Genomic DNA, 56,654 nt, shown 5'->3' on the forward strand with positions numbered 1-56,654 from the left:
CGCTGGTCTCGATCAGTACCAGCACCAGGAACATCGGCGTCGCCCAGCGCAGGCCGTTCTGCATCACGAAGAAGCGCTCACCGTGAAAGCCGTCGGTGATGCGCAGGTGGCCGCGCAACCAGCGCAGCAAGGGATTTTTTTCCAGGTCGGGCTGCTGGTCGGCGAAGATCAGCATCTTGATGCCGGTAATGACCAGGAAGGCGCCGAACACATAGAGCAACCAGGCGAATTCCTGCACCAGCCAGACGCCGGCGAGAATCATGCCGGCGCGCATAACAATGGCACCGAGTACGCCATACAGCAGGACGCGGCGTTGCAACTCTGGCGGCACGGCGAAGTAGCCGAAGATCATCACGAACACGAACATATTGTCGATCGACAGCGACTGTTCAATCAGGTAGCCGGTGAGAAATTCCAGCGTCTTGCGTTGGGCCACTGCGGCGCCGAACGTGCCGTGCAGATACCACCAGAGCAGAGCGGCGAAGAGCAGCGCCAGGCTGGTCCAGACGATGACCCAGGCCAGCGCCTCGCGCACCGACACGCGATGCGCGCGGCGTCCGCCGAAGACGAACAGATCCAGCGCCAGCATGGCGAGGACGAAGCCGATAAAGGCAGCCCACATCCAGGGCTCACCGACGCTCATGGCCGTCATTTCATTATCCAAGGTCCGCCGCCGCTGATGACGGACACTCCATTGATCAATGCTTGACCGATAATCATGGCGCTTACTCCGTTACCCCTGACTGAGCGGCGCTGTTTTCAGTAATGGGCTCGAAGCTGTTGCGCGCCGGGTTGTAGTGCAACAACGAACCCTGGGCCATGTCGAAATACCAGCCATGCAGATGCATAGTGCCGGCCGCGACGCGCTGGGCGATCCAAGGATAGCTCAGCAGATTCTCCAACGAGACCAGGATAGCCGCCTGTTCGCAAGCTCGGGACTGCAAGGCGAGCGGTTTGCTTGGTAGTTCGGCGAGTACCCGCTGGCGCGCTGGCGTGGCGATACTCATCCACTTGCCGATGAACTCACCACCCGCTGCGCAGTTGCTCATCAACGCGTGGATGCCTCCGCACTGGGCATGACCGAGGACGATGACGTGCTCGACCGCAAGCGCCAGCACGGCGAATTCCAGCGCCGCCGGCACGCTGGCGAAACTACCGCCCGGCTCATAGGGCGGCACCAGATTGGCCACATTACGCACCACAAACAGGTCGCCCGGTTCCGCTCCCATCAGCAGGGCCGGATCCACGCGTGAATCGGCGCAGGCGACAATGAGCACCTTGGGACGTTGCCCCTGCCGCAGCTGCTCGAACAGCTCCTGCTCTGCGCTGAAGTACTTTTCCTGGAAGTGCCGAAAACCGGCGATGAATTGGGCGATGTCTTTCATGCTGTGGGGTCCAATGTGCGCTTCAGAATTCGATTAATGCTCAGTAGGCCCTAGGGTCTGTTGCCGTTTCATTCGCGGCCGCGATGAAACGGCAACAGACCCTAATGCAATAGCACCCTCGCTCAGTTCGAAACCACGGCATTGGATGGTCATCTGCATGACTGTCACTGCCTCCGTATAAGGCCGCAAAAGGGGCTGGAAGCGTTCATGCTAACGGGCATCTTGCATCAAGAAAAATCGTTTATTCTTTGCGAATTGTTCGTTATTAACGAAGTATTACGAGGCTAAGATGCTCAACTACCGGCAATTGCATTACTTCTGGTCCGTGGCCAAGGTAGGCGGCATGGCGCGCGCCGCCGAACAGTTGCACCTGACGCCGCAGACCCTCTCCGGGCAGATTGCCCAGCTGGAACAAACCCTGGGAGTGAGCCTATTCCGGCGCGCCGGACGGCGACTGGAGCTGACCGAGACTGGGCGCCTGGCCTTGTCCTATGCGGACGAGATCTTTCAGGTGGGTAGCGAACTCGAGGAAACCCTGCGCAACCGCCAAGAAGAGCGCCCATTTCTGTTCCGGGTGGGCATCGCCGACATGGTGCCTAAATCCATCGCCTACCGGCTGCTGGCACCGGCCCTGGCCCTGCCGGAACCGGTGCATATGGTGTGCCGGGAGGACAAATTGGAACGCTTGCTGGCGGAACTGGCCATCCACCGCCTGGACATGGTGCTGGCCGACAGCCCCTTACCGCCGGGCATGGATGTGAAGGGCTACAGTCACCGCTTGGGGGAATGCGGGCTGACGTTTTTCGCAGCGCCCGCCCTTGCCGGCAAACTCAAAGGCGGATTCCCGCAACTGCTCCATGGCGCGCCCTTGCTGATTCCCAGCGACAGCGGTGCCGTGCGCGCGCCGCTGTTGCGTTGGTTGCGTGAGCAAGACATCCACCCGCGCCTGGTCGGCGAGTTCGACGATGGCGCGCTAATGAAAGCCTTCGGCCAGGCGGGAGCGGGCGTGTTTCCGGCACCGACGGCCATCGCCGCCGAGGTGGCGGCGCAGTATGGCGTGGTGCCACTGGGCCACACCGACGCCGTGACCGAGGGTTTCTTCCTGATTACGGTAGAACGCAAGATCAGCCACCCGGCGGCGCTGGCGGTGAGCGAGGCCGCCCGCCTGGGGCTGTTCAGCACAGCAGGCGACGCCTGAGAACAGAGCCTGCGCCCGGCGTGCCCGGCACAATGCATTCTGGCCAATTCGTTCGGATAACCGAACGGAAGCCACGAGAATAGTCGGCAGCCCGGACAGCGCATCACTCAGCCGCCCCAATAAATTTATTTTTATCGTTTAAAAACAACCAGTTATAGAGTTATCACTCAACCAAAAAAACTGGCATAGATTCTGCTCTTAGCTATGGACGTAATACGCTCGACGGCTGAACAGCTTCAGCCGCGGGTGGAATTGCGTCATAACAACAAGCCGAGGAAAAGACTCATGCGTATCGTTCCCCATTTGTTAGGTGCAGCCATCGCCGCGGCCCTGCTGTCGACATCGATCCAAGCCGCCGAACTGACCGGCACTCTGAAGAAAATCAAAGAATCTGGCAGCATCAGCCTCGGCCATCGCGACGCCTCCATTCCCTTCTCGTACTTGGGCAACGATCCTGGTCAACCTGTTGGCTACTCCCACGACCTGCAAATGAAAGTGGTCGAGGCGCTCAAACAGCAACTTGGTCTACCCGAACTGAAAGTGCGCTACACCCTGGTCACCTCGCAAACGCGGATTCCGCTGGTGCAAAACGGCACTGTCGATCTTGAATGCGGCTCCACCACCAACAACGTTGAACGCCAACAGCAGGTGGATTTCTCGGTGGGGATTTTTGAAGTGGGCACCCGCCTGCTGACCAAGAAGACCTCGGGCATCAAGGATTTCGCCGACCTGAAAGGCAAGAACGTGGTGACCACCGCCGGCACCACCTCCGAGCGGCTGATCAAGTCGATGAACGCCGACAAGCAAATGGGCATGAACATCATCTCAGCCAAGGACCATGGCGAGTCGTTTTTGATGCTCGAATCCAGCCGCGCCGTGGCTTTTATGATGGACGACGCCCTGCTCTATGGCGAAATGGCCAAGGCCAAGAAGCCGGATGATTGGGTCGTGGTTGGCCAACCGCAATCCTTCGAGATTTACGGCTGCTCGGTGCGCAAGGGCGATCCTGAGTTCAAGCAAGTGGTCGACAACGCCATCAGCGCCACCTTCAAGTCTGGCGAGATCAACGACATCTACAGCAAGTGGTTCTTGAAACCCGTGCCGCCGAAGAACCTCAACTTGAATTTCCCTATGAGCGCTGAGCTGAAAAAGCTGATCGCCAACCCCACCGACAAAGCTGCAGAACAGCTTTAACGGTGATGCATCAGCGCGTCCATAAGACGCGCTGATGCAGGGAACCCCGAGCGCCGGCAACTGCGACGCTCAACCACTGAATGGATCAGGACCAGCCGCTACCCGCGGTTGCGAGCCCCCGTGCTCGCCGGTCCTGACGCCAGCTTTCGGCCACAACCTTAGATCGAGAGTCTCTTCAGAATCGTCGCGAGCGAAGGGCAGGCAAGGCGAAAAAGGCTGAGAAAGCGGAGTTTACGGGCTGTAAATGAGCATTTCGAAGCCATTTTCAACACCGCATGACCGAGCGCAGCAGATTATGAACAGACTCATAGGGAAACCCGTATGAATTACAACTGGGACTGGAGCGTGTTCTTCAAGTCCACCGGCGTTGGCAAAGAAATCTACCTGGACTGGTTCGTCACCGGTCTGGGCTGGACCATTGCCATTGCCTTGGTGGCTTGGGTCATCGCCCTGTTGCTCGGCACCCTGCTGGGTGTGCTGCGTACCGTGCCAAACCGCTGGGTGTCTGGCATTGCCAGCGCCTATGTGGAAGTGTTCCGCAATGTGCCACTGCTGGTGCAGCTGTTTCTCTGGTACTTCCTGGTCCCGGATCTGCTGCCTGAGCCGTTGGAACTCTGGTTTAAGCAAGACCTCAATCCGGCCACGTCGGCGTACCTCTCCGTGGTGGTGTGCCTGGGTCTGTTCACCGCCGCACGGGTGTGCGAACAGGTACGTACCGGCATTCAGGCACTGTCCAAGGGCCAGACTGCCGCTGCCTATGCCATGGGTTTCAAGCTGCCGCAGGTCTACGCCTATGTGCTGCTGCCGCAGGCTTTTCGCATCATCATTCCACCGCTCACCTCAGAGTTTTTGAACATCTTCAAGAACTCCTCGGTGGCCTCCTTGATCGGTTTGATGGAGCTGCTGGCGCAAACCAAACAGGCCGCCGAGTACTCCGCCAACCTGTTCGAAGCCTTCACCTTGGCCACGCTGATCTACTTCACCCTGAACATGAGCCTGATGTTGCTGATGCGCATCATCGAGAAGAAAGTCGCGGTACCTGGGCTGATCACCGTGGGAGCTAAATAATGGATTTCACAGCCATAGTTCCAGCCCTGCCAGGCCTCTGGCAAGGCCTGCAGATGACCCTCAAACTGATGGTTTTGGGGGTGATCGGCGGCATGGTCCTCGGCACGCTGCTGGCGTTGATGCGACTGTCATCGAGCAAGCTGCTGTCCAACCTGGCCGGGGTTTACGTTAATTACTTCCGCTCGATTCCGCTGCTGCTGGTGATCACTTGGTTCTACTTTGCGGTGCCTTTTATCCTGCGGGCGATCACCGGCGAGGATACCCCCATCGGGGCGTTCAGCTCCTGCCTGGTGGCCTTCGTGATGTTCGAGGCGGCGTACTTTTGCGAAATCGTGCGCGCCGGCATCCAGGCCGTGCCCAAGGGCCAGATGAGCGCCGCCCAAGCGCTGGGCATGAACTACGCACAGATGATGCGGTTGATCATCCTGCCCCAGGCCTTTCGTAAGATGACCCCGCTGTTGCTGCAGCAAAGCATCATTCTGTTCCAGGACACCTCGCTGGTTTACACCGTCGGCCTGATGGACTTTCTCAACGCGGCGCGTTCGCGTGGCGACATCATCGGCCAACCCCATGAATTCCTGATCTTTGCCGGTCTGGTGTATTTCGTCATCAGCTTCTCAGCCTCCCAGCTGGTGAAGCTTCTGCACAAAAGGTTAGCCGTATGATTTCCATCAAGAACGTCAGTAAGTGGTACGCCGACTTCCAGGTGTTGACCGACTGCAGCACCGAGGTCAAAAAAGGTGAAGTGATAGTGGTCTGCGGCCCCTCCGGCTCAGGCAAGTCGACCCTGATCAAGTGCGTCAACGCCCTGGAACCCTTTCAGAGCGGCGACGTAGTGGTCGACGGCACCTCCATCGCCGACCCCAAGACCAACCTGCCCAAGTTGCGTTCACGGGTCGGCATGGTGTTCCAGCATTTCGAGCTGTTCCCGCACCTGACGGTCACTGAGAACCTTTGCATTGCGCAGATCAAGGTGCTCGGCCGCAGCAAGGACGAGGCCAATGAGAAAGCCCTGCAACTGCTCGACCGCGTCGGTCTGTTGGCCCATGCCCACAAGCATCCGGGGCAACTCTCCGGCGGCCAACAGCAACGCGTAGCCATCGCTCGCGCCCTGGCCATGGACCCGGTGGTGATGCTGTTTGACGAGCCGACCTCGGCGCTCGACCCGGAGATGGTCAACGAGGTGCTCGACGTCATGGTGCAGCTGGCCCAAGAGGGCATGACCATGATGTGCGTGACCCACGAAATGGGCTTTGCGCGCAAGGTCGCCCACCGGGTGATCTTTATGGACCAGGGCCAAATAGTCGAAGACTGCCCCAAGGAAGCGTTCTTCGGCGACGCCTCGGCCCGCTCCGAACGTGCCCAACAGTTTCTCGCCAATATCCTGCCGCACTGACACCCGAGGCCGTTTAACCAGACAGTGTGAAAACGTAGCGAGCGAAGGTTAGGCAAGGCAAAAACAGGCGAGGACGCGGAGTTTACGAGTTGTAAATGAGCAGTACTCGCTGCGCTCGCCCTCCGGGCCGCACTGAAGTGCGTTCAGCGGGCAAGCGCGCTGTCCGAGCCTGTTTTTAACGCGGCATAACCGAGCGCAGTAGTTTTCACACAGTCTGTAAGACGTGCGTCGGCACTTAACAACGTCTCCAGCCAATAACAACAACCGAGAGAGAAACCTGCATGAACAACCTTTTACAACCCTTCGCCCCCGCAGCCCTGGCCCTGCTTCTGCTGCTCCCGCTAGGCGCCCAAGCCACGGAAGCCGAACCTGCCGCCAAGCTGGCCAATGTGGTGATACTCGCCACCGGCGGCACCATTGCCGGCGCCGGTGCCAGCGCAGCCAACAGTGCCACCTATACCGCGGCCAAAGTGCCGGTTGAGCAATTGCTGGCCAGCGTGCCGCAGCTGAGTAATCTGGCCAATGTGCGCGGCGAACAGGTGATGCAGATCGCCTCGGAAAGCATCAGCAACGACAACCTGCTGCAACTGGGCAAACGCGTCGCCGAACTGGCCGCAAGCCCAGAGGTCGATGGCATCGTCATCACCCACGGCACCGACACCCTGGAAGAAACCGCTTTTTTTCTGACCCTGGTGGAACACACCGAAAAACCCATAGTGGTGGTCGGCTCGATGCGTCCGGGTACCGCGATGTCTGCCGATGGCATGCTCAACCTGTATAACGCCGTCGCCGTCGCCAGCGACCCCAGCGCGCGCGGTAAGGGCGTGCTGGTAACCATGAATGACGAGATCCAATCCGGCCGTGACGTGAGCAAGTCGGTGAACATCAAGACCGAAGCCTTCAAGAGCCCCTGGGGTCCGCTGGGCATGGTCGTAGAAGGCAAGAGCTACTGGTTCCGCCTGCCGGTCAAGCGTCACACCATGAACTCCGAGTTCGACATTAAAAACATCCGCAGCCTGCCCCGCGTGGACATCGCCTACGGCTATGGCAATGTCGACGACACTGCCTACAAAGCCTTCGGCCAAGCCGGCGCCAAAGCCATTATCCAAGCCGGCACCGGCAACGGTTCGGTGGCCGCCCGGGTGGTACCGAGCCTGCAAGAGCTGCGCAAAGATGGCGTGCACATCATTCGCTCATCCCACGTCAACCAGGGTGGTTTCGTCTTGCGTAACGCCGAACAGCCAGACGACAAGTACGACTGGGTCGTGGCCCACGACCTCAACCCACAGAAAGCCCGCATCCTCGCCGAAGTCGCGCTGACCAGCACTCAGGACAGCAAGGAACTGCAGCGGATTTTCTGGGAGTACTAAGCCAAAGCTGGCGGCGGGCGTAGGCTCGCCGCCGTTCTTATCTATCCCCGGTCAACGCCCATGCCTCAATCAACCACACCCACCACTGCCTTTCGGCCATGCTTAGCGGGTAATTTCACGGCGAAACTGGTCGGCCGGCGATGATTGTGCTGCAATCGGCCTCCCGCGACACTCGCGCCCTACAGCCCCTGCTGACCGTGAAGCCTCGTCAAATCCGCCGCCTGCTACTGCCCTTGCCGATCATTGCGCTGATGCTGGTCTGTGGCTACAGCGCCTATTACCTCAGCAACCAGATCGGCATCCGTGCCCTGACCGAGAGCGGTGAACGCCAACTTGGCTTGCACACCCGCGCCCTGGAAAGCGAAATCAGCACCCACACCTATCTGCCCAGCCTGCTGGAGTTGGAGTCCAGCGTCAGCAGGCTGCTGCTAAGCCCCAGCGAGCCACGCCGGCTTAGGGTCAATCGCTACCTGGAAGGCCTCAACCGCCGTAGCGGCAGCCGCGCCATTTATGTTCTCGACCTTAGCGGCCGCGTGCTGGCCACCAGCAATTGGCGCGACGCCGACAGCTTCCAAGGCGAAGACCTGGCCTTTCGCGCCTACTTCCAGGATGCCCGCGCAGGCAAGCCCGGACGCTTCTATGGGATTGGCATCACCACCGGTGAGGCCGGTTATTACCTGGCCCACGGCCTGCGCCAGCACGACAAGATCATCGGTGTGGCGGTGGTCAAGGTGCGCCTGCAAGCATTGGAAGAACGCTGGGAGCAGGCGCGCCTGCAGGCCTATGTCAGCGATGAGAACGGCATCATCATTCTCTCCAGCGACCCGGCCAACCGGCTCAAAGCCATCCACCCATTGAGCGCCGAGACCCGCACCAAGCTGGCCAGCAGCCTGCAGTATCACTGGTCGACCCTGGACGAGCTCAAACCCATAACCCGCCAGACGCTGGGCCCCAACACCGAGTTGCTGACCCTGGCCGCCAGCAGCGCCCAGGGCGCCGTGGCGGAACCCAGCAGCTACTTGGCGCAAACCCGCCAGCTGAACGATTCGCGCTGGAGCTTCACCCTGCTCTCACCGCTGCAAGATGTGCGTCGCCAAGCCATCAGCCATGGTGTTCTGGCGGCGGTGGCGTTCGCCCTGCTGGCGTTTCTGCTGATTGCCTGGAACGAGCGGCGCAAGGTGATCGCCACTCGCCTGGCCGCCCGTGAAGCCCTGGAACAGGCGAATAATCAGCTGGAGCGCAAGATTGCCGAGCGCACCCGCTCCCTGCGCGCCAGCAACGACCGGCTCAAGGCGCAAATCCGCGAACGCAGGCTTGCCGAAGAGACCCTGCGCAAGGCCCAGGACAGCCTGGTGCAAGCCGGCAAGCTGGCGGTGATCGGCCAACTGTCCACCAGCATCGCCCACGAGCTCAACCAGCCGCTGGCAGCCTTGCGCACCCTGTCGGGCAACACCGTGCGCTTTCTGCAGCGCGGCGCGCTGGACACGGTCACCAGCAATCTGGCCACCATCAATCAGCTGGTCGACCGCATGGGCCGCATCACCGCCAGCCTGCGGGCCTTTGCTCGGCGCTCCGATGACAGCGGCCAGGCGCAACTGCACAAGGCTATGGACGCCGCCTTGTTCCTACTGCACCCGCGCCTGCAAGAGACGCCGCTGCAAATCCACCGGGCCTACAGTGATGCGCATTTGGCCATCGACCAGACGCGTCTGGAGCAAATTTTGGTCAACTTGATCGTCAATGCCCTGGACGCCATGCGCGCGCAGAACCAGCGCCAACTCTGGCTGGATGGCCAAGTCGACGGCGAGCACTACCGGTTGCAAATTCGCGACAACGGCCCAGGCATTCCGCCGGCCCTGCGCAAGCACCTGTTCGAGCCGTTTTTTACCACCAAACCCGGCGAGCAAGGCCTGGGCTTGGGCCTTACCCTGTCCGCCAGCCTGGCCGTGGCCGCCGCCGGCAGCCTTTCGGTACTACATCCACAGGCTGGCGGTACCGCTTTCGAACTGTGCCTGCCACTGGTTCCCCACGCCGAGACCCATCTCCATGAATGACCCCCTCAGCGTCCTGATCGTCGAAGACGACCCCCATGTCCTGCTCGGCTGCCAGCAAGCCCTAAGCCTGGAGGACATTCCCAGCATCGGCGTCGGTACAGCCGAGGAAGCCCTGTTACAGGTGGGCGACAACTTTGCCGGCATCGTCATCAGCGACATTCGCCTGCCCGGCATCGACGGTTTGCAATTGCTCTCGCAGCTCAAGGCCCGTGACCGCAGTCTGCCCGTGGTGCTGATTACCGGCCACGGCGACATCTCCATGGCCGTGGCCGCCATGCGTGACGGCGCCTACGACTTTATGGAGAAACCCTTCTCGCCCGAGCGCTTGGTCGACGTCACCCGCCGCGCCCTGGAGCAGCGCCGACTGGCCCGGGAAGTCTGCGCCTTACGCCGCCAATTAGCCGGCACCCAGGCCCTGGAGGAACGCCTGCTGGGCCGCTCGCCGGCCATGCAGGCGCTGCGCGAGCTGATCGCCAACGTCGCCGACACCTCGGCCAATGTGCTGATCGAGGGCGAAACCGGCACCGGCAAAGAGCTGGTGGCGCGCTGCCTGCATGATTTCAGCCGGCGCAAGAGCCAGCAATTTGTCGCCCTCAACTGCGGCGGCCTGCCGGAAAACCTATTTGAAAGCGAGATTTTCGGCCACGAGGCCCATGCCTTTACCGGCGCCAGCAAGCGCCGGATCGGCAAAATCGAACACGCCAACGGCGGCAGTTTGTTTCTCGACGAAATCGAGAGCATGCCCCTCAACCTGCAGATTAAGTTGCTGCGGGTGTTGCAGGAACACAGCCTCGAACGCCTCGGCTCGAACCAGAGCGTGGCGGTGGATTGCCGGGTGATCGCCGCCACCAAGGCGGATCTGGACGAACTGGGCAAGGCCGGGCAGTTTCGCAGCGACCTGTACTATCGCCTCAACGTGGTGACCCTGGAACTGCCGCCGCTGCGCGAGCGCCGCGAGGATATACCGCTGCTGTTCGAGCATTTCTCCCAGCAAGCCGCGCTGCGCTTTGACCGCGCTGCCTCCGAACTCGACCGGCAAAGCCTGGCCAGCCTGCAAGCCCATGACTGGCCGGGCAACGTGCGCGAACTGCGCAACGTCGCCGAACGCTACGCCCTCGGCCTGCCGCTGTTTAAAAAATCGGCCCAAACCCATGAAAATAGCGGCCTGGCCTTTGTTGAAGCGGTCGAGGCGTTTGAAAAAGCCTTACTCAGCGCCGCACTGGAGCGCCATCACGGCAACCTAAGCCAGGCCAGCCAAGCCCTGGGCATGGCCAAGACCACCTTATTCGACAAGGTAAAAAAATACGCCCTGCAATAACCACCGCAGCCAGGCCGTGTTATGGGTCATAAGCGCCAGCACTGCGCACAAGAGATACACGCAAGTCGCCGGCAAGCGCAAAAGTGTCGTCTATAGTTCAGGTGCGGTCGCCGCGACAGTGCGCACGCTGGAGGAAGAATGGATGAACACACAGCCGCGCATTGCCGTCATAAATGCCCTGTGTCAGGTGGTGGCTACGCATTTATCACCCTGTTTGGCGAGCCTGCTGGATGCCAGCACCCAAGCGTTGCAAGTGCAGCGCATCCGCGCCAACAACAATAGAGAAGAACAAGCCTACACAGACTTTATTAGTCTGTGCGTCAGCCAGCGCGAGCGCATCATTGCCCAGACCGAAGCACTTATTTGCGCACGTCTGAACAATGCCCGCCCGCAGGTAACGGCGCCGTCCAGCGCCGAGGAATGGAATCTGGTCGGCGATGCCGAGGTCGATGAATTACTCGACACCCGCCGCCTGGTGCGTCAATTGCGCGACCCCCTAGGGGCGCTGGAGTGGCGCAACTGCGCCAGGCTCAATAGCCTCAACGATGCACCCAGCAAAGATGCCGACAACCCACTGTCGCTGGAGTTTCTGCTGCGCGCCGTCCAGGCGCAACTGCCACTGCGCCAGCAATCGGCAACCCTACGGGAAGTCTTTTACGCCAGCGCCGGCAAAGAGCTGAGCTGCGTATTGCTGGTTTACTTCAAGCAAATCGATGCGCTGTTTAAGCAGTTTCAGATTGAACCGCCAGCGGCAACCCGTAACGACTCCAACGTGCATGCCATCGGCGGGCCGCGGCAACAGGCCACCCCAGCCCACGGCGCGGCACCCTATCAGGCGATTCAACAGCTACGTGCGGTTGAGTCCAACGCCCTGGTCAATGCCACCGGCCAGGCGGCGGTGGATAAACCGGCGCTGCAACAGGCCATCGCCACCTTGCAGGCGCAAACAGCGGCGCAGCAACAAGTGTGGGCCCCAGAGCATTTTGTTGAACAACTGCACCAAGCCGGCGCGCACTTATCGCCGCGCCAGTACGATGACGCCGGCCTGGTGGCCCAGTTGTTTCAGTATCTCGAGCAACAGACCATGATTGCCAGCGGGATCAAGCCGGCGCTGCGCCGGCTCATGGCCCCGGTCGCCCAAGCCGCGATCCTCGAGCCAGCGGCATTTTCCGATCCGGCGCATCCGGTGCGCGCCACCTTGGACAAGTTGATGCGCCTGTGCGATTTTTCTGAACCGCCCAATCCGGCATTAGAGCAACGCATTGAGCAGCTGATCGACGGCATCGTCAGCGATTACCGTGGTAACAGCGAGGTGTTCAGCCGCTGCGATCAACAACTCGAGCAACTGCTGGCGCTACAGCAGCGCGCTTACAGCAACAACGCCGATCGCGTCATGCAGTATCACCGTGGCCGCGACAAGCTGGAGATAGCCCGTGAGCAGGTCAGTCGCGAACTGGCGCAGTTGTTTGGCGCCCAAGCACCGAAAGTCCTGCTTGACTGGCTCGACGCCGGCTGGCGCGAACTGCTGGTGCATGAGCTAATCCGCCAGGGCGAGCACGGCAGCGAATGGCAGGATGATTTCGCCGTGATCGGCCAACTCAATGCCTGGCTGCAAGCCGAGCATGAGGGTACCGCCAATCACATCGAGCGCGATTTTGAAGTCGAGCATGTGCTGGAGCTGTTGCGCAAACGCACCGAAAGCCTGCTGCCAGGGCAGTATCGACACACTCCGATATTGAAACAATTATTGCTGCAGCTGCGCGGCGAGCAACCGGTTGAGATGCTTGCCCTGGCGCCGTTGCCGCAAGCCTTGGCGCCAGTCAACCTGGATCCGACCCAACAACGCTGGCGCGAACGGGTGCAACAGCTGGTCGCCGGCGACTGGCTGATGACCGACAAAGGTCAGCATCTGCAGTTAATCTGGGCCAATGCAGCCACCGAGCATTACGTGTTGGCCGACCGCCAAGGTCACGAAGCCGGCACCCTTACCGCTCAAGAACTCATGCAACATCTGGCCAGCGGCTGGATAGGCGCGCCAGCGCCGGATACTCAGGGAGTCATCCAGGAACAGCTGGAGGCCATAGTCGGCAAGCTTTACCGCGACATTGCCCATGTGCGCAGCCATGACGAACTCACCGGGCTGTTAAATAGACGCAGCTTTGAGGCGACTGTGGCGCAAATACTGGCTGACTCCGGCAACTATGCCTTTATTTATGCGCACATCGACCAATTCAGCCTGCTCAACTCCAGTTGCGGGCACTTGGCCGGCGACAGTTACCTTAAACAGGTTGGCGCGTTACTGAGCGCGCAAATGCCCAAAAACGCCATTGTGGCGCGTATCGGCGGCGCCGATTTTGCCGTCGCCCTGCCACAGATCAACGGTGGTCAGGCCTACGAACTCGCGGAAGGTCTGCGCGCCAGCATCGAGACCAATGCCTTTGACTGGCAAGGCCATTCCCACGGCGTCAGCATGAGCCTGGGTTTGGTGCTCACCAGTGAACGCCATGATGTGATGAATGTTTTTTGCGATTTGCAGATGGCCTGCAACGCCGCCAAGGAAGCCGGGCGCAATCGCGTGCACATCTATGAAGAGGACGTCGACGGCGCCGGCACCGGCCTGATGGCCATTGCCGGGCGGGTGGACGGCATAGTCGAACGCGGCGAACTCAGCCTGCGCTTGCAGCAAATCGCCCCGGCGCAACTCGAACATGACCAACTGCCCCATTACGAAGTGCTGCTGGTGATGCAGAACGACCTCAATCTGCTGGATTTTATCTCCGCGGCCGAGCGCTATAACCGCATGACCAAAGTCGACCGTTGGGTGCTCAAACGGATATTCAGCGATCTGGCCCAGCATCCAAACTTCTGGGAGCATGCCAGCGGTGTATCGATCAACCTCTCGGGCAGTAGCCTGAATGACGACAAACTGTTGGGTTTTATCGAAGCGCTGTTCGAGCAATACCCACTGCCCGCAGAGAAAATCTGCTTCGAACTGACCGAAACCACGGCAGTCGCCAACTTGACCAAAACCGCCGACTTTGTCCGGCACCTGCAAAAATTCGGCTGCACCTTCTCGATCGACGATTTCGGTACCGGTTTTTCGTCCTACGAATACCTCAAACGTTTACCGATGGATTTCGTCAAGATCGACGGCGGCTTCGTCAAAGAAATCGAGCGTTCGCCCAGCGATCTGGCAATGGTCAAGTCGATCAACGAGATAGCCCATGTCCTAGGGCGTAAAACCATTGCCGAGTACGTGGAAACAAACAGCATTCGCCAGCAACTGGCCGAGATGGGCATCGACTATGTACAGGGCTACGGTGTCGAACGGCCGCGGCCGCTCAGCGAGCTTTTGGCGTTGTGCTAAAGGGTTTGTATAGGACGCTATTTCGTAGGGTGGGTTAGTGGCGCAGAGCAGGGTCAGAACATCAACTGCGGAGTGTGTGCGCCACGTAACCCACCGAGCAGTGATCGGCCTGCCCCATCTGGTGGGTTACGGCGCAACTGACTATGCATCAACAGATAGCCCGTGGTCATGCGCCTAACTTACCGCGCCCCAGGCATCGCTTGGCCGGCCCACACAAACAAACCAGGGCCGTTACAAGCCCATCTGTTTGCTGATGATCTCGTTCATGATCTCCCGCGAACCGCCACCAATCGACAGAATGCGGTTATCGCGATACAGCCGCTCCACCAAGCTCTCGCGCATAAAGCCCATGCCACCGAGGATTTGCGTGGCGTCATAGGTGATGCGGTCGGACACGTCGGTGGCAAAGTTCTTCGCCATGGAGATTTCTTTGATCACGCTCTTGCCGGCGGACATCTTCGCCGCCTGGCGGTAGGTGAACTCGCGGGAGACTTCCAACTGCGTTGCCATCTCGGCCAACCGATGCTTGAGCACCTGGAACTTGCCAATCGGCTTGCCAAAAGCTTCGCGCGCGCGGGCCCACTTCAGCGCTTCCTCCAGCGCCAACTGGGAGGTCATGTTGGCCATGATCGCCAAGGACAAACGCTCACTCTGAAAGTTTGCCATGATCCCGGCAAAGCCCATGTTCTCGACGCCGATCAGGTTGTCGACCGGCACCCGGCAGTCATCGAAGAACAGTTCTGCGGTGTCCGAGGCCCACCAGCCCATCTTCTGCAGTGAGCGGCCAACGGTGAAGCCCGGTGTGCCCTTCTCGATCAACAGCAAGCTGACGCCGCCAAACCCTTCGCCGCCGGTGCGCACCGCCACGGTGTAATAGTCCGCGCGCACGCCACTGGTGATAAAGGTTTTGCTGCCACTCACGCGGTAATAATCGCCATCGCGCAGCGCGCGGGTTTTGAGGCTGGCCACATCCGAGCCACCGGACGGTTCGGTCACCGCCAGGGCCATAATCTTCTCGCCACTGAGCACCTGCGGCACGATGCGCTCACGCAGCGCCGGCTTGGCCCACTTGACCACGGGCGGCAAGCCGATATCCAGCGACCCCAAACCCGCGACCAACCCGCCGGAGCCGCAGCGCATCAGCTCTTCGCTGACCGCAACCTTGGCAAACAGATCACCTGCATAGCTGCCACCGAACTCTTCCGGGTAACCGATGCCGAGAATCCCGGCGGCGCCGGCCTTGGCATACAGCTCGCGGGGAAAGCTTTCCGCCTCCTCCCATTCGGCCACATGCGGCAGGATTTCCCGCTCGACAAAACGCCGTACCGAATCACGCAGCAACTGATGATCAGGGTTGAAATATTCTTGATAGGCAGACATGGGGAGACTCCAGCCGAGGTGGAGAAACCTTACCAAGCGCTTGCTTGGTGTTCAAGACACTATTAGCGCCATCACTCAAGCCATTTATGCCGACTAAAAGCTAGCCTGCCTGGATCAGCAGCGGCTTATTCGCCCATCGGCCGACGCCCGGCCAGGGCATGGGCCAAGGTGCCGCCATCGATCAACTCCAGCTCGCTGCCCAAGGGCACGCCATGGGCAATGCGCGTGAGTGACAGGCCAAAGCCGGCGAGCATCTGGGCGATGTAGTGCGCGGTGGCTTCGCCCTCGACGGTCGGATTTGTCGCCAGAATGATCTCGCTGAAGCTGCTGGCCTGAATGCGCGCCAGTAACTCAGGAATACCAATGGCTTCAGGCCCCAAACCGTCCAGCGGTGACAGATGGCCCTTGAGCACAAAGTAACGCCCGCGATAGCCGGTTTGCTCGACGGCAAACACCTCCAGCGGCCCTTCGACCACACAGAGCACCCCATCATCACGGCGCGGATCGGCGCACTGCGGGCACAGCGCGTCTTCACAAAGCGTGCGGCACCGCTGGCAGTGACCAACCCCCTCCATCGCCGCAGTCAGCGCCTGCGCCAGCCGCATACCGCCATGCCGATCACGCTCCAACAGCTGCAGCGCCATACGCTGCGCGGTCTTCTGCCCGACACCGGGGAGGATGCGCAGTGAGTCGATCAGTTGGCGGATCAGCGGGCTGAAGCTCATGGGGAACCTTGGACAGTGGGGAGTGGGCAGTGGGGAGTTAAGCGGCGCTGCTTTCCCAGGCTAAACCGCAACAGGGGCGATCAGACGGTGTGCAGTACAAGGCGCAAGCAGGCGTGGGCACCGGAGTTTACTGGCTGTAAATGAGGATGCCCGCGCCTGCTTGCAACGCAGTAATGTGCGCTGGCTGGACGCCCAATAGTTAGAAGGGCATTTTGAAGCCGGGGGGGAGCTGCATACCGGAAGTCACGCCAGACATCTTGTCTTGGCTATTGGCCTCGATCTTACGCACCGCATCGTTCACTGCGGCGGCGATCAGGTCTTCGAGCACTTCTTTGTCTTCCTGCATCAGGCTGTCGTCCAGGCTGATGCGCTTGACGTCGTGCCGACCGGTCATGACCACACTAACCAGACCGGCACCGGATTGCCCGGTGACTTCGGCGTTGGCCAACTCTTCCTGCATCTTCTGCATTTTTTCTTGCATCTGCTGGGCCTGTTTCATCAGACCGGCCATGCCGCCTTTCATCATGGGATCACCTCAAGTAGTTAGGAATTGGTTAAAGCGTCTACCGGTTCAATACTGTCCGCACGCACCATTGCGCCAAACTGTTGAAGCATTTGTTGCACCAACGGATCGGCATGAATGGACGCTACGGCGCGGCTTTGCCGCTCGATACGCTTGCGCGCCGCCGCTTGTGCCGGGGTTTCCTGCTCGGGCTTGCACAGCTGAATATCCAGCGTCAGTGGGCGCCCATAAAACTGGCTGAGTGCATCGTTCACCCGCTGCTGCTGAGTGCTGTTAAATAGCGCGCCCTGAGCCGGGTCCAAGTGCAACGACCAGTGATCGCCCTCCACCGCCACCAGGCTGCAGTTGCCGGCGATACTGCCAGTCAAACCGCTGAGACCCAATTGTGGGAATAACTCTAACCATTGCGCTGCCAAGCCGGTGGCCGGCATGGCCGCAGGCAAGACTTGCGCGGCCAGCTCGACTGGCTCGCTCACATCATCCGGTAGCGCCTCGAGGTAGGCGTAGGCGACATCGGTATCGATGACGTCATCTTCGGCATCCTCATCCTCGGACTCATCGTTGTCATCATCGCGTGCTGCCGGCAGTGACGCTGCAACTGGAGCGGCCACTTGAACGGCAGCCGGCACTTCGGCCGCGGCCATAATGGCCTGATAAGTTGCGAGCGGCTCAGCGGCACTGGCCGCCAGCGTTGCAACAACTAGCTCATTCCACGGCAAATCAATTTCGACCACTGCCACTGGTGCGGGCTCGACCGGCAAAGGCGCCGCCACGGCCACAGGCTCAACCGGCAGCAGCGCAACGGGCTGAACCTCAGCAACCACTACCGGCGCAGGCGCTGACAACACTGGCGCCGCGGCGACTACAGGAACTTGCGGCGACGCTGCGGGCAAAACGGCGACGGCCACTGAGTTGGGTTGGGGATCAGCGCTGGCCGGGCTGATCCCCAAGGGCTTTAGCGCAACCTGGGGCGGTGGGCCGCTGCCTGCCGGGCGAAACGCCAACATGCGCAGCAGCACCATCTCAAAACCGCTGCGTGGCTCTGGAGCCAGCGGCAGGTCGCGCCGACCAATCAGGCCCATCTGGTAGTAAAACTGTACGTCTTCGGCCGGCAACGCCTGGGCCAGTGCCAGCACCCGATCACGGTCGCCCTGACCGTTATCCACCGCCTCCGGCAAGGCTTGGGCGATGGCCACGCGGTGCAGCACATTGAGAATTTCGGCCAACACGCCGACCCAGTCCGGGCCCTGCTCGGCCAAATGACGCACGGCTTCGATCAGCCCGCGCGCGTCGCCTTCCAGCAACGCCTGCAACACGCCATAGACCTGGCCATGGTCGAGAGTACCGAGCATCGCGCGCACATCGGCGGCCAGCACCTTGCCCTCACCAAAGGCAATCGCCTGATCGGTCAGGCTCATGGCGTCGCGCATCGAGCCATCGGCGGCGCGCCCCAGCAGCCACAACGCATCGACCTCAAACGGCACCTGCTCAACGCCCAGCACATGGGTCAAGTGCTCAACCACCCGCTCCGGCGGCATGTTCTTCAGCGAAAACTGCAGGCAGCGCGACAGAATGGTCACCGGCAGCTTTTGCGGATCGGTGGTGGCCAGCAAGAATTTGACGTGGGGCGGCGGCTCTTCAAGGGTTTTCAGCAAGGCATTGAAGGAGTGCGACGACAGCATGTGCACTTCGTCGATCAGATAAACCTTGAAGCGCCCACGGCTCGGGGCGTACTGCACGTTATCAAGCAACTCACGGGTGTCTTCGACCTTGGTGCGGCTGGCGGCATCGACTTCAATCAGATCGATAAAGCGCCCTTCATCGATCTCTTTACAGATCGAACAAACCCCACAGGGCGTCGAGCTTATGCCGGTCTCACAATTCAGGCACTTAGCAATGATCCGCGCGATGGTGGTTTTGCCGACCCCGCGCGTACCGGTAAACAGGTATGCATGGTGCAGCCGCTGACTGTCGAGCGCATTGATCAGAGCTTTGAGCACATGGGTCTGGCCGACCATTTCGCGGAACGAGCGCGGACGCCATTTGCGTGCAAGAACCTGATAACTCATTGAAATCCATCGCGACTGGAGCTGAAGAGGGCTAATCCTAGCGGAGCATGGGGCAAATTGCACCCGTTCTCCCAGCCAGCAAAGGATGACTCCCTACACAAAGCTGCAAGCACTTACCGGGGCGCTACAGACCGCTGGCCCACAGGAGCGCACTTGGCCGCCGCAAAGAGCAACAGTTGGCGTTCGAAGCAGGTTTAAGCGAGATTTTTTGTGCTGACAAGCCGCAGTGATATCGGGCCTTAAGATGGAGGCAACCCCACCAGCCACACCCCGGCACACGATGTTCCCGCTGTGGCTGCTTCCTTCCGGATCTGACCAGGTTCACGGGTAATCGTTGCGGGGGGACCGGCAGGGCCACCATAACAACATCCGCCTTGCAGCAGACCGCGCCATTGTACCGCCTTAGCAACAACTTACAACCGCAACGCAAGGTTAAAAGTGCATCTAAGACAAGCACTTGCCATTGTCATGGGGCGCGCCCAAGCAAACCCACACGCAACCAGCGAGGCGCCTGATAAATAAAAATACCTCCCGTGCGGGAGGCATTTTGCCCAGCCGATTAAGCCCTAGGGTTTGCTGTCAATCACGCCGGCGGTGTTATCCAGCAGGCTCTTGGTCGCCATTTGCAAAAAGGCTTCGAGCTTGTTCTTCAGCCCAGGCTCCAGCTCCAGCGCCACCCGTGTGGCCTGTGGATTAGCGCCGAGTTGATAGTCGTACAAGCGGGTTTCAAAACCTTTGGGCTGAATCATGATGCGCTTGGGCGAAACAATCGCCACCGTCTGATCACCGCCCGAAGGCTTGATCACGCCGATACCCAGATCGCCCTCGGGCAAGTTGAGCAGGTCACGGCCCCAGCATTGATGGCGCACTTCCCCACCCAGGCGGCCCATGATGGTCGGCACTATGTCGACCTGGGTGCCAACCACATCACTGGTCGCGCCGAACTTCTCCTGAATGCCTGGGGCAATCAACAGCAGCGGCACGTTGAAGCGAAACAGGTCCATCTCGGTGAGTTGCTGCTCACTGCCAAAGCCATGATCACCGACTATGACGAACAGGGTGTCTTTGTAATACGGTTCCTTGCGCGCTTTTTCAAAGAACTGCCCCAGCGCCCAGTCGGAGTAACGCATGGCGGTTAAATGCTCATCGAACGAGCCATGGCCAGTTACAGGTGCAACGGACAGCTCTTTGGGCAGGGCATAAGGCGTGTGATTGGACAGGGTTTGCAGCAAGGCATAGAAAGGTTTTTTGCCGTAATTTTGCGCCAACTCTTGGGCGCCGCGATCAAACATATCCTGATCGGACACACCCCAGGTCGGGTCCATAAACACCGGATTAACAAAGTCTTCACGGCCAATAAAATTGGTCATGCCCTGGTTGCTGAAGAACCCTGACTGGTTATCCCACTGGAAATTACCGTTGTAGACATACAGGTTGTCAAAACCGCGCGGACTGAGCAGTTGCGGCAGACCGGAAAACTTATGACCACCCTCCGGGGTGCGCATCAGGTATTCAAAACTGGGCAAATTCGGGAAGCAGGCCATGGTGGCAAACATGCCCTGGTGGGTATGGGTGCCATTGGAGAAGAAGCGGTTAAACAGCAGCCCTTCTTTGGCCAACTTGTCAAAATGGGGGGTGATGTTGTCCGGACTGCCGAGCGCACCGACAAAATGGCCGGCGAAGCTTTCCATCAGAATCACCACCACATTCTTGATCGGCAGCGTGCGCTCGGCCGGCGGGGTGAAATCGCGGCGAATCGCAGCGAGGCCTGCATCCACCAACTTATCGTTATCAGTCAGCAGCATCTCGCGCACCGCCTTGAGCGCCGCCTCGTCCGACATGGTGGCCGTCCAGGCATTGTCACGATGAGTGCCGAAGGTATTGGCCGCCGCCGAATACAGGGTCAAGGTGCCATTCAGTCCCAGCTGATTGGCAAACATCGAATCGGTGGTGTAGGCATCGCCCCAACGCAGCGGCGGGCCCTGGCGCAGATGACCGCGCGCGGCCACCACCGCCATCAGCAGGCACAAAAACAGCGCGAGCCAGCGCCAATGCCACGCCAACGACCGTGGCACCGTGTTCGACAACAAGGCCGTCGATGCTGGGCGAGTGAGTAAATCCAGGCTTTTGAATAGTTTGGCCAACAGCCAAGTCGCCAGCGCCCACGCCAACAGATAGCGACCTACCGGAAAACCATTCCAGAGCATGCTCAGAACCGTTTGCGGGTCCTCCTGGAAATACTGAAACACCAGACTATTAAGGCGCTGGTGAAACTCGCGGTAAAAATCCAGCTCGGTGATACCAAGAAACAGCGTCAGGCTGGCAAAGGCGGTTAGCCAAATCCGCAGCGCACCACGCGCCGCCATCGCCCGCACACTAAAGAGTGCCAACAGCAACGGAATACAGGCATAGACCACCACCCGCAGGTCAAAGCGCATGCCGTTATAAAAGGCTTCGACAAAGCTGCTGACTGGCGCATCGCCAATCAGTTCGCGGTTATAAACCAACAACGCCACTCGCAACAGGCTGTACAGCAGCAGCAACGCCAAGGCACTGAGCAAGGTAAAAGCCAAGTGGCTTTTTAACCCGGGCTGCGCAAGGCGCGATGGCGCTTGCGGGCGAGACAAGGCGTTGGCGTTAGCCATATTGAGCAAAATCCGCGAGCTAAGTAATGGAGGTCAAAACCGAAAAAGCGCTGTGCCGACACTCAACGCAACCTGCAGCGGACTGTGCCGCGCAGCAGGTTGTTAGTGTGTGCAACCAGAGTTGAAAATTCTGTGATGGCGCGCGCCCACAAAAGCCCGGCGCGCCATCGACAAGGCTTAACAAGCCGTTGAAAAATGTCGCGCTCGACGGCTAGTGCGACACCCGCGCCGAACGGGCTAGCTGCATTTCCCACATCCATGTGGGTCACAAGGCGAAGTCAGCCGCAGCGCAGCAACAGCCATAGGCTGGCGCGCTAAAGCGCGTTCAGCCCATGGCTGTGAGGCTGATTTCAACGCCGCATAGCCTAGCGCTGTAGTTTTTCAACAACCTGTTAATCGTTGCTCGGCTTATTCACGGCTTGCAGCACGTATTGCGGCAAAGCAAAGGCGCCCAGGTGAATTTCCGGGTTGTAGTAACGGGTAATGATGCCACTACCGGCAAAGCGCTGGCGCAGCACATCCAGTGACTGTTTACGGTAGCTGGCGTCGGTGCTGCCCCAGGCGAAGGTCATGCTGCCGCCGATATAGGTCGGCACGGCCGCCATATAGAAGTGCCAATCGGCAAACAGGCCATTCATCCGCCCGGCAGTGGTTTGCACCTCGGCCAACTGCATAAAAGGCGTGCCATTTTGAGTGACCAAAATACCGCCGTCATTCAGGCAACGCCGGCAGGCCTGGTAGAAGTTCTCCGAGAACAACACTTCACCCGGCCCAATCGGGTCGGTGGAGTCGGAGATGATCACATCGAATTTTTCAGTGGTGTTGGCGACGAAATTCATGCCGTCGTCGATCACCAGATTCAACCGTGAGTCCTCGAACGCGCCGCAGGAATGCGCGGGCAGGAACTCTTTGCACATCTGCACCACGGTGCCGTCGATCTCGACCATGGTGATATGCTCCACGGTTAAATGCTTGCGTACTTCGCGCAACATGCCGCCGTCGCCACCACCGATAATCAGCACGCGTTTGGCGGCGCCATGGGCGAAGATCGGCACATGGGTGAGCATCTCATGGTAGATAAACTCGTCGGCTTCGGTGGTTTGAATCACCCCATCCAGCGCCATTACCCGGCCCATGCGCGCGTTCTCGAAAATCACCAGATGCTGGTGCTCGGTACGTACTTCGTGGAGCAATTTGTCCATAGCAAAGCGCTGGCCATAGCCTTCATACAACGTTTCTTGATAGTCGCTCATGGCTTTAACCTTCTGTAAGGAGGAAATGATGGCCGACACGCGCAGCCTGTCGAACTGGCCGGCTGCGCGCTAAAAATCGCCCATAACAAATTAGATAGCCGAGCATTCTACGGGCATCGCCCGTGTGGCTCCAGCCAAGGCTGCGCCGGCGCCTACTCGCACCGAGCAGTAAGTGTTGCGCATTAGAACTTGAGATTGCTGCGCGGGCCGGCCACCGCCCAGATAATCAGCCCCAGTACCGGTAAGAGCACAATCAACAACACCCAGAGGATCTTCATCCCGGTATCTATGTTGCTTTTCAATACATTGAGAATGGCCCAGATATCCAGAGCCAAAATAATCAGGCCAAGCAAGCCGCCAAAACTCGAGAACATAGTGCTACTCCTTTTGCCCCGCTAGCGCGGCGCCACCCTCGTTGGATAGTTGCGGCGCCTGAGAGTTCATCCCGGCCGCATGGCCAAGGGGTTAAAAACCGCCCAGATCAATCACCGCAAAGCTGGCCACTTGCCCATGCCCTGGCAGCTCGCCGCCCATGCGCGCCAGCCCGCAGGTCTGCATGCCGGCTTGCTGGGCGGCGTCGAGTTCCTCAACGATATCGGAAAGAAACAATATCTGCTCAGCCGGCAAGTCGATGGCCTGGGCGATCCGCTCATAGGAGGCCGCTTCACGCTTGGGGCCTGAGGTGGTGTCAAAATACCCGCTAAACAGGGGCGATAAATCACCGGCCTCAGAACAGCCAAAAATCAACTGCTGCGCCTGAATCGAGCCAGACGAGTAGACATACAACCGATAACCCTGGGCGTGCCAGCGCTGCAACGCCGCCACCGCATCGGGGTAAACATGCCCGCGCAGCTGACCGTTCTGATAACCCTCAGCCCAGATCATCCCCTGCAAGGCTTTAAGCGCTGTGGCTTTGCGATCAGCGGCGATCCACTCGAGCAAAATCTCGATAAGCCGCGGCACGTCGGCGTCCGGCTCCTGGCTATCCGCCCGCACCGCCTCTAACTGTGCGGCCACGGCGGGTTGCTGCGCATTAGCCAGCACAAAGGCCGGTAAATGCTGCACGGCATAGGGAAACAGCACCTCGTAGACGAAGTTGACCGAGCTGGTGGTGCCTTCGATGTCGGTGAGAACCGCTTTGATCGTCACGTCCATTCCTCCAGCCGGGAGAACTGCTCGGCGATTGGATCGCCGCTGTAGTGCGCGACCCAGCCTTCGGGGTTATTGAACAGGCGGATGGCGACAAAATTCGGTTTCTCGCCCATATCGAACCAATGCCGGGTGCCTGCGGGCACCGAGATCAAGTCGTTTTTCTCGCAGAGCACCTCAAATACCTGCTCGCCCAGGTGCAGGCTAAACAGGCCACGGCCGGCGACGAAGAAACGCACTTCGTTTTCCGCATGGCTGTGCTCTTGCAGAAACTTGGCGCGCAGCTCGGCCCGTTGCGGATGCTCAGCCGTCAAGCTGACCACATCGACCGTGACATAGCCCTCCTCGCCCATCAGCTGCTCGATCTGTGGCCGGTAGGCCGCCAGCACTGCCTCCTGACTGGCGCCGGCAACAATCGCCGCGCAAGCAGGCCAGCGCTCAAAACGCACGCCCACCTCGGCCAGGGTTGCGCTGATGTCTTCGGCGTGAGTCAGCACCTTGTTAGGCAGCTCGGGGGAGGATTGCGGGTAGACGCTCAGGGTACTCATAGGCGTAGGCTCATCTCAGTTAATTAGTGCAGGCGCTGCTTAACAGGCCGTTGAAAAACTACTGCGCTCGGCTATGCGGCGTTGAAATCAGCCTCAAAATGCTCATGTACAGCTCGTACACTGCGCTTTTTCGGCTGATTTCGCCTTGCCTAGCCGTCGCTCGCTACATTTTTCAACGGCCTGTTAACCGCGCTGCAGGGCGCGAATTTTCAGCTCACACTCAAATAAAAATTCAAAGGCCTCGATCTGGCGCAACGCATCGCTCATCTGCGCGCCCCAGGTGTACAGACCATGGCCACGAATCAGGTAACCGACACAATCAGGATGCTGATCGAGCCAAACTTGCACCTTGCTGGCCAACCGGGCGATGTCCTGATCATTGGCAAAAATCGGTACCAGCACCTGACACTCATGGGTGGTGATGCCACTGAAGGCCTTTTGCAATTCATAGTCGGCAAACAGCAGCGAATCGCCCTGGGTCAGTCGCGACAGCACCGTGGCGTTCACCGAATGGGTGTGCAGCACCGCGCCTATGGCCGGCTGCCAGCGGTACAACTGCGTGTGCAAAAGGGTTTCGGCCGACGGCTTCTTGCCGGCCTCCAGGCTATTGCCGGCCAGGTCGGTGGCCAACACATCGTCCAGGCTCAACTCGCCCTTGTGCTTGCCCGACACGGTCAGCAGCGCTTCGGTCGCCGACAAACGCGCCGAATAATTACTGCTGGTGGCCGGCGACCAACCCCGGCCATAAAGGAAACGCCCGGCATCGACGATCTGCTGGGCCAATTGTTGGCGATTCATTGCCGCTCCTGCTGCTGAGTAGACGGGTTTAAATGAGGCAATTGCAGCGCCATGATAACGGCTGCGGCCAACGCCGCCAGACTGGCCAAGGCAAATGTCCAGTTCGGCCCCAGGCTGCCCCAGCTGTAGCCGGCATACAGCGCCCCGGCGGCGCCACCGACGCCGGCCAGGGCGGCGTACAGGGCTTGGCCCTGCCCTTGTTGGTAGACGCCGAAACTACGCTGCACAAACAAAATCGCCGCCGCATGAAAACTGCCAAACGTCGCGGCGTGCAGCAGTTGCGCCAGCAGCAACACGCTCGGCTGATCAGCCAGAAAACCCAGCAGCAACCAGCGCAACGCCGCCAGCAGAAAACTGCCGATCAACACCTGCTCCAAGCTGACCCGCTGCAGCAGTCGCGGGATATAGATAAACAGCAGCACCTCAGCCAGCACCCCCAGCGCCCAGAGCCAGCCGATCACCCCGCGCGAGTAGCCGAGGTGCTCCAGATGGATGGTGATAAAGGTGTAATACGGCCCGTGGGACAACTGCATCAAACCCACGCAGAGGTAAAAAGCCAACACCCCGGGCTGACGTAACTGGGCGAGAAAGCCCGCCGCGGTGGTCTCCGACTCCGAGGTTTGCGGCTGTGCATCCGGCACCCAACAACTGCTCAGGGCAATGCTGGCAATAATCCCCCACAACAGCCACGGATAGAGCCCAAGACTGAAACGCTCGAACAGCGCGCCCAAGCCGACCACGGTAAAAATAAAACCAATCGAGCCCCAGAGACGGATCTGCGTGTAGCGCGCCGCTTGTGCGCGTAAATGCGCCAGGGTGATGACTTCAAATTGCGGCAACACCGCATGCCAAAAGAACGCGTGCAAGGCCATCACCAGCGCCAACCATGCATAGCTTTTGCTGATAAAAATCAGACTTAAACTGGCCAAGGTGCAAAAGGCGCCAATGCGCACAATCAGCAGGCGCCGACCACTGCGATCGCCCAACCAACCCCACAGATTGGGCGCCACGCAGCGCATCAGCATGGGGATGGCGACCAACTCACCGATGCGTGCCGGCGAGAACCCCAGGTATTCGAAGTACAGGCCGAGAAACGGCGCCGTGGCGCCGAGTAAGGCGAAGTAACACAGGTAAAACCCCGACAGCCGCCAGTAAGGCAGTGCCTGCTCGGTCACAATTGGCCGAGCACCGGGGTCTGCACCTGCACATCGGCATTTTGCCCGCGATGACGCAGCAGATGATCCAGCAACACCATGGCCATCATCGCCTCGGCGATGGGCGTGGCGCGAATGCCGACGCATGGGTCATGACGGCCCTTGGTGACCACGTCCACCGCATTGCCATCGACATCAATAGAGCGGCCGGGAGTGGTGATGCTCGAGGTCGGCTTGAGCGCCAGATGGGCCACTATCGGCTGACCCGACGAGATACCGCCGAGGATGCCGCCGGAGTGATTGCTCAAGAAACCCGCCGGGGTCATTTCATCGCGATGCTCGGTGCCGCGCTGGGCAACGCTGGCAAAACCGTCGCCAATCTCCACGCCCTTAACCGCATTGATGCTCATCAGCGCATGGGCCAGCTCGGCGTCGAGGCGGTCGAAAATTGGCTCACCCAGACCTGGCATCACACCTTCGGCGACCACGGTAATCTTCGCGCCGACCGAATCCTGGTCGCGCCGCAGCTGATCCATATAGGCCTCAAGCTCGGCAACTTTGTCGGGATCTGGGCTAAAGAAGGCGTTCTGCTCGACCGCCTCCCAGCTTTTAAACTCAATGGCAATCGGCCCCAACTGGCTCATATAGCCGCGCACGGTAATGCCTTGGGTGGCCAGGTATTTCTTGGCGATGGCGCCGGCGGCCACCCGCATGGCGGTTTCCCGCGCCGAGCTGCGGCCACCGCCGCGGTAGTCGCGAATACCGTACTTATGCTGATAGGTGTAATCGGCATGGGCCGGGCGGAACAGGTCTTTGATCGCCGAGTAGTCTTTGGATTTTTGATCGGTGTTACGAATCAGCAGGCCAATCGGGCAGCCGGTGGTTTTGCCTTCAAACACGCCGCTGAGGATTTCCACCTCATCGTCTTCCTGGCGCTGGGTGGTGTGCCGACTGGTGCCGGGCTTGCGCCGATCCAGATCGAGCTGCAAATCGGCCAGCGACAACTCAAGCCCCGGCGGGCAGCCGTCGACAATCGCCACCAAGGCCGGGCCATGGCTTTCGCCAGCAGTAGTAACAGTGAACAGCTTGCCGTAGGTATTGCCGGACATGCAGAGAGCTCCGCGGGGCTAAAACGAAAGGCGCAAAGTATACCCGCGCCAGCCGCCCACGGCACGCCCGGCCGTGACCGCAGGGTAATATGCCGCTATAACCTGCTAATCGAACCAAGTGCCAATGCAGACCCGCTGCGGAGTCGCCATGCCTGAAACCGCCGAACCACCCAGCCATGCCGAGCAGATACTTGAGCTCAAGCGGCAATGGGCCGAGCTGCCGGCCAGGCAGCGGCAGTTACTGCGTCTGGCGCCATTGGCCACCGAGCGCGGCACTGGCGCGCGGCCGCTGCGTTTTGCCGAGCTGACCCGCTGCGAGCGGCACAGCCCAAGCTTGAGCGTACTGCGCCTGAGCGTGCAATTACCGGCGCAGCTGCTGCACCGCGAACAAAATGTGCTGGAAATCTGGCTCGACCATGGCCTGCGCACCCTGGAGTTCGGCCCAGCCAGTGGGCTGCAAGTGGAGCCGGGCAATCGCGGACTTGGCCGCTTTTTAGTCGCCCAAGGAATTCTCTGGGCACAGCAACGTTGCGGTCATTACCAAGTGCTAGGCGGCGAGTTTGCCGCCAAAGACAGCTTCGATGAAAACCTGCGCAAGCACCGCGACCATCTGCTGGAAGCGCTCGGTTTCACCGTCACTCACGATGCCCTGACGCCAGTGAAAGGCAGCTACAGTGCCGCCTTAGTCAGTACCTTGCAGGGCGAGTGGAATCGCGAAAAAATTCAGCAAGTGAGCCTGCTGGACGCCGGCAAAATGCTCCAGCAAGCCGACCAGACCCTGGCTGAGCAAAGCATCAAGCTGCGCCAAAAAGACCAGCAACTGGCCAGCAATCTGCGCGACGAGGGCGCCTTGCGCTTCACCATCAGCAGCCTGGTGGTGTTCTGCCTGTTTCAAGCCGCCCTGCTGCTGTGGATGATCGTGAGTTAAGCCCGCGTTAAAGCAGACGCGATGCAAACAGCGCCTGATGCTCGCGACATTGCGCGGCGGCCAGCAAGAACACCCCATGGCCGCCCTGCTCAAACTCCAGCCAGGTGAAATCCACCTCGGGATAGAGTTCGCGCACATGCACCTGGCTATTGCCCACCTCAACGATCAAGGTGCCGCGCTCGGTCAAATGATCGGCCGCCTGGGCCAAAATCCGCCGCACCAGGTCCAGGCCATCTTCACCGCAGGCCAGGCCCAGCGCTGGTTCGTGCTGGTATTCGGCGGGCATGTCGTCAACGTCTTCGGCGTCCACATAGGGCGGGTTCGAGACGATCAAATCAAAGCGCTGCTTGGGCATACTATTAAAACCGTCGCTTTGCACCGAATAGACGCGCTCTTCCAGGCCGTGCTGCTGGATATTTTCATTGGCCACATCCAGCGCCTCAAAGGACAAATCGGCCAGCACCACTTCCGCATCCGGAAAACTAAAGGCGCAGGCGATGCCGATGCAGCCAGAGCCGGTGCACAGGTCGAGAATCCGTTGCGGACTATGGGCCAGCCAAGGCTCAAATTGCTGGCCAATCAACTCGCCAATCGGTGAGCGGGGAATCAACACCCGCTCATCCACCACAAAAGGCATGCCGCAGAACCACGCCTCGCCAAGCAGATAAGCCGTCGGCACGCGGTCTTCGATACGGCGGCGCAACAACTCGTGCAGATGCGCCTGCTCATTGGCCTCCAAACGGCAATCCAGGTAACTGTCGGCGATCTCCCACGGCAGATGCAAAGCACCCAGCACCAGTTGCCGCGCCTCGTCCCAAGCATTGTCGGTGCCATGGCCGAAAAACAAATCGGCATCATGAAAACGGCTGACGGCCCAACGAATGTGGTCACGCAGGGTACGCAGGCGAGAGTCGGTCACGGCAAAGTCCTCCAAAACGGGAGGCAATTCTAGCAGCCTGTCGGACTTAGGTCAGTCCTACTGCGGGAAAGCCGCTCTTGGTCATTTTTTGCGCTCTTTTTCGTTAAAGAGAGCGACTATTCGCCTCAAAAGAGCACAAAAACTGCCTCAGCCGGTCTTCCCCTCGCTACGGACGCCTAAGTTCGACAGGCTGCCGGGCGCAATAACGCCACGCTGGCGAGCACCAACGACACGCTGAGCAGCCGGATATAAGCGCCATGGCAAGCGCTGCATAAATCACCCACGCCGGCTTAAGCGGCGCCAAGACTTGAACCATCTGCGCCTCAGCCACTCACACTCCTGTTAAAGCTCAGGAACAGCCCATGAAGCGCGACAAAGGTTTTGATCCCCGCCGGCTACGCTCACGTACGCAGGTTCCCTGGCGCTGGCGACTGGCAATAGGGCTGGCCACCAGCCTCTGCGGCATTGCCGTGCTGCTGACCATGACCGGCATCGCCAGCCTGCTCGGGCAACCCGCCAGCCTGGCGCAACTGAGCCATGGCGTCGCATTCGCCCTGCTAGGCGTCGGCGTCAGCTTGTTTTGGCTCGGTATTTGGGCGCGCCGCCGTTGCCGCGCCCGCCAACACCAGCACCAACACGGCCTGAGCCTGGCGCGCCATCTGCTAAAAAAACCGGACTGATACGCCGGATTGGGCTTTCAGCTAGCGCGTCACCTCAACAGTGCCTGTCGCCGCGCCGAATTGGCTCCGCCTGCTGGTAAACTAGCCGGCCTTGGCGGAGGCCCTATGCAAGACGATGACCTGAACCTATTCAAATCTGCGACCCAGGGCGTTAAGCCGATCAACCATGATCGCGCCGACACCGGCAAAACCAAAGCTGATCGCCAGCAACTGGCCAAGCGCAGGCAAGCCGCCACAGTGCGGATTGAAAACATCACCATCGACGGTTTGTCGGACTTATTCGTGATCGACGTAACCGCCGAAGAAGAGCTCTACTGGGCCCGGGATGGCGTGCAAGAAGGCCAGATGCGCAAACTCAAAGCCGGGCAGATTGCCTTTGAAGGCAGCCTCGACCTGCACGGCATGAGCGTCGAAAAAGCCCGCGAAACCCTCTGGGCCTTCCTGGCCGAAGCCGCCAAGTTCGAGATTCGCTGCGTGCGCATCACCCATGGCAAGGCCGCACGCCTGGATGGCAAACGACCGCTGATCAAGAGCCACGTCAACACCTGGCTGCGCCAACATGCGCAAGTGCTCGGCTTCACCTCCTGCGTCGCCAAACACGGCGGCAGCGGCGCGCTCTATGCCATGCTCAAACGCACCATGCTGGAGGGCCGCGACGAGTAAAGCAGGCCACTCCTTGGCAGTTCACACACCAGCAAAGACAACAGCAGGCAACTGACCTAAGCCTTGTTTACCCACATACAGGATTAATCCCCCGCACGCTCGTCGGTTAAAACCCACCGAACGGGTTGCCAGCCGCCGCACCGCCGCCTACCCTGCGCGTCTGCACTACCTACTGGAAAGACCATGTCTCTGGAACAAAACTACAGCTCGATTTTGACCCAACTTGGCGAAGACGCGACCCGCGAAGGCCTGCTCGACACGCCTAAACGCGCCGCCAAAGCCATGCAGTACCTTTGCCGTGGCTACCAGCAAAGCCTCGACGAACTGGTTAACGGCGCCCTGTTCGGCTCCGACAACAGCGAGATGGTACTGGTCAAAAATATCGAGCTGTATTCACTCTGCGAACACCATCTGTTGCCTTTTATCGGCAAGGCGCATGTGGCCTACATCCCCAGCGGCAAGGTGTTGGGCTTGTCGAAGGTCGCACGGATCGTCGACATGTATGCCCGCCGCCTGCAGATCCAGGAAAACCTCAGCCGCCAAATCGCCGAGGCCATCCAGCAGGTGACCGGCGCCCTCGGGGTGGCCGTAGTGATTGAGGCGCAGCACATGTGCATGATGATGCGCGGCGTCGAGAAGCAGAATTCCTCAATGGTCACCTCGGTGATGCTCGGCGAGTTTCGCGACAACGCCGCCACCCGCAGCGAGTTTCTTAGTCTGATCCGCTAGAGCATAGGCTCTGCAAAAACCGGCTGCGGCCGGTTTTTTGTTGTCCGCCGCTTGTCCACCAGCAGCGCCAGACACCCCCAAACGAGCGCGCAGGCAAGCCATAGGCGTCAGCTTCAGGTAAGCTTCCGGCCACTTTTTACCCATCCAGGATGCTGCCCGTGCTGCTCAAAGCCTTACGAATTGGTCTCGGCCAACTGATCATTTTTATCGACTTCATCACCCGCCCACGGCCAATGCAGCGCACCGCTGAGGCGCAGGCGCTGGTTGTGCAAGCCGCCGCTGGGCTGTCGCTGTATCAGTTTCGCGCCTGCCCGTTTTGCGTGCGCACCCGCCGCCGCATTCGTCAGCTCAACCTGCCGATCAAGCTGCATGACGCCATGCACGATCCGCTCGCGCGGAAAGCGCTGCAAGACCAGGGCGGCGCGATCAAAGTGCCGTGCCTGCGCATCGACGAAAACGGCCAAAGCACCTGGCTGTATGACTCCAAAGTCATCATCAAGTACCTGCAAGAACGCTTCGCTTAAGCCCCTAAGCGCCTCAACCAGCCTGCCGACTAAGGTCTAAAGGCTGGCACACAACTCCTGGTTTAAGTTGGCCGCCGTAACGAAACGTTCATACAACGCCCGTTCAGCCGACTTAACTTGGAGATAACAAAAATGACAACCTCCCGCGCCATCACCCTTGCCAGTTTGGGTGGTTGCCTGGCCCTGCCCAGCCTTGTCCACGCCGATTTTGTTAAAGACAGCAAAGCCAGCCTCGAACTGCGCAACTTCTATATGAATCGCGATTTCCGCCAAGATTCGCCGCTGCCAAAAGTCAGCGGCAAAAACCCGACCGAGTACAAAAGTCATGCCGAGGAGTGGGCGCAAGGTTTCCTGCTGCGCGCAGAGTCCGGCTACACCGAAGGCACAATCGGGGTTGGCATCGATGCTTTGGGCTTGGTTGGCGTGCGCCTGGACTCAGGCCGCGGGCAATCGGGCACGGGCTTGCTGCAACTGGACAAAGAAACCGCTGAGGCGCAGTCGAGTTACGGCGCTCTCGGCGCGACCGGCAAATTCAAGGTATCCAAAAGCGTGTTGAAAGTGGGCACCTTGCAACCGAAAAACCCGGTACTGCAAGCCAATGACTCACGTCTGCTGCCGCAAACTTTCGAAGGCGGCAGCTTAAACGTGCTCGAGATCGACAAACTCAGCCTCAACGCCGGCATGTTCGGGCAGGTCAAGCAACGTGCCTCCAGCGACCGAGAGGACATGACCCTCAATGGTTCCAGTGCGCGCGGCAGCGATAACTTCCAATTCGCCGGCGCGGACTACGCCCTAAGCAAAAATGTCACGGCCAGTTACTACTACGCCCAACTGGAAAACATCTACCAACAAAACTTTGCCGGTTTGGTGTATCTGCAGCCGCTGGGTGAAGGCCAAACACTAAAAGCCGACCTGCGCTATTTCGACAGCTCAGACAGCGGCAACCAGTACGCCGGCAAGATCGATAACCGCGCGCTCAACGGCATGCTCACTTACGGCTTGGGCGCTCACTCGTTTGGCCTGGGCTATCAGCGCATGAATGGCGACAACGCCTTCCCGTACATCACCGACAGCGACCCGTACCTGGTCAACTATGTACAGATCGGCAACTTCGCCTCCAGCGAAGAGCGCTCCTGGCAAGCCCGCTACGACCTCAACTTCGCCAGCTACGGCATCCCCGGCCTGACCCTGATGACTCGCTATGTCACCGGCGACAACATTGATCGCGGCGCGCAAGCCGAGGGCAAGGAATGGGAGCGCGACACCGACCTCGCCTACGTGCTGCAAGACGGCGCACTGAAGGGCTTAGGGGTTAAATGGCGCAACGCCACCTACCGCTCCAACCTGGCAAAAACCACCGAGGACCTGGATGAAAACCGCCTGATCCTCAGCTACACCGTAGCGCTCTGGTAACTCGCAGGTAATAAAAAGCCCGCGCTCACAGACGCTGTGAACGCGGGCTTTTTATTGCGGCTAAATCAGTCGTGACTGGTTGCGCCGATCTTATGTACCGACAGGTCGGCGCCGTAATATTCCTCTTCCTGGGTCAGGCGAATGCCGATGCTCCACTTGAGCAAACCATAGACCGCCAGGCCGCCAAAAAAGGCTACGCAAACACCCAGACCGGTGCCAATCAGCTGGCTGATCAGGCTAACGCCACCCAAACCACCCAGCGCCTCTTGGCCAAAAATACCGCAAGCAATCCCGCCCCAGACGCCGCACAAACCATGCAACGGCCACACCCCGAGCACATCGTCGATCTTCCATTTCACCTGGGTTGCGGTAAAGGCAAAGACAAACATGCCGCCCGCTATCAGCCCGGTAATCAGGGCGCCCACCGGATGCATCAAGTCGGAGCCCGCGCAGATCGCCACCAAGCCTGCCAATGGGCCGTTATGCAAAAAGCCTGGGTCATTGCGCCCAACAATCAAGGCCGCAACCGTGCCACCGACCATCGCCATCAATGAGTTGATCGCCACCAAACCACTCACCGCAGCCAAGGTTTGCGCGCTCATGACGTTAAAGCCAAACCAGCCGACGATCAGAATCCATGAACCCAGGGCCAGAAACGGAATATTCGAGGGCGCAAACGCCACCAAACGGCCATCGCGGTAACGGCCATTGCGCGCCCCCAACAGCAACACCGCCGCCAGCGCCAACCAACCACCGACCGCATGCACCACCACGGAGCCGGCAAAGTCATGGAAGCTGGCGCCAAACTGCGCCAATAACCAGGCCTGCAGGCCGTAGTTGCCGTTCCAGATCATGCCCTCGAAGAACGGATAGATGAAGGCCACAATCAATACCGTGGCGCACAGTTGCGGACCAAACTTGGCCCGCTCGGCGATGCCACCGGAGATGATCGCCGGAATCGCCGCCGCAAAAGTCAGCAAGAAGAAGAACTTCACCAGCCCGTAGCCGTGATCGGCCGTCAGGGTCGCGACCGGCGCCAAAAAGGTTACGCCGTAAGCCACCCAGTAACCGACGAAAAAATACGCTAAGGTCGATACAGCGAAGTCGGAGATGATCTTCGACAACGCATTGACCTGATTTTTATGCCGTACTGTGCCCACTTCAAGAAAGGCAAAACCGGCATGCATGGCCAAAACCATGACTGCGCCAAGCAAAATAAACAGCGTATTGGAGCCATGAACCAAGTTGTCCACAGCGCTTTGCAGGTTATCCATGGGAGTAATAGCCCTTGCAGTCAGAGAAAAAGCACCAAATTGGTACAGGCTTTTTGCTGGCGCACCACAATGATGCTCTATCGCATCAAGGAAGTGCCCTTCAGCCGCAGGTTTTAGCGTAACGACCTGGAGCGGAAAACCTGAAACAAAGTGCTTTTCCTATAGTTATCATGAAGTTGATAGTGATTAAGCAGACCATCTCCATCAGTCGCAACGCCCAAATAAAGAGCGCTATCGCAGCCGTGCGCACCATCACAAAGCAAAACCTGTACCAGCTATAGACAAAAACGCCGCAACACGACTCACCGACTCGTTAGAAATCATCAAGGAGATAGCAAATGCCACAAACCAGTGCAAAAACTCAACAGAGTGAACTGCAGGCAGAGTTTCAGGCGCTCATCAATGACGCAGAGAAACTCCTGCAGCATGCTGCGAGCCTGGCCGGTGAGCAGGCCGATGAACTGCGCGAGCAAATCCAACGCAACCTGCAACGCGCTCGCGACATCTTAGGCGCGGGCGAGGCGGTGGTGCGCGAGCAGAGCAGCGCCGCCCGCCAAGCCGGCGAAGCCTACGTGCAGAGCAACCCCTGGCAAGCCGTTGGGATTGCCGCCGGCATCGGCTTATTTATCGGGTTACTACTGGGACGGCGTTAAGCATGAGCAACACCAACACGGGCAACCCGCCGACCACGCCGTCGCTCTCGCGCTTCGGCGCCGCCGCGCTCGGACTGCTGCACAGCCATGTCGAGTTATTGGGCCTAGAGCTGCAAGAGCAAAAAGCCCGCAGCCTGCAGACCTTGGCACTGGCCGCATTGGCGCTACTGTGCACATGGCTATTGCTGATCGGCTTGTCGGCGCTAGTACTGATCGCCCTCTGGGACGACTATCGACTGCACAGCATTGTCGGCCTGTGCCTGCTCTACAGCCTGTTGTTGCTGTTGAGCCTATGGCAGCTGCGCAAACGCTTAAACAACTCAGCCAACCCTTTCAGCGCCACACTCAACGAGTTGGCGCGCGACCGCGAGCAATTGCTGCCATGAGCCTGCCAGAACCCTACGCTAACGCATCCAAACTCGAGCTGCATAAAGCCCTGATTCAGATGCGCCTGGAACTCCACCGCCAAGAGTTGCGACATGAAACCTTGCTGGCACTCAAACCGCTGCAAGCGGCACGCAACATGGGTCAGCAATGGCGCTCAGTACTCGGCAGCGGCAGCGCGCCGATCTGGGGCGCAACAGCGCTAGGGGTTTTGGCTCTGGTCTTGGTCCGCCGTAAGCCGTTAAACCAGTGGCTGAGCCTGGGCAGCGCCATAGCCCCGCTGCTGGTGCAATTGCTGCGTCGCAGCAGCGCCGAAACAAACTCAAAACCTACCGCCAGTAGCGAAACGCCCAACGACGGCGCTTAAGCTAAAACGCTAACAGCCAAACGGCAAAGCTGGTCACAACCAGTAGCGACAGCAGTAAAACTGCCACTTTGGTCGACGTGGGCTTAGCCGCAGCCGGTTTGACATCTTGCCCTGCGGCTACGGTGGCGGCAGTCGCGGTAATGCCCTTCGCAATACGCGTGACCTGCGCCATGGGCATAAAAACGGTGGCGTCCTCATCGTGCCCCTGCACAACCTCAACCTTTGGCCCAATGACCAACAAAACCACCCCACCCATTTGCATCTGATCGCCAGCCTGCAAGGTGGCTGCAGTTATTTTGCTGCGATTAAGCAAGACGCCATTGGCCGAGCCGAGATCCTTAACCTCCAGCACGCCATCTTTAAGGAAGAACTCGCAGTGGCGGCGTGACAACTCGGCATCGTTAAAGCACAACTCGCACTTAACCGAACGGCCAAAAGTCATGGAGCCCGACAAGGGGTACTTCTTGCCCTCGTTTTCGCCTTGAAGCACCTGCAGGAACCACTTTTTGCTGCTGTCCGGCTTGGCCGATGTTTTCAGCGGATCGATAAACTGCAACGCCACCGGGCCAATCTGCAAGCTGTCATCCGCGCGAATCTGATAACGGCCGCTGATGCGCTCGCCATTGATAAAGGTCCCGGCCTCGCTGGCACAATCACTCAGGTAATAATGGCCGGCATCACGGCGAATCTCGGCATGAAACAAACTAACGCCATTATCCGGCAACACCAGACTATTACGATTGTCTTGGCCGAGGGTAATGCGCTCATCCGCCAGCCACATTGGCGCTTGACGCGAATCTTTGAACTGCAGTTTCAACATGGCTGATTGTCACCCTATTAAAATATTAAAAACCAACACCGCTGCGCCAACCAGAAGCCAACCCAGCGTCTATCAATCCATGCCATTACTTAATATATGATCCCACAACCGGGAAACTGGATTAGAGCTATCTTCGACAGGTTTAGCCGTTTGACTCTTGGCTGGCGCCGGACTGGTTGCGGTACGCGCAGCAACCCGCGGGGCTATGCGTTGCGTAGCACGCTTGACATAGCGCGCATGGCCGCTGGCCATTTTCAACAGCTGAGGATTTTCTGGCTGTGCCTGCAAACCCAGCTGAATACTCTCCAGAGCCTTAGCAAACTCGCGCTTGGCATAGGCAGCATTAGCCTGTTCGATATACAGCTCGGCAATTTGCTGAAAACCGTTAAGGGCCTGCTGATTATCCGGAGTCAGTGCCAATGCCTGCTGAAAATAAAACAGCGCATTATCTTCAGCCGGGCTGGTCAACTGCAGGCTGGCAATGCGCAGTTGCGCCAACTTGATATTGGCCGCAGCCCGCGCCGCTATAACGCGTTGCAAGCCCGCTTGGGCGGCAAGATTATCCGGCTCAAGCAACAACACCTGGCCAAAAAAATAATCGGCATTATCCTCCGGCGGCGTAAGCAACTTATCTTCGCCTAGGCGAACTTCCGCTTTTGCCAAGTAATCGGCCACTTGCATATTTACCTTCAGCAGGTAACCACCGTAGCCAAGCCCGGCCAGCAAGAGCACCCCCAAGACCAACGCCAGCGCTTTAACCCCAGCACTGCGCTTGGTTGCCGGCTGCTGCGGGCTCAGTGCTGCACTGAAGCGCGTCACACTGAGATCATCATCTTGCAAGAGGGCCAGACTCTGCAGCAGCTCGCGGCAGCTGGCAAAACGCAGACTGACGTCTTTGGCCAGCATCCGCTCCAATACGGTTTGATAAGCACCCAGATGGGCAGGTAATTGTGGAATCGGCATTTGCACATGGTTCATTACTGTCTGGGTATAGCTGGGGCCGCGGAACTCATTAGTACCGGTGAGCATTTCCAGCAACAACACACCCAGGCTGTAAATATCCGTGCGCTGATCCAACGGCTGACACTGCGCCTGCTCAGGGCTGCTATAGGCCGGGCTGCCGACAGCCACACCAAATTGAGTGAGTTCATTATCGATAGCCAAATCTTTAGCGACGCCAAAATCAGTAATCACCACCGAGCCGTCTTGGCGAAAGAGAATATTGGCCGGCTTTATATCGCGGTGCACCAAGCCCTGTTGATGCACCACCTGCAAACCTTCGGCAATTTGCCGAGTAATGCTCAGCGCTTGCTGCGCAGTTAAGATCTGCCCTTTGTATTGAGTCAGATCGCCACCAGCAATAAACTCCATCGCCAAATAGTGGCGACCATCGGCCAACTTATCAATATCGTAAATCGTCACAATAGCCGTATGGTGAAGAGAGGCGACGATATGCCCTTCATTGATAAAGCGCTGACTGAACTCGTCTTCCACCGAACTGCACAATACTTTAATTGCCACTTTACGCTGCAACGAATTTTGGGTTGCCAAGTACACCTCGGCCATACCGCCTTTGCCAAGCTGGCCATGGATGGTGTAACCGGCGATTTCAATCAACTTATCGTTCATAGCCAACCAGATTAAAAACTTGAATTAATGTTAACCCTTGAGCCTTAGAAGCTTTTTAATCAAGCCAACCTTGGGCGCAACAACTATCGGTACTGCAGCCAATTCACTCATCAACAGCGCGCAAGAAATATTATCTTTGCCGCCTGCGGCATTGGCGGCGCCGATCAATTCAAGCACCGCTGCCTCCAGCTCGCCACGCACACCCAGCTTTAACAGTCGCTGGTCGCTTAACTCACCATGCAGGCCATCACTGCACAGCAGCAAGCGCTGGCCCTTTTTAAGCACGCCATGCAACACGCCCACCTCGAGCTCGAGGGACTCGTAACCCAGGCACTGGGTAATCTCATTTTTACGCGGATGATTGCGCGCCTGAGCGACGCTTAATTGGCCAAGATCAATCATCACCTGCACCCAGCTATGGTCTTTGCTCAGAGGGATAATGGCATTGCCCGTCAGCATGTAGGCGCGACTGTCGCCAACCCAGGCCAGCTCATATTCGGCCCCCTTCAACTTGACCGCCACCACGGTGCTGCCCATGCCTTTACTAGCCGGATCAAGCTTTGCCGCCTGAATAATCGCCTGATTGGCCGCATGCACCGCCACTTCCAGGCTGGGCTGCTGGCGAAGACTGTCGGCGATAGCGGCAACCGCAATGGCGCTGGCCACTTCACCGCGCTGGTGACCGCCCATACCGTCGGCAATCACCCACAAGCCCAATTCAGGGCAGCTGAGAATGCTGTCTTCATTATGCGCGCGCACCTGTCCAGGCACACTGTGAATGGCATAGTGGATTTTATTCTCGGTGCCGGTCATAGATTCAATCGTCCGCAGCCGCCGCAATATCGGCATGGTCAAAGTATAAGCGCCGCAAGCATGCCGTCACGTCTGGCACAGCGACCATCCCCAACCACAGATATTTAGCCAAAACGTTAACCGGTCGGATCTTTACCGATCCGTCTCGGCGCAGCACCTCTATTTGCACAACTTGCACAACGTCAGCCTGACGCATCTAGCCGCCCGGCACAGAACCTAAAGGCACTGAATGAGCGCGCTAAAACAGCTTGGCGCAGAAACGACAAAGCCCCATTTCTGGGGCTTTGCGTTATAAAGATGGCGGAGGCGATGGGATTCGAACTCATGGACCTGTTACAGTCGACAGTTTTCAAGACTGTTGCCTTAAACCACTCGGCCACACCTCCGTACTTGTTGCGGCCGCCATAATACCGGAACGAAACACTGTGTCAAACTCTCAGAGCTGGCAGTGACAAACAGTCTGTTATGATCCAGCTTGACCTCGGTCACGGAACCTTTGACCTTTCCAGGAGTGACGCCATGCAAGAGCAAGATTATGTACTCAACCATGCCCAGGTTGAGCAACAGGAAGTAAGCCGCGTACTGCGCAACACCTATGGCCTGCTGGCCATGACACTGGCCTTCAGTGGTCTGGTGGCCTATTTCGCCCAGCAAATGAATGCCAAACCGCTGGGTTTTGTGGTCATGCTGGTTGGCTTCTACGGCCTGTTCTTCCTCGCCGCAAAACTGCGCAACTCGCCTTGGGGCTTGCTGGTAGCGTTCGCACTGACCGGCTTTATGGGCTACAGCCTCGGCCCGATGCTGAATCGCTACCTGGACATGCCCAACGGCAGCGAAGTAGTCAGCTCGGCATTTGCCATGACGGCGCTGGTGTTCTGCGGCTTGTCGGCCTATGTACTGACCACCCGTAGAGACATGAGCTTCCTGTCAGGTTTTATTACTGCCGGCTTCTTTGTCTTGCTCGCTGCGGTGGCGGCCAGCTTCTTCTTCGAGATTAGCGGTCTGCAATTGGCGATTAGCGCAGGTTTTGTGCTGTTCTCCTCGGCCTGCATTCTGTTTCAAACCAGTGCCATTATTCAGGGTGGCGAACGCAACTACATCATGGCCACCATCAGCTTGTATATTTCGATCTACAACCTGTTTGTTAGCCTGCTGCAGATACTCGGCGTGGTTAGCAGCAACGATTAATCGATCCTGCTTACGTTAAGCCCGCTTCGGCGGGCTTTTTGTTGCCGCAAAAATCTGTCGAGGCATTATCATTGGCCTCTCACGCGGCCTGCTTAGTTGATTTGCCATGAAGTTTGCCATTGCCCTGTTCGCCCCGCCCCATGCCCCATCGGCACGCCGCGCCTTGCGTTTTGCCCAAGCCGTGCTGGCCGGCGGGCATGAAATCACCCGGCTGTTTTTTTATCAGGACGGCGTGCACAGCGGCTCGCACAACGTGGTGACACCTCAGGATGAGCTGGACCTGTCGGGGGAATGGCGCGAGTTCGTCCGTGAGCAACAGCTCGATGGAGTTATTTGCATTGCCGCAGCCCTGCGCCGTGGCGTATTGAGCAGTGAAGAGGCCGAGCGTCACAGTCGCCCGGCGGCGAATCTGGCGCCCGACTGGGAGCTGTCCGGGCTTGGCCAACTGCATGAGGCCATGCAACTGGCTGACCGCGTGATCTGCTTCGGAGGCCATTAATATGGACAATAAGAGGGCTAAATCGCTGCTGTTAATCAGCCGGCAAGCGCCCTGGAGCGGGCCTGGTGCGCGCGAAGCACTGGATATCGCCTTGGCCGGCGGCGCTTTTGACTTGCCGTTGGCCATGCTGTTTCTAGACGACGGCGTGTTGCAGTTGACCCAAGCCCAGCAACCCGCCCAGCTGCAGCAAAAAGACCTGACCGCCAACCTGCAAGCCTTGCCGATGTTTGGCGTCGAGGCGCTGTACGCCTGCAATCGCAGCCTGTTTGAGCGCGGCGTGGATAGCGGCGCCTTGAATCTGCCGGTTGAACTGCTCGATGAGCATGGTCTGTCGGCACTGCTGCAGCGTTACGACCTGGTCATAACTCTATGAACACATTGCATCTACTGTCTCACTCGCCGTTTACCGACAGCCGCTTGAGCAGTTGCCTGCGCCTGCTGAGCATCCATGACGGCATTTTGCTCAGCGGCGACGCTGTCTATGCCTTGCAAGCCGGCACCGCGCAGCGCCAAGCGCTGGAGTTAATGCCCGATGGCATCGCCTTGTTTGCCCTTGATGAGGACTTACTGGCACGGGCCATCCGCGATATACCCGCACGGGTGCGGCGCCTGGATTACCCGGCCTTTGTCGAGCTGTGCCTGCGTTACGCCAAGGTCAATAGCTGGCTATGAAGCAGTCGCCCAGCTTAAGCACTGAGTTAGCGCTCGATAAAGACGGCTTTCTGCTGCACCTGGAAGACTGGTCGCCGGTGGTTGCCGAACAACTCGCTCAACACGAAGAAATCGTCCTGAGCAGCGAGCACTGGGAAATCCTGCAGTTGCTGCGCGAGTTCTACCGTGAGTTTCAGCTATCCCCCGCCACCCGGCCGTTAATCAAGTACGCAACCCTTAAGCTGGGCAGCGACAAAGGCAATAGCCTGCAGCTTAATCGCCTGTTCAAAGGCACCCCCGCCAAACTCGCCGCCAAACTCGCCGGCCTGCCAAAACCAACTAACTGTTTATGAACCGGCTGATTCGCGCTAAACAGTTAGGTGCGCATCAACCTTCTGCAACATTCGAGTAACAAGCGCCCATGAACACTGAACCTAAGAATCTGACAACCCCGGCCGAACACCCCTTCGCCCACTTCGTGCGCATCCTCGGTAAAGGCAAGCGCGGCGCCCGCGACCTGACCCGCGAGGAAGCCCGCGAGGCGATGGCCATGCTGCTCGACGACAAAGTCGAAGACACCCAACTCGGCGCGTTTTTGATGCTGTTGCGGCACAAGGAAGAAAGCGCCGAGGAAATGGCCGGTTTTGCCGAAGCGGTGCGCGCTCGGTTAAACGCCCCGCAAATCCGCCTCGACCTCGACTGGCCGAGCTATGCCGGCAAGAAACGTCATCTACCCTGGTACCTGCTGGCGGTCAAAGCCCTGGCAGCCAGTGGCGTGCGCATTTTGCTGCATGGCGGTGGTGCCCATACAGCCGGGCGGATGTACAGCGAGCAGCTGATTAAGCTGCTGGAAATCCCCCTGTGCCACGACTGGGCCGGCGTGGCGCAGACCCTGGATGAGCAGCAGCTGGCCTTTATCTCGCTGGAAGACTGGATGCCACAGCTGCAGCGAATGATCGACCTGCGCAACATTCTCGGCCTGCGCTCACCGATCCACTCTCTGACCCGGGTTATCAACCCACTCAAGGCCCAGTGTGGACTGCAGAGTATTTTTCATCCGGGCTACCAGGTCACCCACCGCGAGGCCAGCCAGTTACTGGCGGACACCTCGATAGTGATCAAGGGCGAAGGCGGTGAGATTGAAATGAACCCCGATGCCATCAGCCACCTGTATGGCACCACCGGTGGAGTGGATTGGGATGAGCAATGGCCACCCCTATCGCCGCAACGGCATGTCAAACCCGAGATGCTCGAGCCGCAACATTTGCTCGCCGTCTGGCAGGGCCGCAGCGAAGACGCTTATGGCCGGCTGGCAGTGATCGCGACCATCGCCTTAGGCCTGCGTGGTCTGGGTGAGCCCCGCGAGGCGGCCTTTGCCCGCGCCGAACAGATCTGGGCGCAACGCCTGGGTTAAATCAGCGCCTTGCCAGCGCCCCTAGAGCGGGCCGCTGGCAAGCTGCGGCGGTCTTAGTCGGCGCTTTGCGCGCCTTCGAACCAGGCCAGTTTTTCGCGCAACTGCACCACCTCTCCGACAATCACCAAGGTTGGCGCCTGTATGGCCTGGGCGACCAATAACCCAGGCAAACTGCCCAGGGTGCCGGTAAACACCCGCTGGTGACGGGTGGTGCCTTGCTGAATCAGCGCCACCGGCGTCTCGGGGCCACGGCCATGGGCGATCAGCTGTTCACAGATCACCGGCAAGCCGGTCAAACCCATATAAAACACCAAGGTCTGCCCCGGCGCGATCAAGTCCGCCCAGGGCAAATTGCAGCTGCCATCTTGCAGGTGACCGGTGACAAAGCGCACCGACTGCGCGTAATCACGATGGGTCAGCGGAATGCCGGCGTAGGCGGCGCAACCACTGGCGGCAGTAATGCCAGGGACCACCTGGAACGGAATACCCTGGGCGGCCAGCTCTTCGATCTCTTCACCGCCGCGACCGAAGATAAACGGATCGCCACCCTTGAGGCGCAGCACCCGCTTTCCTTGTTTGGCCAAGGTCACCAACTGCTGATTGATCTGCTCTTGCGGCAAGGCATGTTCGGCGCGGCGTTTGCCGACGTAAACCCGCTCGGCATCGCGGCGGCACAGCTCGACTATTTCCGGCGCCACCAGACGGTCATAGAGCACCACATCCGCCTGCTGCATCAAACGCAACGCACGAAACGTCAGCAGATCTGGATCACCGGGGCCGGCACCGACCAAATACACCTCCCCTAAGGATTTTGGCGCGGCGCCGGAGACTTTTTCTGCCAGCAAGCGCTCGCCTTCACCGAGTTTGCCGGCAAACACGCTTTCGGCGATCGGCCCTTGAAAGACCTCTTCCCAAAACACCCGACGCTGCTGCACATCGGCAAACTTGGCCTTAACCTGGGCACGAAAACGCTTGGACAGTCCGGCCAACTGCCCGTAAGTAGCCGGAATCCAGGTCTCGATCTTGGCCCGAATCAGCCGCGCCAACACCGGTGCATCTCCGCCACTGGTGACGGCGACTATCAGCGGTGAGCGGTCGACTATAGCCGGGAAAATCACGCTGCAGAGCTTAGGCGCATCCACCACATTGACCGGAATGCCGCGCGCCTGGGCGTGCACCGAGACCTGGGCATTCAGCGCCTCGTCATCGGTGGCGGCAATCACCAGCCCAACTCCATCGAGGTCAGCCGCCTGGTAGCCACGCAGTTCCACTCGTCCCAGGCTGGTCGTGGCCAGCTCAAGCAACTGCGCATCCACCTGCGGCGCAACCACCCGCAAGACAGCGCCGGCATCAGCCAGCAAGCGGCCTTTGCGCAGCGCCACTTCGCCACCGCCAACCAACAACACCGGGCGACCCTTGAGGTTATGAAACAGCGGCAGGAAATCCATGGGTATTCTCTTGATCGGCTAAAACAAAACGGGCGGCTCTGGCCACCCCGTAATTTATGGCTGTGTACCAGTTATGTATTGAAACGTGTGGGCCGGTTAGGTTATGCCTAGGACGCGGTAATTCGTAGGGTGGGTTAGGCGCATGACCACGGGCTATCGACTGATGCTTATTCAGTTGCGCCGTAACCCACCAGATGGGACCGGCCGATCACCGCTTGGTGGGTTACGTGGCGCACATATTTCGCAGTTGATGCTCTGACTCTGCTCTGCGCCACTAACCCACCCTACAAAAGCTGCGTGCAACACGTAACTGGGACAGAGCCTAATTCATTACTGCAACGGTGGTTAGCCGATGATTTCAATGCCACCCATATAAGGTTTAAGCACCTCGGGCACGCGAATCGAGCCATCCGCTTGCTGGTAGTTTTCCAGCACCGCCACCAGGGTGCGGCCAACCGCTAAACCTGAGCCGTTGAGGGTATGCACCAGCTCAGGCTTGCCGGTTTCCGGGTTGCGATAGCGGGCCTGCATGCGCCGGGCCTGGAAGTCGCCACAGTTGGAGCACGAAGAAATCTCGCGGTATTTATCCTGGCTCGGCACCCAGACTTCAATATCGAAGGTCTGGTTGGCGCTAAAGCCCATGTCGCCGGTACACAGCGCCAACAGGCGGTACGGAAGCTCCAGCAGCTGCAGGACTTTTTCGGCGTTGGCGGTCAGGCCCTGCAGCGCGGCGTGGGAGGTTTCCGGGGTGACTATCTGCACCATCTCGACCTTGTCGAACTGATGCTGACGGATCATGCCACGAGTGTCGCGCCCGGAGGCACCGGCCTCACTGCGAAAGCACGGGGTATGGGCGACAAATTTGAGCGGCAGTTGCTTGGCATCCAGAATCGCCCCGGCAACCATATTGGTCAGCGATACTTCGGCGGTTGGGATCAGGTACAGATCGGCCTCATCTTCGCGGGCGATCTTGAACAGGTCTTCTTCAAATTTAGGCAACTGACCGGTGCCCTGCAGCGCGCCGGCTTGCACCAGATAAGGGGTGTAAACCTCTTCGTAACCATGCTCACTGGTGTGCAGGTTGAGCATGAACTGCGCCAAGGCCCGGTGCAGGCGCGCGATCGGCCCACGCATCAGCGAGAAGCGCGCGCCAGATAATTTGGCGGCGGTTTCGAAGTCGAGCCAGCCGTATTGCTCACCCAGGGCGACGTGATCTTTTATCTCGAAATCAAACTGGCGTGGCGTGCCCCAGCGGCGCACTTCAACGTTGGCCTCTTCATCGGCGCCCAGCGGTACCGACTCATGGGGCAGGTTGGGGATATTCAGCAAAATGTTGTCCAGCTCGACTTGGATGACGTCCAACTCGCCCTTACCCTGCTCCAACTCGCTGCCCATGCGGTCGACTTCGGCGAGCATCGGCGCGATGTCTTCACCGCGCTGCTTAGCCTGGCCGATGGCCTTGGAGCGGGCATTGCGCTCGGCCTGCAGCTGCTCGGTGCGGGTCTGAATGCTTTTACGCTGCGCCTCAAGGGCTTCCAGGCGCACCACATCTAGGGTAAAGCCACGGCTAGCCAGACGCTCGGCGGTTTCCTGGAGTTGCGTGCGAATGAGTTTGGAGTCGAGCATGGAATGGGTCTCAAACAAGGCAAAAATAGGGGGCGCGACTTAATGCGCAGCCATGCAGTTTACGGATTCTCGGCCGGCAATCCGAGTGTTTTATCGCTTACAGGCGCGCCAACGACATTCCCAGCCAGGCCGCGCACAGGCCGCCGAGCACACTACCGAGCAGGTAACTGAGCGCCACGCCGAACTGGCCAGCCTCAAGTAAACGCAGCACTTCCAGACTGAAGCTGGAGAAAGTGGTCAAACCACCCAGCACGCCCGCCAACAAACCGGTACGCAGCACCAAGGGTAAATCGCTGCGCAAGAGAAAGTAGGCGGACAAAAACCCAATCAAAAAACAGCCGACCAGATTCACCGCCAAGGTGGCGAAATAGTAGTAACGGGGCCAATGGGCGACGACCACTGCGCTGGTCAAAAAACGCAATACCGAACCCAGGGCACCGCCGACGGCAACAGCCAAGACGACCTTGATCATGGCTTGCTCCTTTGCCTGGGGCTGAGTCGATCCAGCGTCGCCAGATGCTTGAGCTTCTCGCCGATTTTCAGCTCCAGCCCACGGGGCACCGGCTGGTAAAAACTCTGCTCGGGCAACTGCTCGGGCAAATAGCTTTCGCCGGCCGCATAGGCCTCGGGCTCGTCATGGGCGTAGCGATACTCATCGCCATAGCCCAGCTCCTTCATCAATTTGGTCGGCGCATTGCGCAGGTGCAGCGGCACTTCCAGCGAACCATGGGCGGCGGCGGCGCCCATGGCGGCCTTAAAGCCCAGGTACACCGCATTGCTTTTCGGCGCGCAGGCCAGATAGGTGATGGCCTGGGCCACGGCTAATTCGCCCTCCGGGCTGCCGAGGCGCTCTTGCACCTCCCAAGCCGCCAGGCACAGGCTTAACGCCCGCGGGTCGGCGTTGCCGATGTCCTCGCTGGCCATCCGCACCACGCGGCGAGCGATATACAGCGGGTCGCAGCCGCCATCGAGCATGCGCGCAAACCAATAGAGCGCGCCGTCGGCGTTGGAACCACGCACCGACTTGTGCAGCGCCGAGATTTGATCGTAAAAGGCCTCGCCGCCTTTATCGAAACGCCGACGACCATCACCGAGCAGATTGAGCAGCAAATCCTCAGTAATAGCGGCGCCGTCTTCGGCCAGGTCGGCGGCGTTTTCCAGCAGATTAAGCAAGCGTCGGCCGTCGCCATCGGCGGCGGCCAGCAGCATCTTGAAGCTGGCTTCGGGCAAGCTCAGTTGCTGTTTGCCCAAGCCTTTTTCTTCATTCAGGGCGCGGCTGACCAGCTTGCGCATGGCCGCCTCATCCAGGCTTTGCAGCACATAGACGCGGGCCCGCGAGAGCAAGGCGTTGTTTAATTCAAAAGACGGATTTTCGGTGGTGGCACCGATAAAGATCAGCGTGCCATCTTCGACATAGGGCAGAAAAGCATCTTGCTGCGACTTGTTGAAGCGGTGCACTTCATCGACAAACAAAATCGTCCGCCGACCGTATTGCGCCGCCTGCTGCTTGGCCACCTCGACCGCCAGACGGATTTCCTTGACCCCGGAAAGCACCGCCGACAGCGTCTCAAAATGCGCCTCTGAAACCTGCGCCAGCAAGCGCGCCAAGGTGGTCTTGCCCACTCCCGGCGGCCCCCAGAAAATCATCGAGTGCAGCGCGCCCTGCTCCAACGCCTCGCGCAGCGGCTTACCCGGCGCCAGTAAATGCTGCTGGCCGACGTACTCATCCAGGCTGGTTGCACGCAGTCGTGCAGCCAGCGGTTGAGCAATCGGGGTGGAGCGAAATAGATCCATGGTGCTTAGCAGCTCCTTACTGCTCGATCACGTCGGCACCGGCCGGCACTTGAAAGCTGAACTGGCTGGCGTCCAGGGGCTCGTTCATCTTCACCCCGAGAAACAAAATATTGGTGCGCTGGCCAACGCTATCGACCAACTGCATGTCGTTGATCACGCCATTGCGAAAGGACAGACGCAGGTTATCGAACAGGCTGTCTTTCGCCTTGGGCTTCAAGATGAAGTCGACCACGCTGCCGCCTTCCTTGTGGGTCACGGTAAAGTTTTCGCTGATCTTCGACACGTCGCCCGACAGCAGCAGTGCAGGGGTGTGGGTTAGGCGCTGATCCAGCACCTGAATGGTCACCTGATTCAGATCCGGGTCATACAGCCAAACTTTCTGACCGTTGGAGACCAGCATCTGCTCGGCAGGCGCGTCGGTGTGCCAGCGAAACAAGCCCGGGCGCTTGAGCGATAACTCACCGGCGGTTTCTTGCAGCTGGGTACCGGAGCCATCCAGGGTTAACTGCGAGAAGCGCGCCGTCAACGTCTGCGCCTGGCTCAGCAAGGCGGTTAAACGGGCCACAGCGACGGCATCGTCGGCCTGGGCAGGAACAACGGCAAAGGCCATAACGGCCAGTAACAGCATGCGTAAAGCGCCCATGAACATCCTCTTTGGGTTAGTTAGCCTGAATTCAGTCGCGGATCGGACTCGGAGCTATGACCTCACGGGAGCCATTTGTGCTCATGGACGTTACCACCCCGGCCATTTCCATGGCTTCCACCATGCGTGCGGCGCGGTTGTAGCCGATCTTCAGCTTGCGCTGCACGGCCGAAATGGACGCCCGGCGGCTTTCGGTAACGAAGCGCACGGCCTCGTCGTACAACGGATCTTCTTCGCTGCCCTCGCCGCCTTCGCTGCTGCTGCTGTCAAAGCCGCTACCGGGCTCTTCGACGCCAGCCAGAATTTCTTCGATGTAATCCGGCGCGCCACGCAACTTCCAGGCCTCGACCACGCGATGCACTTCTTCATCGGAGACAAAGGCGCCATGCACCCGAATCGGCAAACCGGTGCCCGGCGGCAGATAGAGCATGTCGCCGTGACCGAGTAACTGTTCGGCGCCGCCCTGATCGAGGATGGTCCGCGAGTCGATCTTGCTTGAAACCTGAAAAGCCATACGGGTGGGAATGTTGGCCTTGATCAAGCCGGTGATCACATCCACCGAGGGGCGCTGGGTGGCGAGGATCAAGTGAATCCCGGCGGCACGGGCTTTTTGTGCAATACGGGCAATCAGCTCTTCAACTTTTTTACCGACCACCATCATCATGTCGGCAAATTCGTCGACTATCACCACGATGGTCGGCAAGGTCTTCAGCAGCGGCGCTTCGTCTTGCATATTCTCGCGCCGATACAACGGGTCGCTCAACGGTGTACCGGCCTCTTCGGCGTCTTTGACCTTGCGGTTGAAGCCGGCCAGGTTACGCACGCCCATGGCGGCCATCAGCTTGTAACGCCGCTCCATCTCGGCCACACACCAGCGCAGGGCGTTGGCGGCCTCTTTCATGTCGGTCACCACCGGACACAACAGGTGCGGAATGCCTTCGTAAATCGACAGTTCAAGCATCTTCGGGTCGATCATGATCAGGCGCGCATGTTCGGGCGTCGACTTAAACAAAATCGACAGAATCATCGCGTTAACGCCGACCGATTTACCGGAACCGGTGGTACCAGCCACCAGCAAGTGCGGCATCTTGGCCAGGTCGGTAATCACCGGCCGGCCACCAATGTCGTGGCCCAGGGCCAGGGTCACCGGTGATTTGGCATCGTCAAACTCGGGGGACGACAACACCTCGGAGAAGCGCACGATCTGCCGGTCTTCGTTCGGAATCTCAATACCAACCGTGGTTTTACCCGGAATCACTTCAACCACCCGCACACTGATCAATGCCAGCGAACGCGCCAAATCTTTGGCCAGACCGGAAATGCGGCTGACTTTGATCCCGGCCGCCGGTTGAATCTCAAAGCGGGTAATCACCGGCCCCGGATGTACCGACTCGACAATCACCTCGACGCCAAACTCCTTGAGTTTGATTTCCAGCAGCCGCGACATGGCTTCAAGCGACTCGGGAGAGAATTTCTTCTGTTTTTTCTCGGCCACATCGAGGATGGAAATCGGCGGCAGGCTGCCTTCGATGGCCGTATCGGTAAATAGCGACGCTTGCTTTTCCTTGAGCACGCGCTTGCTTGGCTCCGGCGCCTTAGCCGCGGCCAGCGGCGTAATCACCGGCGCTGGCCGCGACTCGCGGGCGCTCATATGCTGAGTCAGGGCCTCTTCGCGTTCCAGCAGCAAGGCTTTGACCTTGGCTTGCTCACGGGGATTTTTCAGCATCGGTGCCGTCACATTAGTGACCTGGGCATCCACATCGCGCAGTTGCTGTGCCAGTTGCTTGCGCTCAACCCGGGCATTCCACCAACGATTGAGCAGACTTTGCATAAGCTCAACTAGATCGAGGGTGATCTTGCCGGTGACATCCATGACCTTGAACCAAGACAGGTCGCTGAACACCGTCAAACCAAAGAGGAACAGCGCCAAGAACATCAACGTGCTGCCCTGCACGCCCAGCGCCCGCTCGGCTAACTGACCGAGACTTTCCCCCAGTGCGCCACCCGCCGAGCCCGGCAAGCTGTAACCGGCATTAAAATGAATATCAGCCAAGGCCGAGCCCGAGAGCACCAGAAACACCAGTCCAATCATCCGCCAGGAAAACAACCAGCCACTCCAGTCGAATGGCTGATGGCGCTGACGAAATACCTGCCAGGCCTTGGAGGCCAGCAACAACGGGAACAGGTAAGCAAAGTAACCCAGCGCCACAAACAACCAATCGGCGCACCAGGCGCCTACCAGGCCCGCGGCGTTATGGACTTGAGCCAGATTGCTATTGCTCGAACTGGGGTCACTTTTGTCATAAGTCAGCAGCGCCAGCCACAAAATCAGGCAGAGCGCGCCAAGCGCCAGCAAGGCGCCCTCTTTGAGTCGGTAATGCAACTGCTGACGCCAAGCGGATGATTGGGCGGTGGTCGAGGTGGAGTTCTTCAAAACGCGTATTTTCCTGCGCCTAAGGCGACCGCAACCAGTGGTTGGCGGCTAAAGGTGGTCATTGTACGGGTTTGGCGGGCTGGTGAATGCCAGCGTATATGCATAAGAGTGCATTTTGCCGGCCTCTCATGCTTGGGTGTAGCATAGCGGCCAGTACCATTACCCACCCTAGTAAGCGGCTCAATTGGAGCACGCATTCTGTTTCGTGACAAAGGCTTATGAGGAGTTTCTATGAGTGAAGTCAAGCATTCGCGTCTGCTTATTCTGGGTTCAGGCCCCGCCGGTTATAGCGCTGCGGTATATGCCGCCCGCGCCAACCTGAAGCCTTTACTGGTTACGGGCATGCAAGCCGGTGGTCAGCTCACCACCACCACCGAGGTGGACAACTGGCCGGGTGACGTTGAGGGCCTGACCGGACCGGCATTGATGGAGCGCATGCAAAAGCACGCTGAGCGCTTCGATACCGAGATTGTTTTTGACCACATCCACACCGCAGAGTTGCAGCAACGGCCGTTTGTGCTCAAGGGCGACAGCGCCACCTACACCTGCGATGCGCTGATTATCGCCACCGGCGCCTCGGCGCAGTACCTGGGCCTGCCTTCTGAAGAGGCATTTTCTGGCAAAGGCGTATCGGCTTGCGCTACCTGCGACGGTTTCTTCTATCGCAATCAGGTGGTTGCGGTTATCGGTGGCGGCAATACCGCTGTTGAAGAAGCACTGTATCTGTCCAACATCGCCAAAGAAGTACATTTGGTTCATCGCCGCGACAAGTTGCGCTCGGAGAAAATCCTCCAAGACAAACTGTTCGACAAGGCCGCCAACGGCAACATAACGCTGCACTGGAACCACAGCCTCGAAGAAGTCTTGGGTGATAACAGCGGTGTAACCGGCGTACGCCTGAAAGACACCCTTAACGGTGAGAGCAAAGAACTGGCCTTGACCGGCGTATTTATCGCCATCGGTCACAAGCCCAACACCGAGCTATTCAATGACCAGTTAGAGATGCACAACGGTTATTTGAAAGTGCGCGGTGGCAGCGAAGGCAATGCCACCGCCACCAGCATCACCGGCGTATTTGCCGCTGGCGATGTGGCCGACCATGTCTATCGTCAAGCCATCACCTCGGCAGGCGCCGGCTGCATGGCCGCGCTGGATGCCGAGAAATTTCTCGACATCTAAGCAGCACAGCGGGCGCCCTGCGCCCGCCACCCTCCTCCTCACCGGCAATTGACGTATGCTGACCTGGCTACAGCGCGACTCTTTAGCATTCCCCTCCCTGGACAAAGCCCTGCGCGAGCCCAATGGTTTACTCGCAGCCGGTGGCGACCTGAGCCCCGAACGCCTGGTGCAAGCCTATCGGCATGGCTGCTTCCCCTGGTTTCAAGATGGCCAGCCGATTCTCTGGTGGTCACCCGACCCGCGCACCGTGCTTTTACCCAGCCAGTTGCATGTCTCTCGCAGCCTGAGTAAATGCCTGCGACAACAGCGTTATAGCGTCACCTTTGATCGCGCGTTTGACCGAGTAATTCAAGCCTGCGCAGCACCGCGCGATTACACCGACGGCACCTGGATCACCACACCCATGCAGACGGCCTACCTCGAACTGCATCGACAAGGCATTGCCCACTCAGTTGAGGTGTGGCTGGGCGATGAGCTAGTCGGCGGCCTCTATGGCCTGGCCATGGGCCGACTGTTCTTTGGCGAGTCGATGTTTAGCCGTGCCGACAACGCCTCTAAAGTCGGCTTTGTCACCCTGGTTAGCCACCTCCAGCGTTGGGGCTTTGTGTTAATTGACTGCCAAATGCCCACCGAGCATTTGCATAGCTTCGGTGCGCACGCCATCTCCCGCCAAGCTTTTGCCGACTATCTGCAGAACAATCTGGATCAGCCCAGCAGCGCCGACTGGCGTAACTAGGCGAGCCCGCAAGGCTGGCATACACTTATTTGACGATACCCCGAGAGCTGATCATGACCGATATTCGCCGCCGCGCTGAGGGCTGAGCATGACCGACATTCGCCGCCGCACTGAGGGCTGAGCATGACCGACATTTGCCGCCGCACTGAGGGCTGAGCATGACCGAGTTGGCGCACCTGAAATTCTATGCCACTCAAGAGCATCCCTGTAGCTACCTGCCCACCGAACAGGCCACCACCCTGTTTCTTGACCCCAGTCAGCCAATGGATGTGGCGGTGTATGCCAAGCTTTCCGAGGTAGGCTTTCGCCGCAGCGGCGACCACCTGTATCGACCCCATTGCCAGAACTGCTCCGCCTGTATTCCAGCGCGCCTGCCAGCCGCGCTATTTAGTCCAAACAGACAACAGCGGCGCATCATCAAGCGCAACGCCGATTTAACAGTCACTGCAGCGCGCCCGATCTTTAGCGAGGAGTATTACGCGCTGTATGCGCGCTACATCGAACAACAACATGCCGATGGCGACATGTACCCACCCAATCGCGAGCAATTTTCGACCTTTTTAGTGCGCGACCTGGAGTTTTCATACTTTTATGAGTTTCGCCTAAACGGCCAATTGCTCGCCGTAGCGGTGACCGACTTGCTACCCAGCGGACTTTCTGCGGTGTATACCTTTTACGACCCTAACCATGAACGGCGCAGCTTGGGTCGGTACGCAATTCTTTGGCAAATAGCCGAAACAGCCCGACTAGGTCTGCACTGCGTGTATCTCGGCTACTGGATCAAGAACTGTAGAAAGATGAATTACAAGACGCAATACCGCCCAATAGAGCTGTTTGTCAATCAATCCTGGACGATACTGACCTGAAGTCCTTGGCGTATAGGGCATTTTTCGGGCACAATGCACGCCGCTTTTGCCTGGAGCCAGTTGCACCGGGCCAATCATTGGTTACCGAGGATTTTACTGCATGGCGAAAGAAGACAGCTTCGAAATGGAAGGCACTGTCGTCGACACCCTACCCAACACCATGTTCCGTGTGGAGTTGGAAAATGGGCACGTCGTTACCGCGCACATTTCCGGCAAGATGCGTAAGAACTACATCCGCATTCTGACCGGCGACAAGGTACGTGTTGAGTTGACACCGTACGACTTGAGCAAAGGGCGCATCACTTACCGCGCCCGTTAATCTGGTCGAATAAAAAACGCCCGGCTAGCCGGGCGTTTTTTATTGCTTACGATTTACCGCCTAAGCCATCTCTGCCGAGGTTTCAAAGTCGAACGTCAGCTCGCCTGCCTCGACATCGATATGCACCACGCCGCCATGCTCGGCCAACTCACCAAACAAAATCTCCTCAGCCAGGGGCCGCTTGATTTTGTCTTGAATCAAACGAGTCATCGGCCGCGCGCCCATTTGCGCGTCATAGCCACGCTCAGCCAGCCAGTCACGTGCCGCATGGCTAACTTCCAGCAACACATGCTTATCTTCCAGCTGAGCCTGCAGTTCAGTAAGAAACTTATCGACGATACTTTTGATCACCTCATGGCTCAAACGGCCAAACTGGATAATCGTATCGAGACGATTACGGAACTCCGGCGTAAAGCTCTTCTTGATGATCTCCATGGTGTCAGAGGCATGGTCCTGGTGCGTAAAGCCCATGGACGTGCGCGCGGCAGTCTCGGCACCGGCATTGGTGGTCATGATCAGAATGACATTACGGAAATCTGCCTTGCGGCCGTTATTGTCAGTCAAGGTGCCGTGATCCATAACCTGCAACAGCAGATTGAAGACTTCAGGGTGCGCCTTTTCAATTTCATCGAGCAGCAACACGCAATGCGGCGTCTTGGTGATGGCCTCGGTAAGCAGGCCACCTTGATCAAAGCCGACATAACCTGGTGGCGCACCGATCAAGCGCGAAACGGTATGGCGCTCCATGTACTCGGACATATCAAAGCGCACTAACTCAATGCCCATGGCCCGCGACAACTGCCGCGCCGCCTCGGTTTTACCAACCCCGGTGGGACCGGCAAACAAAAACGAACCGACTGGTTTGCCAGGAGACTTCAAGCCGGCACGCGACAGCTTGATCGCAGTGGCCAAGGAGTCGATGGCTGCATCCTGACCGAATACGGTCAATTTCAAATCGCGCTCAAGATTGCGCAACAACTCTTTGTCGGAGCTGCTGACATGCTTTGGCGGAATTCGCGCAATCTTGGCGACTATATCTTCAACCTGCGCCACATCGATCAGCTTAAGCCGACTCGCCTCCGGCTGCAGGCGCTGATAAGCGCCAGCCTCATCAATGACATCAATGGCCTTATCGGGCATATGCCGATCATTGATATAGCGCGCTGCAAGCTCAGCGGCGGCGCGTAAAGCCCCATCACTGTATTCGATGTGGTGATGCAGTTCGTAACGCGCCTTGAGCCCGCGCAGGATGCCAACAGTGTCTTCCACCGAGGGCTCGACCACGTCGACCTTCTGAAAGCGCCGCGCCAATGCGCGATCCTTCTCGAAAATGCCGCGAAACTCTTGGAAGGTAGTCGAACCTATGCAGCGAATCTCACCCGATGAAAGCATAGGCTTGAGCAAATTCGACGCATCCATTACACCGCCAGATGCCGCTCCGGCGCCGATAATGGTGTGAATTTCGTCAATAAATAAAATCGCATGGGGGCGTTTACGCAACTCATTGAGCAGCGCCTTGAAGCGCTTCTCAAAGTCACCACGGTACTTGGTACCCGCCAGCAGAGCCCCCAAATCGAGCGAATAAACCACGCTATCCGCCAGCAGGTCAGGCACTTGGCTGTCGACAATACGCTTGGCCAAGCCCTCGGCAATGGCCGTCTTACCAACCCCCGCCTCACCCACCAACAACGGATTGTTTTTACGCCGCCGCGCGAGAATCTGCGCAACTCGCTCAACTTCTAGTTCACGACCAACCAGCGGATCAATCCGCCCCTGGCGGGCCAGCTCATTAAGGTTGCTGGTGTAGCTATCCAGTGGGTTGCTCGCCGAACTCGACTCACCACCCTCATCTTCTTGAGACTCTTGCTCGCCCTCGGAGTGATCACCGTGGCCGGGTACTTTAGAAATGCCATGGGCGATGAAATTGACCACATCAATGCGCGCAACACTTTGCTGCTTAAGCAAGAACACGGCCTGGCTTTCTTGCTCGCTAAAAATCGCCACCAGCACATTCGCACCACTGACCTCACGCTTGCCAGAGCTTTGCACATGAAATACCGCACGCTGCAAAACCCGCTGAAAACCCAAGGTTGGCTGGGTTTCTCGCGCATCATCATGGGCTGGAATCAGGGGCGTGGTGGAGTCGATAAACTCCTGCAAATCATGCCGCAACTTATCTAGATTTGCGCCGCACGCGCGCAGCACCGACGACGCCGCCTCGTTATCCAACAGTGCCAGCAGCAAATGCTCCACCGTCATAAATTCATGACGCTTGGCGCGGGCCTCCTTAAAGGCGAGGTTGAGGGTAACTTCGAGCTCTCGATTTAACATGGCTGTACCTCATACCCAAAACGACTA

Annotated in this window: 54 protein-coding genes, 1 tRNA gene and 1 other RNA gene (1 of these 56 cut by a window edge); 28 read left to right on the top strand and 28 right to left on the bottom strand. The window is 58.8% G+C overall.

All coding sequences use genetic code 11. The annotated features are described in order from the left end of the window. Nucleotides 1–652: the 5' portion of a TerC family protein gene (locus tag Q8R10_RS01340; RefSeq protein ID WP_305650311.1), read on the bottom strand. 320 nt of this gene lie to the left of the window's left edge; the window shows 652 of its 972 coding nt (coding positions 1–652); the start codon lies at nucleotides 650–652; the stop codon falls past the left edge of the window. Between the two features lie 73 nt (nucleotides 653–725). After that, nucleotides 726–1,385 (bottom strand): carbonic anhydrase, encoded by a 660-nt coding sequence (locus Q8R10_RS01345; protein WP_305650313.1) that lies wholly within the window; start codon nucleotides 1,383–1,385, stop codon nucleotides 726–728. Between the two features lie 289 nt (nucleotides 1,386–1,674). On the opposite strand from Q8R10_RS01345, the gene nhaR reads away from it, so the two are divergent. The 9 genes from nhaR to Q8R10_RS01390 all read left to right on the top strand — a co-directional run bounded on the left by nhaR (nucleotide 1,675) and on the right by Q8R10_RS01390 (nucleotide 14,350). Then, nucleotides 1,675–2,583, top strand: a complete 909-nt coding sequence (gene nhaR / locus Q8R10_RS01350; RefSeq protein WP_305650315.1) for a transcriptional activator NhaR — start codon at nucleotides 1,675–1,677, stop codon at nucleotides 2,581–2,583. 285 nt (nucleotides 2,584–2,868) lie between these two features. Continuing rightward, complete coding sequence (locus Q8R10_RS01355; protein WP_305650318.1) at nucleotides 2,869–3,777, top strand: glutamate/aspartate ABC transporter substrate-binding protein; 909 nt, start codon at nucleotides 2,869–2,871, stop codon at nucleotides 3,775–3,777. Between the two features lie 321 nt (nucleotides 3,778–4,098). Next, complete coding sequence (locus Q8R10_RS01360) at nucleotides 4,099–4,845, top strand: amino acid ABC transporter permease (RefSeq protein WP_305650320.1); 747 nt, start codon at nucleotides 4,099–4,101, stop codon at nucleotides 4,843–4,845. Next, nucleotides 4,842–5,510: an amino acid ABC transporter permease gene (locus Q8R10_RS01365; RefSeq protein WP_305650456.1), complete on the top strand. Its 669-nt coding sequence runs from the start codon at nucleotides 4,842–4,844 to the stop codon at nucleotides 5,508–5,510. Before Q8R10_RS01360 ends, Q8R10_RS01365 begins: the two co-directional genes overlap by 4 nt. Beyond that, nucleotides 5,507–6,241, top strand: a complete 735-nt coding sequence (locus Q8R10_RS01370) for an amino acid ABC transporter ATP-binding protein (RefSeq protein ID WP_305650322.1) — start codon at nucleotides 5,507–5,509, stop codon at nucleotides 6,239–6,241. The genes Q8R10_RS01365 and Q8R10_RS01370 overlap by 4 nt, the downstream gene beginning before the upstream one ends. A 281-nt stretch (nucleotides 6,242–6,522) precedes the next feature. Further along, nucleotides 6,523–7,611, top strand: coding sequence for an asparaginase (locus Q8R10_RS01375; RefSeq protein ID WP_305650323.1), 1,089 nt, complete (start codon nucleotides 6,523–6,525; stop codon nucleotides 7,609–7,611). A 140-nt stretch (nucleotides 7,612–7,751) separates the two neighbouring features. Then, nucleotides 7,752–9,665 (top strand): ATP-binding protein, encoded by a 1,914-nt coding sequence (locus Q8R10_RS01380; RefSeq protein ID WP_305650325.1) that lies wholly within the window; start codon nucleotides 7,752–7,754, stop codon nucleotides 9,663–9,665. After that, on the top strand, nucleotides 9,658–10,983 hold the full coding sequence (locus Q8R10_RS01385) for a sigma-54 dependent transcriptional regulator (RefSeq protein ID WP_305650327.1): 1,326 nt from the start codon (nucleotides 9,658–9,660) through the stop codon (nucleotides 10,981–10,983). The genes Q8R10_RS01380 and Q8R10_RS01385 overlap by 8 nt, the downstream gene beginning before the upstream one ends. A 142-nt stretch (nucleotides 10,984–11,125) precedes the next feature. Next, nucleotides 11,126–14,350 carry a DUF1631 family protein gene (locus Q8R10_RS01390; RefSeq protein ID WP_305650329.1) on the top strand — a complete coding sequence of 1,075 codons (3,225 nt, stop codon included), beginning with the start codon at nucleotides 11,126–11,128 and terminating at the stop codon, nucleotides 14,348–14,350. A 231-nt stretch (nucleotides 14,351–14,581) separates the two neighbouring features. On the opposite strand, the gene Q8R10_RS01395 is transcribed toward Q8R10_RS01390, so the two are convergent. From Q8R10_RS01395 to aroC, 13 genes are all read right to left on the bottom strand, one after another. Continuing rightward, nucleotides 14,582–15,730 (bottom strand): acyl-CoA dehydrogenase family protein, encoded by a 1,149-nt coding sequence (locus Q8R10_RS01395; RefSeq protein ID WP_305650331.1) that lies wholly within the window; start codon nucleotides 15,728–15,730, stop codon nucleotides 14,582–14,584. A gap of 125 nt (nucleotides 15,731–15,855) precedes the next feature. Then, a complete protein-coding gene (gene recR, locus Q8R10_RS01400) occupies nucleotides 15,856–16,455 on the bottom strand; it encodes a recombination mediator RecR (protein ID WP_305650333.1) in 600 nt (199 codons plus the stop codon). A 199-nt stretch (nucleotides 16,456–16,654) separates the two neighbouring features. Further along, entirely contained in the window at nucleotides 16,655–16,981 is a 327-nt protein-coding gene (locus tag Q8R10_RS01405; RefSeq protein WP_305650335.1) for a YbaB/EbfC family nucleoid-associated protein, read from the bottom strand. Between the two features lie 17 nt (nucleotides 16,982–16,998). Beyond that, complete coding sequence (gene dnaX / locus Q8R10_RS01410) at nucleotides 16,999–19,047, bottom strand: DNA polymerase III subunit gamma/tau (protein ID WP_305650338.1); 2,049 nt, start codon at nucleotides 19,045–19,047, stop codon at nucleotides 16,999–17,001. A gap of 254 nt (nucleotides 19,048–19,301) precedes the next feature. Next, an RNA gene (gene ffs, locus Q8R10_RS01415) (signal recognition particle sRNA small type) lies at nucleotides 19,302–19,398 on the bottom strand. A 215-nt stretch (nucleotides 19,399–19,613) separates the two neighbouring features. Beyond that, nucleotides 19,614–21,692, bottom strand: a complete 2,079-nt coding sequence (locus Q8R10_RS01420) for an LTA synthase family protein (protein ID WP_305650340.1) — start codon at nucleotides 21,690–21,692, stop codon at nucleotides 19,614–19,616. Between the two features lie 392 nt (nucleotides 21,693–22,084). Continuing rightward, complete coding sequence (speE, locus tag Q8R10_RS01425) at nucleotides 22,085–22,945, bottom strand: polyamine aminopropyltransferase (protein ID WP_305650342.1); 861 nt, start codon at nucleotides 22,943–22,945, stop codon at nucleotides 22,085–22,087. 182 nt (nucleotides 22,946–23,127) lie between these two features. Then, complete coding sequence (locus Q8R10_RS01430; RefSeq protein WP_305650344.1) at nucleotides 23,128–23,319, bottom strand: PLDc N-terminal domain-containing protein; 192 nt, start codon at nucleotides 23,317–23,319, stop codon at nucleotides 23,128–23,130. 91 nt (nucleotides 23,320–23,410) lie between these two features. After that, nucleotides 23,411–24,094 (bottom strand): acireductone synthase, encoded by a 684-nt coding sequence (gene mtnC, locus Q8R10_RS01435; protein ID WP_305650346.1) that lies wholly within the window; start codon nucleotides 24,092–24,094, stop codon nucleotides 23,411–23,413. Further along, a complete protein-coding gene (locus Q8R10_RS01440; protein WP_305650348.1) occupies nucleotides 24,091–24,642 on the bottom strand; it encodes an acireductone dioxygenase in 552 nt (183 codons plus the stop codon). The genes mtnC and Q8R10_RS01440 overlap by 4 nt, the downstream gene beginning before the upstream one ends. Nucleotides 24,643–24,825: 183 nt before the next feature. After that, nucleotides 24,826–25,440, bottom strand: coding sequence for a methylthioribulose 1-phosphate dehydratase (locus tag Q8R10_RS01445; RefSeq protein WP_305650350.1), 615 nt, complete (start codon nucleotides 25,438–25,440; stop codon nucleotides 24,826–24,828). Continuing rightward, nucleotides 25,437–26,615 (bottom strand): MFS transporter, encoded by a 1,179-nt coding sequence (locus Q8R10_RS01450; RefSeq protein ID WP_305650352.1) that lies wholly within the window; start codon nucleotides 26,613–26,615, stop codon nucleotides 25,437–25,439. Before Q8R10_RS01450 ends, Q8R10_RS01445 begins: the two co-directional genes overlap by 4 nt. Beyond that, on the bottom strand, nucleotides 26,612–27,703 hold the full coding sequence (gene aroC, locus Q8R10_RS01455; RefSeq protein WP_305650354.1) for a chorismate synthase: 1,092 nt from the start codon (nucleotides 27,701–27,703) through the stop codon (nucleotides 26,612–26,614). Before aroC ends, Q8R10_RS01450 begins: the two co-directional genes overlap by 4 nt. A 148-nt stretch (nucleotides 27,704–27,851) precedes the next feature. On the opposite strand from aroC, the gene Q8R10_RS01460 reads away from it, so the two are divergent. Further along, nucleotides 27,852–28,631, top strand: coding sequence for a hypothetical protein (locus Q8R10_RS01460; RefSeq protein WP_305650356.1), 780 nt, complete (start codon nucleotides 27,852–27,854; stop codon nucleotides 28,629–28,631). Nucleotides 28,632–28,638: 7 nt separating this feature from the next. Here Q8R10_RS01460 and prmB read toward each other — a convergent pair whose 3' ends face one another. Next, nucleotides 28,639–29,550: a 50S ribosomal protein L3 N(5)-glutamine methyltransferase gene (gene prmB, locus Q8R10_RS01465; protein ID WP_305650358.1), complete on the bottom strand. Its 912-nt coding sequence runs from the start codon at nucleotides 29,548–29,550 to the stop codon at nucleotides 28,639–28,641. 362 nt (nucleotides 29,551–29,912) lie between these two features. Here prmB and Q8R10_RS01470 point away from each other — a divergent pair, with 362 nt between their 5' ends. The 5 genes from Q8R10_RS01470 to Q8R10_RS01490 all read left to right on the top strand — a co-directional run bounded on the left by Q8R10_RS01470 (nucleotide 29,913) and on the right by Q8R10_RS01490 (nucleotide 33,559). Then, a complete protein-coding gene (locus tag Q8R10_RS01470) occupies nucleotides 29,913–30,230 on the top strand; it encodes a hypothetical protein (RefSeq protein WP_305650360.1) in 318 nt (105 codons plus the stop codon). Nucleotides 30,231–30,335: 105 nt separating this feature from the next. Next, entirely contained in the window at nucleotides 30,336–30,893 is a 558-nt protein-coding gene (locus Q8R10_RS01475; protein ID WP_305650362.1) for a Smr/MutS family protein, read from the top strand. A 183-nt stretch (nucleotides 30,894–31,076) separates the two neighbouring features. Continuing rightward, nucleotides 31,077–31,622 carry a GTP cyclohydrolase I FolE gene (folE, locus tag Q8R10_RS01480; protein ID WP_305650364.1) on the top strand — a complete coding sequence of 182 codons (546 nt, stop codon included), beginning with the start codon at nucleotides 31,077–31,079 and terminating at the stop codon, nucleotides 31,620–31,622. A 158-nt stretch (nucleotides 31,623–31,780) separates the two neighbouring features. Beyond that, nucleotides 31,781–32,146 carry a glutathione S-transferase N-terminal domain-containing protein gene (locus Q8R10_RS01485; protein ID WP_305650366.1) on the top strand — a complete coding sequence of 122 codons (366 nt, stop codon included), beginning with the start codon at nucleotides 31,781–31,783 and terminating at the stop codon, nucleotides 32,144–32,146. Between the two features lie 123 nt (nucleotides 32,147–32,269). Then, nucleotides 32,270–33,559 (top strand): OprD family porin, encoded by a 1,290-nt coding sequence (locus Q8R10_RS01490; RefSeq protein WP_371133279.1) that lies wholly within the window; start codon nucleotides 32,270–32,272, stop codon nucleotides 33,557–33,559. Nucleotides 33,560–33,624: 65 nt separating this feature from the next. Here Q8R10_RS01490 and Q8R10_RS01495 read toward each other — a convergent pair whose 3' ends face one another. Further along, entirely contained in the window at nucleotides 33,625–34,833 is a 1,209-nt protein-coding gene (locus Q8R10_RS01495) for an ammonium transporter (protein ID WP_305650370.1), read from the bottom strand. Between the two features lie 338 nt (nucleotides 34,834–35,171). Between Q8R10_RS01495 and Q8R10_RS01500 the strand changes: the two genes are divergently transcribed. Genes Q8R10_RS01500 through Q8R10_RS01510 form a run of 3 tightly spaced genes read left to right on the top strand, consistent with a single transcriptional unit; the run spans nucleotide 35,172 to nucleotide 36,237 of the window. Further along, complete coding sequence (locus tag Q8R10_RS01500; protein ID WP_305650371.1) at nucleotides 35,172–35,486, top strand: YqjD family protein; 315 nt, start codon at nucleotides 35,172–35,174, stop codon at nucleotides 35,484–35,486. Between the two features lie 2 nt (nucleotides 35,487–35,488). Further along, nucleotides 35,489–35,872, top strand: a complete 384-nt coding sequence (locus Q8R10_RS01505; RefSeq protein ID WP_305650373.1) for a phage holin family protein — start codon at nucleotides 35,489–35,491, stop codon at nucleotides 35,870–35,872. Further along, nucleotides 35,869–36,237: a hypothetical protein gene (locus Q8R10_RS01510; RefSeq protein WP_305650375.1), complete on the top strand. Its 369-nt coding sequence runs from the start codon at nucleotides 35,869–35,871 to the stop codon at nucleotides 36,235–36,237. Before Q8R10_RS01505 ends, Q8R10_RS01510 begins: the two co-directional genes overlap by 4 nt. Before the next feature lies 1 nt (nucleotide 36,238). On the opposite strand, the gene Q8R10_RS01515 is transcribed toward Q8R10_RS01510, so the two are convergent. From Q8R10_RS01515 to Q8R10_RS01530, 4 genes are all read right to left on the bottom strand, one after another. Further along, nucleotides 36,239–37,057, bottom strand: a complete 819-nt coding sequence (locus Q8R10_RS01515; RefSeq protein WP_305650377.1) for an FHA domain-containing protein — start codon at nucleotides 37,055–37,057, stop codon at nucleotides 36,239–36,241. Between the two features lie 72 nt (nucleotides 37,058–37,129). Further along, on the bottom strand, nucleotides 37,130–38,686 hold the full coding sequence (locus tag Q8R10_RS01520; RefSeq protein ID WP_305650379.1) for a serine/threonine-protein kinase: 1,557 nt from the start codon (nucleotides 38,684–38,686) through the stop codon (nucleotides 37,130–37,132). Between the two features lie 30 nt (nucleotides 38,687–38,716). Next, nucleotides 38,717–39,499: a PP2C family serine/threonine-protein phosphatase gene (locus Q8R10_RS01525; protein ID WP_305650381.1), complete on the bottom strand. Its 783-nt coding sequence runs from the start codon at nucleotides 39,497–39,499 to the stop codon at nucleotides 38,717–38,719. Nucleotides 39,500–39,797: 298 nt separating this feature from the next. Beyond that, nucleotides 39,798–39,885: transfer RNA gene (locus Q8R10_RS01530), tRNA-Ser, on the bottom strand. Nucleotides 39,886–40,018: 133 nt separating this feature from the next. On the opposite strand from Q8R10_RS01530, the gene Q8R10_RS01535 reads away from it, so the two are divergent. The 6 genes from Q8R10_RS01535 (at nucleotide 40,019) to Q8R10_RS01560 (ending at nucleotide 43,251) form a co-directional block, all read left to right on the top strand. Next, nucleotides 40,019–40,687: a Bax inhibitor-1/YccA family protein gene (locus Q8R10_RS01535; protein ID WP_305650382.1), complete on the top strand. Its 669-nt coding sequence runs from the start codon at nucleotides 40,019–40,021 to the stop codon at nucleotides 40,685–40,687. Between the two features lie 106 nt (nucleotides 40,688–40,793). Further along, nucleotides 40,794–41,186: a sulfurtransferase complex subunit TusD gene (gene tusD / locus Q8R10_RS01540; protein ID WP_305650383.1), complete on the top strand. Its 393-nt coding sequence runs from the start codon at nucleotides 40,794–40,796 to the stop codon at nucleotides 41,184–41,186. A gap of 1 nt (nucleotide 41,187) precedes the next feature. Beyond that, the gene (gene tusC, locus Q8R10_RS01545) at nucleotides 41,188–41,559 is read left to right on the top strand and encodes a sulfurtransferase complex subunit TusC (RefSeq protein ID WP_305650385.1); all 372 of its coding nucleotides are present in this window, start codon (nucleotides 41,188–41,190) and stop codon (nucleotides 41,557–41,559) included. Continuing rightward, nucleotides 41,556–41,858 carry a sulfurtransferase complex subunit TusB gene (gene tusB / locus Q8R10_RS01550; protein WP_305650387.1) on the top strand — a complete coding sequence of 101 codons (303 nt, stop codon included), beginning with the start codon at nucleotides 41,556–41,558 and terminating at the stop codon, nucleotides 41,856–41,858. The genes tusC and tusB overlap by 4 nt, the downstream gene beginning before the upstream one ends. After that, nucleotides 41,855–42,190, top strand: a complete 336-nt coding sequence (locus Q8R10_RS01555) for a TusE/DsrC/DsvC family sulfur relay protein (RefSeq protein ID WP_305650389.1) — start codon at nucleotides 41,855–41,857, stop codon at nucleotides 42,188–42,190. Before tusB ends, Q8R10_RS01555 begins: the two co-directional genes overlap by 4 nt. A gap of 68 nt (nucleotides 42,191–42,258) precedes the next feature. Further along, on the top strand, nucleotides 42,259–43,251 hold the full coding sequence (locus Q8R10_RS01560; RefSeq protein ID WP_305650391.1) for a glycosyl transferase family protein: 993 nt from the start codon (nucleotides 42,259–42,261) through the stop codon (nucleotides 43,249–43,251). Between the two features lie 53 nt (nucleotides 43,252–43,304). Here the strand turns inward: Q8R10_RS01560 and cysG are convergent, their stop codons facing one another. From cysG to ftsK, 6 genes are all read right to left on the bottom strand, one after another. Then, the gene (cysG, locus tag Q8R10_RS01565; protein WP_305650393.1) at nucleotides 43,305–44,699 is read right to left on the bottom strand and encodes a siroheme synthase CysG; all 1,395 of its coding nucleotides are present in this window, start codon (nucleotides 44,697–44,699) and stop codon (nucleotides 43,305–43,307) included. A gap of 345 nt (nucleotides 44,700–45,044) precedes the next feature. Next, on the bottom strand, nucleotides 45,045–46,325 hold the full coding sequence (gene serS / locus Q8R10_RS01570) for a serine--tRNA ligase (RefSeq protein WP_305650395.1): 1,281 nt from the start codon (nucleotides 46,323–46,325) through the stop codon (nucleotides 45,045–45,047). 97 nt (nucleotides 46,326–46,422) lie between these two features. Further along, nucleotides 46,423–46,797 (bottom strand): fluoride efflux transporter CrcB, encoded by a 375-nt coding sequence (crcB, locus tag Q8R10_RS01575; protein WP_305650396.1) that lies wholly within the window; start codon nucleotides 46,795–46,797, stop codon nucleotides 46,423–46,425. Continuing rightward, on the bottom strand, nucleotides 46,794–48,119 hold the full coding sequence (locus Q8R10_RS01580; RefSeq protein ID WP_305650397.1) for a replication-associated recombination protein A: 1,326 nt from the start codon (nucleotides 48,117–48,119) through the stop codon (nucleotides 46,794–46,796). Before Q8R10_RS01580 ends, crcB begins: the two co-directional genes overlap by 4 nt. 16 nt (nucleotides 48,120–48,135) lie before the next feature. Beyond that, a complete protein-coding gene (lolA, locus tag Q8R10_RS01585; RefSeq protein ID WP_305650399.1) occupies nucleotides 48,136–48,762 on the bottom strand; it encodes an outer membrane lipoprotein chaperone LolA in 627 nt (208 codons plus the stop codon). A 31-nt stretch (nucleotides 48,763–48,793) separates the two neighbouring features. Beyond that, entirely contained in the window at nucleotides 48,794–51,196 is a 2,403-nt protein-coding gene (gene ftsK / locus Q8R10_RS01590; protein ID WP_305650401.1) for a DNA translocase FtsK, read from the bottom strand. A gap of 231 nt (nucleotides 51,197–51,427) precedes the next feature. On the opposite strand from ftsK, the gene trxB reads away from it, so the two are divergent. From trxB to infA, 4 genes are all read left to right on the top strand, one after another. Further along, nucleotides 51,428–52,375 carry a thioredoxin-disulfide reductase gene (gene trxB, locus Q8R10_RS01595; RefSeq protein WP_305650403.1) on the top strand — a complete coding sequence of 316 codons (948 nt, stop codon included), beginning with the start codon at nucleotides 51,428–51,430 and terminating at the stop codon, nucleotides 52,373–52,375. 55 nt (nucleotides 52,376–52,430) lie between these two features. Further along, complete coding sequence (gene aat, locus Q8R10_RS01600; protein ID WP_305650405.1) at nucleotides 52,431–53,111, top strand: leucyl/phenylalanyl-tRNA--protein transferase; 681 nt, start codon at nucleotides 52,431–52,433, stop codon at nucleotides 53,109–53,111. 158 nt (nucleotides 53,112–53,269) lie between these two features. After that, complete coding sequence (locus tag Q8R10_RS01605; RefSeq protein WP_305650407.1) at nucleotides 53,270–53,977, top strand: arginyltransferase; 708 nt, start codon at nucleotides 53,270–53,272, stop codon at nucleotides 53,975–53,977. A gap of 100 nt (nucleotides 53,978–54,077) precedes the next feature. Beyond that, a complete protein-coding gene (gene infA / locus Q8R10_RS01610; protein ID WP_305650409.1) occupies nucleotides 54,078–54,296 on the top strand; it encodes a translation initiation factor IF-1 in 219 nt (72 codons plus the stop codon). Nucleotides 54,297–54,356: 60 nt separating this feature from the next. Here infA and clpA read toward each other — a convergent pair whose 3' ends face one another. Then, nucleotides 54,357–56,627: an ATP-dependent Clp protease ATP-binding subunit ClpA gene (gene clpA / locus Q8R10_RS01615; RefSeq protein ID WP_305650411.1), complete on the bottom strand. Its 2,271-nt coding sequence runs from the start codon at nucleotides 56,625–56,627 to the stop codon at nucleotides 54,357–54,359. Between the last annotated feature and the right edge of the window lie 27 nt (nucleotides 56,628–56,654).

The organism is Pseudomonas sp., from assembly GCF_030698175.1.
In the GTDB taxonomy this organism is placed as follows: Bacteria; Pseudomonadota; Gammaproteobacteria; order Pseudomonadales; family Pseudomonadaceae; genus Aquipseudomonas.

What these genes read in the sequence shown, in the direction of transcription:
- Q8R10_RS01370 (WP_305650322.1), top strand. Translation starts at nt 5,507, where the DNA reads ATGATTTCCATCAAGAACGTCAGTAAGTGGTACGCCGACTTCCAGGTG.
- serS (WP_305650395.1), bottom strand. Translation starts at nt 46,325, where the DNA reads ATGCTCGACTCCAAACTCATTCGCACGCAACTCCAGGAAACCGCCGAG.
- Q8R10_RS01385 (WP_305650327.1), top strand. Translation starts at nt 9,658, where the DNA reads ATGAATGACCCCCTCAGCGTCCTGATCGTCGAAGACGACCCCCATGTC.
- Q8R10_RS01390 (WP_305650329.1), top strand. Translation starts at nt 11,126, where the DNA reads ATGAACACACAGCCGCGCATTGCCGTCATAAATGCCCTGTGTCAGGTG.
- dnaX (WP_305650338.1), bottom strand. Translation starts at nt 19,047, where the DNA reads ATGAGTTATCAGGTTCTTGCACGCAAATGGCGTCCGCGCTCGTTCCGC.
- Q8R10_RS01470 (WP_305650360.1), top strand. Translation starts at nt 29,913, where the DNA reads ATGAAGCGCGACAAAGGTTTTGATCCCCGCCGGCTACGCTCACGTACG.
- Q8R10_RS01395 (WP_305650331.1), bottom strand. Translation starts at nt 15,730, where the DNA reads ATGTCTGCCTATCAAGAATATTTCAACCCTGATCATCAGTTGCTGCGT.
- infA (WP_305650409.1), top strand. Translation starts at nt 54,078, where the DNA reads ATGGCGAAAGAAGACAGCTTCGAAATGGAAGGCACTGTCGTCGACACC.
- Q8R10_RS01525 (WP_305650381.1), bottom strand. Translation starts at nt 39,499, where the DNA reads ATGACCGGCACCGAGAATAAAATCCACTATGCCATTCACAGTGTGCCT.
- Q8R10_RS01580 (WP_305650397.1), bottom strand. Translation starts at nt 48,119, where the DNA reads ATGGATCTATTTCGCTCCACCCCGATTGCTCAACCGCTGGCTGCACGA.
- Q8R10_RS01560 (WP_305650391.1), top strand. Translation starts at nt 42,259, where the DNA reads ATGAACACTGAACCTAAGAATCTGACAACCCCGGCCGAACACCCCTTC.
- Q8R10_RS01360 (WP_305650320.1), top strand. Translation starts at nt 4,099, where the DNA reads ATGAATTACAACTGGGACTGGAGCGTGTTCTTCAAGTCCACCGGCGTT.
- Q8R10_RS01420 (WP_305650340.1), bottom strand. Translation starts at nt 21,692, where the DNA reads ATGGCTAACGCCAACGCCTTGTCTCGCCCGCAAGCGCCATCGCGCCTT.
- Q8R10_RS01555 (WP_305650389.1), top strand. Translation starts at nt 41,855, where the DNA reads ATGAAGCAGTCGCCCAGCTTAAGCACTGAGTTAGCGCTCGATAAAGAC.
- Q8R10_RS01520 (WP_305650379.1), bottom strand. Translation starts at nt 38,686, where the DNA reads ATGAACGATAAGTTGATTGAAATCGCCGGTTACACCATCCATGGCCAG.
- Q8R10_RS01345 (WP_305650313.1), bottom strand. Translation starts at nt 1,385, where the DNA reads ATGAAAGACATCGCCCAATTCATCGCCGGTTTTCGGCACTTCCAGGAA.
- Q8R10_RS01355 (WP_305650318.1), top strand. Translation starts at nt 2,869, where the DNA reads ATGCGTATCGTTCCCCATTTGTTAGGTGCAGCCATCGCCGCGGCCCTG.
- speE (WP_305650342.1), bottom strand. Translation starts at nt 22,945, where the DNA reads ATGAGCGACTATCAAGAAACGTTGTATGAAGGCTATGGCCAGCGCTTT.
- trxB (WP_305650403.1), top strand. Translation starts at nt 51,428, where the DNA reads ATGAGTGAAGTCAAGCATTCGCGTCTGCTTATTCTGGGTTCAGGCCCC.
- Q8R10_RS01495 (WP_305650370.1), bottom strand. Translation starts at nt 34,833, where the DNA reads ATGGATAACCTGCAAAGCGCTGTGGACAACTTGGTTCATGGCTCCAAT.
- Q8R10_RS01440 (WP_305650348.1), bottom strand. Translation starts at nt 24,642, where the DNA reads ATGAGTACCCTGAGCGTCTACCCGCAATCCTCCCCCGAGCTGCCTAAC.
- Q8R10_RS01500 (WP_305650371.1), top strand. Translation starts at nt 35,172, where the DNA reads ATGCCACAAACCAGTGCAAAAACTCAACAGAGTGAACTGCAGGCAGAG.
- Q8R10_RS01605 (WP_305650407.1), top strand. Translation starts at nt 53,270, where the DNA reads ATGACCGAGTTGGCGCACCTGAAATTCTATGCCACTCAAGAGCATCCC.
- Q8R10_RS01460 (WP_305650356.1), top strand. Translation starts at nt 27,852, where the DNA reads ATGCCTGAAACCGCCGAACCACCCAGCCATGCCGAGCAGATACTTGAG.
- tusB (WP_305650387.1), top strand. Translation starts at nt 41,556, where the DNA reads ATGAACACATTGCATCTACTGTCTCACTCGCCGTTTACCGACAGCCGC.
- aroC (WP_305650354.1), bottom strand. Translation starts at nt 27,703, where the DNA reads ATGTCCGGCAATACCTACGGCAAGCTGTTCACTGTTACTACTGCTGGC.
- nhaR (WP_305650315.1), top strand. Translation starts at nt 1,675, where the DNA reads ATGCTCAACTACCGGCAATTGCATTACTTCTGGTCCGTGGCCAAGGTA.
- Q8R10_RS01445 (WP_305650350.1), bottom strand. Translation starts at nt 25,440, where the DNA reads ATGAATCGCCAACAATTGGCCCAGCAGATCGTCGATGCCGGGCGTTTC.
- tusC (WP_305650385.1), top strand. Translation starts at nt 41,188, where the DNA reads ATGGACAATAAGAGGGCTAAATCGCTGCTGTTAATCAGCCGGCAAGCG.
- Q8R10_RS01475 (WP_305650362.1), top strand. Translation starts at nt 30,336, where the DNA reads ATGCAAGACGATGACCTGAACCTATTCAAATCTGCGACCCAGGGCGTT.
- Q8R10_RS01430 (WP_305650344.1), bottom strand. Translation starts at nt 23,319, where the DNA reads ATGTTCTCGAGTTTTGGCGGCTTGCTTGGCCTGATTATTTTGGCTCTG.
- Q8R10_RS01375 (WP_305650323.1), top strand. Translation starts at nt 6,523, where the DNA reads ATGAACAACCTTTTACAACCCTTCGCCCCCGCAGCCCTGGCCCTGCTT.
- Q8R10_RS01505 (WP_305650373.1), top strand. Translation starts at nt 35,489, where the DNA reads ATGAGCAACACCAACACGGGCAACCCGCCGACCACGCCGTCGCTCTCG.
- Q8R10_RS01510 (WP_305650375.1), top strand. Translation starts at nt 35,869, where the DNA reads ATGAGCCTGCCAGAACCCTACGCTAACGCATCCAAACTCGAGCTGCAT.
- clpA (WP_305650411.1), bottom strand. Translation starts at nt 56,627, where the DNA reads ATGTTAAATCGAGAGCTCGAAGTTACCCTCAACCTCGCCTTTAAGGAG.
- recR (WP_305650333.1), bottom strand. Translation starts at nt 16,455, where the DNA reads ATGAGCTTCAGCCCGCTGATCCGCCAACTGATCGACTCACTGCGCATC.
- folE (WP_305650364.1), top strand. Translation starts at nt 31,077, where the DNA reads ATGTCTCTGGAACAAAACTACAGCTCGATTTTGACCCAACTTGGCGAA.
- lolA (WP_305650399.1), bottom strand. Translation starts at nt 48,762, where the DNA reads ATGGGCGCTTTACGCATGCTGTTACTGGCCGTTATGGCCTTTGCCGTT.
- Q8R10_RS01405 (WP_305650335.1), bottom strand. Translation starts at nt 16,981, where the DNA reads ATGATGAAAGGCGGCATGGCCGGTCTGATGAAACAGGCCCAGCAGATG.
- Q8R10_RS01535 (WP_305650382.1), top strand. Translation starts at nt 40,019, where the DNA reads ATGCAAGAGCAAGATTATGTACTCAACCATGCCCAGGTTGAGCAACAG.
- cysG (WP_305650393.1), bottom strand. Translation starts at nt 44,699, where the DNA reads ATGGATTTCCTGCCGCTGTTTCATAACCTCAAGGGTCGCCCGGTGTTG.
- aat (WP_305650405.1), top strand. Translation starts at nt 52,431, where the DNA reads ATGCTGACCTGGCTACAGCGCGACTCTTTAGCATTCCCCTCCCTGGAC.
- Q8R10_RS01380 (WP_305650325.1), top strand. Translation starts at nt 7,752, where the DNA reads ATGATTGTGCTGCAATCGGCCTCCCGCGACACTCGCGCCCTACAGCCC.
- tusD (WP_305650383.1), top strand. Translation starts at nt 40,794, where the DNA reads ATGAAGTTTGCCATTGCCCTGTTCGCCCCGCCCCATGCCCCATCGGCA.
- crcB (WP_305650396.1), bottom strand. Translation starts at nt 46,797, where the DNA reads ATGATCAAGGTCGTCTTGGCTGTTGCCGTCGGCGGTGCCCTGGGTTCG.
- Q8R10_RS01515 (WP_305650377.1), bottom strand. Translation starts at nt 37,057, where the DNA reads ATGTTGAAACTGCAGTTCAAAGATTCGCGTCAAGCGCCAATGTGGCTG.